50 protein-coding genes are annotated in these 57,671 nt (G+C 42.6%); 40 read left to right on the top strand and 10 right to left on the bottom strand.

Translation table 11 applies throughout. From position 1 onward, the window contains the following. Positions 1 to 471 precede the first annotated feature (471 nt). The 4 genes from ACYQ2C_RS14340 to greA all read left to right on the top strand — a co-directional run bounded on the left by ACYQ2C_RS14340 (position 472) and on the right by greA (position 7,626). On the top strand, positions 472 to 2,004 hold the full coding sequence (locus ACYQ2C_RS14340) for a methyl-accepting chemotaxis protein (protein ID WP_460103722.1): 1,533 nt from the start codon (positions 472 to 474) through the stop codon (positions 2,002 to 2,004). A gap of 620 nt (positions 2,005 to 2,624) precedes the next feature. Continuing rightward, a complete protein-coding gene (gene carA, locus ACYQ2C_RS14335; protein ID WP_460047560.1) occupies positions 2,625 to 3,764 on the top strand; it encodes a glutamine-hydrolyzing carbamoyl-phosphate synthase small subunit in 1,140 nt (379 codons plus the stop codon). A 116-nt stretch (positions 3,765 to 3,880) separates the two neighbouring features. Next, entirely contained in the window at positions 3,881 to 7,096 is a 3,216-nt protein-coding gene (carB, locus tag ACYQ2C_RS14330) for a carbamoyl-phosphate synthase large subunit (protein ID WP_460103725.1), read from the top strand. A gap of 53 nt (positions 7,097 to 7,149) precedes the next feature. Continuing rightward, positions 7,150 to 7,626, top strand: a complete 477-nt coding sequence (gene greA, locus ACYQ2C_RS14325) for a transcription elongation factor GreA (protein WP_460103727.1) — start codon at positions 7,150 to 7,152, stop codon at positions 7,624 to 7,626. A gap of 145 nt (positions 7,627 to 7,771) precedes the next feature. Here greA and yhbY read toward each other — a convergent pair whose 3' ends face one another. Both yhbY and ACYQ2C_RS14315 read right to left on the bottom strand, forming a co-directional pair. Next, complete coding sequence (yhbY, locus tag ACYQ2C_RS14320; RefSeq protein ID WP_460047566.1) at positions 7,772 to 8,083, bottom strand: ribosome assembly RNA-binding protein YhbY; 312 nt, start codon at positions 8,081 to 8,083, stop codon at positions 7,772 to 7,774. Positions 8,084 to 8,376: 293 nt separating this feature from the next. Beyond that, positions 8,377 to 8,796, bottom strand: a complete 420-nt coding sequence (locus tag ACYQ2C_RS14315) for a hypothetical protein (protein WP_460103730.1) — start codon at positions 8,794 to 8,796, stop codon at positions 8,377 to 8,379. Positions 8,797 to 9,388: 592 nt separating this feature from the next. Here ACYQ2C_RS14315 and ACYQ2C_RS14310 point away from each other — a divergent pair. From ACYQ2C_RS14310 to ACYQ2C_RS14300, 3 genes are read left to right on the top strand one after another with little or no spacing between them, the layout of a single operon-like run. Then, positions 9,389 to 10,951 (top strand): flavin monoamine oxidase family protein, encoded by a 1,563-nt coding sequence (locus ACYQ2C_RS14310; protein WP_460047569.1) that lies wholly within the window; start codon positions 9,389 to 9,391, stop codon positions 10,949 to 10,951. Between the two features lie 25 nt (positions 10,952 to 10,976). Beyond that, the gene (locus ACYQ2C_RS14305) at positions 10,977 to 11,585 is read left to right on the top strand and encodes a c-type cytochrome (protein WP_460103733.1); all 609 of its coding nucleotides are present in this window, start codon (positions 10,977 to 10,979) and stop codon (positions 11,583 to 11,585) included. A 25-nt stretch (positions 11,586 to 11,610) separates the two neighbouring features. Beyond that, entirely contained in the window at positions 11,611 to 12,117 is a 507-nt protein-coding gene (locus ACYQ2C_RS14300; RefSeq protein ID WP_460047571.1) for a RidA family protein, read from the top strand. A 142-nt stretch (positions 12,118 to 12,259) separates the two neighbouring features. Here ACYQ2C_RS14300 and ACYQ2C_RS14295 read toward each other — a convergent pair whose 3' ends face one another. Both ACYQ2C_RS14295 and ACYQ2C_RS14290 read right to left on the bottom strand, forming a co-directional pair. Then, on the bottom strand, positions 12,260 to 12,955 hold the full coding sequence (locus tag ACYQ2C_RS14295; protein WP_460103735.1) for a response regulator: 696 nt from the start codon (positions 12,953 to 12,955) through the stop codon (positions 12,260 to 12,262). 3 nt (positions 12,956 to 12,958) lie between these two features. Further along, positions 12,959 to 14,419: an ATP-binding protein gene (locus tag ACYQ2C_RS14290; RefSeq protein WP_460103737.1), complete on the bottom strand. Its 1,461-nt coding sequence runs from the start codon at positions 14,417 to 14,419 to the stop codon at positions 12,959 to 12,961. Positions 14,420 to 14,585: 166 nt separating this feature from the next. On the opposite strand from ACYQ2C_RS14290, the gene rlmE reads away from it, so the two are divergent. From rlmE to ACYQ2C_RS14235, 11 genes are all read left to right on the top strand, one after another. Beyond that, positions 14,586 to 15,215 (top strand): 23S rRNA (uridine(2552)-2'-O)-methyltransferase RlmE, encoded by a 630-nt coding sequence (gene rlmE / locus ACYQ2C_RS14285; protein ID WP_460047575.1) that lies wholly within the window; start codon positions 14,586 to 14,588, stop codon positions 15,213 to 15,215. A gap of 424 nt (positions 15,216 to 15,639) precedes the next feature. After that, a complete protein-coding gene (gene ftsH / locus ACYQ2C_RS14280) occupies positions 15,640 to 17,535 on the top strand; it encodes an ATP-dependent zinc metalloprotease FtsH (protein WP_460047577.1) in 1,896 nt (631 codons plus the stop codon). A gap of 105 nt (positions 17,536 to 17,640) precedes the next feature. Further along, positions 17,641 to 18,495 carry a dihydropteroate synthase gene (gene folP / locus ACYQ2C_RS14275; RefSeq protein ID WP_460103740.1) on the top strand — a complete coding sequence of 285 codons (855 nt, stop codon included), beginning with the start codon at positions 17,641 to 17,643 and terminating at the stop codon, positions 18,493 to 18,495. Between the two features lie 87 nt (positions 18,496 to 18,582). Beyond that, positions 18,583 to 19,929: a phosphoglucosamine mutase gene (gene glmM, locus ACYQ2C_RS14270; RefSeq protein WP_460047580.1), complete on the top strand. Its 1,347-nt coding sequence runs from the start codon at positions 18,583 to 18,585 to the stop codon at positions 19,927 to 19,929. 111 nt (positions 19,930 to 20,040) lie between these two features. Then, a complete protein-coding gene (gene tpiA / locus ACYQ2C_RS14265) occupies positions 20,041 to 20,775 on the top strand; it encodes a triose-phosphate isomerase (protein WP_460103743.1) in 735 nt (244 codons plus the stop codon). A gap of 105 nt (positions 20,776 to 20,880) precedes the next feature. Continuing rightward, the gene (secG, locus tag ACYQ2C_RS14260; RefSeq protein ID WP_460047584.1) at positions 20,881 to 21,330 is read left to right on the top strand and encodes a preprotein translocase subunit SecG; all 450 of its coding nucleotides are present in this window, start codon (positions 20,881 to 20,883) and stop codon (positions 21,328 to 21,330) included. A gap of 370 nt (positions 21,331 to 21,700) precedes the next feature. Then, the gene (locus ACYQ2C_RS14255; RefSeq protein WP_460103745.1) at positions 21,701 to 22,903 is read left to right on the top strand and encodes a glycosyltransferase family 4 protein; all 1,203 of its coding nucleotides are present in this window, start codon (positions 21,701 to 21,703) and stop codon (positions 22,901 to 22,903) included. Positions 22,904 to 22,905: 2 nt separating this feature from the next. Continuing rightward, positions 22,906 to 24,081 carry a glycosyltransferase family 2 protein gene (locus tag ACYQ2C_RS14250; protein ID WP_460103747.1) on the top strand — a complete coding sequence of 392 codons (1,176 nt, stop codon included), beginning with the start codon at positions 22,906 to 22,908 and terminating at the stop codon, positions 24,079 to 24,081. A gap of 34 nt (positions 24,082 to 24,115) precedes the next feature. Next, positions 24,116 to 24,625: an O-acetyl-ADP-ribose deacetylase gene (locus ACYQ2C_RS14245; protein WP_460103749.1), complete on the top strand. Its 510-nt coding sequence runs from the start codon at positions 24,116 to 24,118 to the stop codon at positions 24,623 to 24,625. A 197-nt stretch (positions 24,626 to 24,822) separates the two neighbouring features. Continuing rightward, complete coding sequence (locus ACYQ2C_RS14240; RefSeq protein WP_460047591.1) at positions 24,823 to 25,347, top strand: Rid family detoxifying hydrolase; 525 nt, start codon at positions 24,823 to 24,825, stop codon at positions 25,345 to 25,347. A 932-nt stretch (positions 25,348 to 26,279) separates the two neighbouring features. Next, positions 26,280 to 26,744: a GNAT family N-acetyltransferase gene (locus tag ACYQ2C_RS14235; RefSeq protein ID WP_460103752.1), complete on the top strand. Its 465-nt coding sequence runs from the start codon at positions 26,280 to 26,282 to the stop codon at positions 26,742 to 26,744. A 250-nt stretch (positions 26,745 to 26,994) separates the two neighbouring features. Here ACYQ2C_RS14235 and ylqF read toward each other — a convergent pair whose 3' ends face one another. Next, entirely contained in the window at positions 26,995 to 27,945 is a 951-nt protein-coding gene (ylqF, locus tag ACYQ2C_RS14230; protein ID WP_460047596.1) for a ribosome biogenesis GTPase YlqF, read from the bottom strand. A 157-nt stretch (positions 27,946 to 28,102) separates the two neighbouring features. On the opposite strand from ylqF, the gene ACYQ2C_RS14225 reads away from it, so the two are divergent. The 3 genes from ACYQ2C_RS14225 (at position 28,103) to ACYQ2C_RS14215 (ending at position 32,216) form a co-directional block, all read left to right on the top strand. Continuing rightward, complete coding sequence (locus ACYQ2C_RS14225) at positions 28,103 to 28,699, top strand: rhomboid family intramembrane serine protease (protein ID WP_460047597.1); 597 nt, start codon at positions 28,103 to 28,105, stop codon at positions 28,697 to 28,699. 644 nt (positions 28,700 to 29,343) lie between these two features. Further along, the gene (locus ACYQ2C_RS14220; protein WP_460103756.1) at positions 29,344 to 30,915 is read left to right on the top strand and encodes a methyl-accepting chemotaxis protein; all 1,572 of its coding nucleotides are present in this window, start codon (positions 29,344 to 29,346) and stop codon (positions 30,913 to 30,915) included. A 386-nt stretch (positions 30,916 to 31,301) separates the two neighbouring features. Next, positions 31,302 to 32,216: a Dyp-type peroxidase gene (locus ACYQ2C_RS14215; protein WP_460103758.1), complete on the top strand. Its 915-nt coding sequence runs from the start codon at positions 31,302 to 31,304 to the stop codon at positions 32,214 to 32,216. A 961-nt stretch (positions 32,217 to 33,177) separates the two neighbouring features. Here the strand turns inward: ACYQ2C_RS14215 and ACYQ2C_RS14210 are convergent. Continuing rightward, the gene (locus ACYQ2C_RS14210; RefSeq protein WP_460047602.1) at positions 33,178 to 33,387 is read right to left on the bottom strand and encodes a cold-shock protein; all 210 of its coding nucleotides are present in this window, start codon (positions 33,385 to 33,387) and stop codon (positions 33,178 to 33,180) included. A gap of 823 nt (positions 33,388 to 34,210) precedes the next feature. Here ACYQ2C_RS14210 and ACYQ2C_RS14205 point away from each other — a divergent pair. Then, positions 34,211 to 35,113: a hypothetical protein gene (locus ACYQ2C_RS14205; protein ID WP_460103761.1), complete on the top strand. Its 903-nt coding sequence runs from the start codon at positions 34,211 to 34,213 to the stop codon at positions 35,111 to 35,113. Positions 35,114 to 35,208: 95 nt separating this feature from the next. Here ACYQ2C_RS14205 and ACYQ2C_RS14200 read toward each other — a convergent pair whose 3' ends face one another. Continuing rightward, positions 35,209 to 35,457: a hypothetical protein gene (locus tag ACYQ2C_RS14200; RefSeq protein ID WP_460103764.1), complete on the bottom strand. Its 249-nt coding sequence runs from the start codon at positions 35,455 to 35,457 to the stop codon at positions 35,209 to 35,211. Between the two features lie 58 nt (positions 35,458 to 35,515). Then, positions 35,516 to 36,283, bottom strand: coding sequence for a hypothetical protein (locus ACYQ2C_RS14195; protein WP_460103766.1), 768 nt, complete (start codon positions 36,281 to 36,283; stop codon positions 35,516 to 35,518). A 159-nt stretch (positions 36,284 to 36,442) separates the two neighbouring features. On the opposite strand from ACYQ2C_RS14195, the gene rpsF reads away from it, so the two are divergent. From rpsF to ACYQ2C_RS14135, 12 genes are all read left to right on the top strand, one after another. Then, a complete protein-coding gene (rpsF, locus tag ACYQ2C_RS14190; protein ID WP_460103768.1) occupies positions 36,443 to 36,880 on the top strand; it encodes a 30S ribosomal protein S6 in 438 nt (145 codons plus the stop codon). Positions 36,881 to 36,891: 11 nt separating this feature from the next. After that, entirely contained in the window at positions 36,892 to 37,119 is a 228-nt protein-coding gene (gene rpsR, locus ACYQ2C_RS14185; protein ID WP_460047610.1) for a 30S ribosomal protein S18, read from the top strand. Positions 37,120 to 37,134: 15 nt separating this feature from the next. Continuing rightward, positions 37,135 to 37,584 (top strand): 50S ribosomal protein L9, encoded by a 450-nt coding sequence (gene rplI, locus ACYQ2C_RS14180; protein WP_460047611.1) that lies wholly within the window; start codon positions 37,135 to 37,137, stop codon positions 37,582 to 37,584. Positions 37,585 to 37,744: 160 nt separating this feature from the next. Next, positions 37,745 to 39,166, top strand: coding sequence for a replicative DNA helicase (gene dnaB, locus ACYQ2C_RS14175; protein WP_460047612.1), 1,422 nt, complete (start codon positions 37,745 to 37,747; stop codon positions 39,164 to 39,166). Between the two features lie 103 nt (positions 39,167 to 39,269). Then, the gene (locus ACYQ2C_RS14170; RefSeq protein ID WP_460103773.1) at positions 39,270 to 39,869 is read left to right on the top strand and encodes a glutathione S-transferase N-terminal domain-containing protein; all 600 of its coding nucleotides are present in this window, start codon (positions 39,270 to 39,272) and stop codon (positions 39,867 to 39,869) included. Positions 39,870 to 40,145: 276 nt separating this feature from the next. After that, the gene (panC, locus tag ACYQ2C_RS14165; RefSeq protein WP_460047615.1) at positions 40,146 to 41,009 is read left to right on the top strand and encodes a pantoate--beta-alanine ligase; all 864 of its coding nucleotides are present in this window, start codon (positions 40,146 to 40,148) and stop codon (positions 41,007 to 41,009) included. Between the two features lie 62 nt (positions 41,010 to 41,071). Next, positions 41,072 to 41,452, top strand: a complete 381-nt coding sequence (panD, locus tag ACYQ2C_RS14160; RefSeq protein ID WP_460047616.1) for an aspartate 1-decarboxylase — start codon at positions 41,072 to 41,074, stop codon at positions 41,450 to 41,452. A gap of 312 nt (positions 41,453 to 41,764) precedes the next feature. After that, positions 41,765 to 43,702, top strand: a complete 1,938-nt coding sequence (gene acs / locus ACYQ2C_RS14155; RefSeq protein WP_460047617.1) for an acetate--CoA ligase — start codon at positions 41,765 to 41,767, stop codon at positions 43,700 to 43,702. Positions 43,703 to 43,960: 258 nt separating this feature from the next. Beyond that, positions 43,961 to 44,593, top strand: coding sequence for a DNA endonuclease SmrA (gene smrA, locus ACYQ2C_RS14150; RefSeq protein ID WP_460103775.1), 633 nt, complete (start codon positions 43,961 to 43,963; stop codon positions 44,591 to 44,593). 92 nt (positions 44,594 to 44,685) lie between these two features. Beyond that, positions 44,686 to 45,060, top strand: a complete 375-nt coding sequence (locus tag ACYQ2C_RS14145; RefSeq protein WP_460103776.1) for a Tse2 family ADP-ribosyltransferase toxin — start codon at positions 44,686 to 44,688, stop codon at positions 45,058 to 45,060. Further along, complete coding sequence (locus ACYQ2C_RS14140; protein ID WP_460103777.1) at positions 45,061 to 45,303, top strand: hypothetical protein; 243 nt, start codon at positions 45,061 to 45,063, stop codon at positions 45,301 to 45,303. Positions 45,304 to 45,614: 311 nt separating this feature from the next. Continuing rightward, positions 45,615 to 46,448, top strand: coding sequence for an ABC transporter six-transmembrane domain-containing protein (locus ACYQ2C_RS14135; RefSeq protein WP_460103778.1), 834 nt, complete (start codon positions 45,615 to 45,617; stop codon positions 46,446 to 46,448). 235 nt (positions 46,449 to 46,683) lie between these two features. Here the strand turns inward: ACYQ2C_RS14135 and ACYQ2C_RS14130 are convergent, their stop codons facing one another. Continuing rightward, on the bottom strand, positions 46,684 to 47,367 hold the full coding sequence (locus ACYQ2C_RS14130) for a cupin domain-containing protein (protein WP_460103779.1): 684 nt from the start codon (positions 47,365 to 47,367) through the stop codon (positions 46,684 to 46,686). 1,648 nt (positions 47,368 to 49,015) lie between these two features. Between ACYQ2C_RS14130 and ACYQ2C_RS14125 the strand changes: the two genes are divergently transcribed. The 4 genes from ACYQ2C_RS14125 to ACYQ2C_RS14110 all read left to right on the top strand — a co-directional run bounded on the left by ACYQ2C_RS14125 (position 49,016) and on the right by ACYQ2C_RS14110 (position 52,797). Then, entirely contained in the window at positions 49,016 to 49,675 is a 660-nt protein-coding gene (locus ACYQ2C_RS14125; protein WP_460103780.1) for a uracil-DNA glycosylase family protein, read from the top strand. A 121-nt stretch (positions 49,676 to 49,796) separates the two neighbouring features. After that, positions 49,797 to 50,369 (top strand): NUDIX domain-containing protein, encoded by a 573-nt coding sequence (locus ACYQ2C_RS14120; RefSeq protein ID WP_460052599.1) that lies wholly within the window; start codon positions 49,797 to 49,799, stop codon positions 50,367 to 50,369. 178 nt (positions 50,370 to 50,547) lie between these two features. Further along, positions 50,548 to 51,918 (top strand): nucleotide 5'-monophosphate nucleosidase PpnN, encoded by a 1,371-nt coding sequence (ppnN, locus tag ACYQ2C_RS14115; RefSeq protein ID WP_460103782.1) that lies wholly within the window; start codon positions 50,548 to 50,550, stop codon positions 51,916 to 51,918. Between the two features lie 195 nt (positions 51,919 to 52,113). Continuing rightward, on the top strand, positions 52,114 to 52,797 hold the full coding sequence (locus ACYQ2C_RS14110) for an alpha/beta hydrolase (RefSeq protein ID WP_460103784.1): 684 nt from the start codon (positions 52,114 to 52,116) through the stop codon (positions 52,795 to 52,797). On the opposite strand, the gene ACYQ2C_RS14105 is transcribed toward ACYQ2C_RS14110, so the two are convergent. Next, positions 52,798 to 53,724 carry a LysR family transcriptional regulator gene (locus tag ACYQ2C_RS14105; protein ID WP_460103786.1) on the bottom strand — a complete coding sequence of 309 codons (927 nt, stop codon included), beginning with the start codon at positions 53,722 to 53,724 and terminating at the stop codon, positions 52,798 to 52,800. It lies immediately after the preceding gene. 1,348 nt (positions 53,725 to 55,072) lie between these two features. On the opposite strand from ACYQ2C_RS14105, the gene ACYQ2C_RS14100 reads away from it, so the two are divergent. Next, the gene (locus ACYQ2C_RS14100) at positions 55,073 to 55,636 is read left to right on the top strand and encodes a YceI family protein (protein ID WP_460052607.1); all 564 of its coding nucleotides are present in this window, start codon (positions 55,073 to 55,075) and stop codon (positions 55,634 to 55,636) included. Positions 55,637 to 56,377: 741 nt separating this feature from the next. Beyond that, a complete protein-coding gene (locus tag ACYQ2C_RS14095) occupies positions 56,378 to 57,571 on the top strand; it encodes a cytochrome b/b6 domain-containing protein (RefSeq protein WP_460103787.1) in 1,194 nt (397 codons plus the stop codon). The last annotated feature ends 100 nt before the right edge of the window (positions 57,572 to 57,671 follow it).

Genomic DNA, 57,671 nt, shown 5'->3' with positions numbered 1-57,671 from the left:
ACTTCAACACCGATGTAACCGCGTTTAAGCCTTTAAATTGGCAGAACTTGCTTTAATCATCGTTTTTAAATCGTCGATGTCTGTCTGATCCCAGTAAATAACTCATCAAATTTTTAATGAGAGAAAACTTTAATTAAACCAGGGTTTTTACCAATCTAAGGAAGCGTCGCTAATTTCAAGAACATTAAGTGATTGAAATGGTGAAGAAATTGGCCATCGAGTTTTCTATTTCTGTGCTCTGATTAAATCATCAGCGTGTTAATCAGGGTTTCCTAAAGTTTTCTTGGCCACTCAAATTTCTGTCATGGAATTTTTGAGATTCTCTATTTCACGACTAATCTAAAGTGTGCAATCACTCAAGTAATTACGTTTGTAGGCGATACATATTGCATAAACCAGTTACTTGTATTGCTTGATTAGAACTCAAGATAAATTTCTTGAGTATTTGGCATGTTAGAGGCGCATCGTTATATGGGAAATCTCTCACTAAAATTAAAAATCACTCTTGGTATTACACTCACCAGCGTGCTCGCAGTCATTGTCTCCGCGTGGTTACAAGTTCAGTCTCATAATGCTGTGTTGGAAAAAGCGATTATTTCCGACAGTGAGTCTTTATTCGAAATATTGAATGATGCACTCTCTCTTGAGGTAGCTGAAGGAGACATTGACGGTATTAAACAGGAATTCGTTGCTGCGACAAATAGTCCAACGGTTAACGCGGTGGTTTTATACGATACCTCTGGTAAGCCGGTCCACTGGTCAACTAAGAATGGGTTCGGTGCGCAAATGCCTCCGGGCGCGTCCAACGAGCTTGGTGTGTTCCAGCGTAATAGCGAGTATGTGATTAATCGATCGATCTTGAATGGCGGCAATATCGTTGGCAGCCTGTATGTTGCTTTCGATCATTCTGAGTTAGGAGAGTTGTTGTCTGAGTCAGTTGCTCAAGGTTTTATCTTGGTGGCGGTAATCGCTGCAATTTCCGTGGGTGTGGCGATGTTTGTCAGTAACTCGGTGGCAGGGACTCTCTCTCAGGTGGTTGATGCCTTGCGTGATATGGCCGAGGGGCAAGGTGATCTTACTAAACGCATTGAGATTAATTCCAACGATCAGATTGGTGAAATTGGTCATTGGTTTAATATTTTTATCCAGCGTATTCACAGTATCGTTAGCGATTTTTCGTCTACCGCAAACCGATTAGAGTCAGCTTCGCAAATGTTAATGAGCTCTACCGCAGAAACTGAACGCGGTGTTGGGCGTCAGCAATCTGAAGTGCAACAGGTGGCAAATGCCATTCGAGAAATGGCTAGCGTAGTCGCCGACGTTTCGCAAAATGTGGCTGAGACTGCCGAAAATGCTGAACAGGCCGATAGAGAAGCTTCAAATGGTCGGCAAGTGGTATTTAACGCCATGCGCCAAATTGAAAGTCTTGCCAGTGATATTAACAACGCTTCCGATGTGATTGATCGGCTGCGTCAAGAGACCGATAACATAGGTTCAGTACTTGATGTTATTCGTGGTATTGCCGAGCAGACCAATCTTTTGGCACTAAACGCGGCCATCGAGGCAGCCCGCGCTGGTGAGCAAGGACGAGGTTTTGCCGTTGTAGCCGATGAGGTCAGAACCTTAGCATCACGCACACAAAGTTCTACCCAAGAAATTCAAGAAATGATTGAACGCTTGCAAACAGGAGCCCGTGAAGCGGTTTCTATGATGAGCAAGGGTACTAACCAGGCGAAGGAATCTGTTTCACAGGCCGACGCCGCCGGACGTTCACTGGAAGCCATTACCGCCGGGGTTAGTTCTATCAAATCGAAGACCGAGCAGGTCGCCAGTGCCGCAGAAGAACAAAGTGCCGCAACGCGCGAAATTGAATCCAATATGCAAAATATATCTTCAGTGATTAAGTCGGCGGCGGGTGGTGCGCGACAAATTTCGGAAAGTTCGGCGGAATTGGCCAGCTTGTCTTCAAGCATGACTAAGATCGTTCAACAGTTTCGAATTTAGTGTTTGAATTTACGTTTTACGTAAAATTAGCACAGTAAGTCAAAAAATAGCCGTCCACTAACATGGACAACCCGCGGGTGATTCAATAAAATGCGCCGTTAATTGAGATGCGTTGAATGCTGTGGCTTGTTACCGTGAGTGTATCGCTTATCAAAAAGTTGTTATTGAATGCTGGAGTTAACGAATTTAGGTAGAAATACCTCCAACAAACTCCTTCAAAACACGGTTGATAAGCTGGAGTCAGTAAAAGTTGGCAGCTTAAAGGTTAGTTGAAGTGATATCGCCCTGAATATCAAAAGCGAGGTGGAGCAAATGGCTTTATCTCGCTTTTTTGTAAGTGCTTTTCACATTCTGCGAAACTCCAGTTTGTGCAGCACAATGGGACCTGAGGCAACGGCATCAACTTCCAGCTAAGATTTCCCAGACATTTTGCGATCACCGTGCTTTTGCGTGGCGGTATTGCTCGGCAAAAAAATAGACATCTAAAATTTTGGTAAATAAACGGTTGTTACAAAGCTGTTTAGACCATTGCACATGAGAGAAATACGCGGTGCTAATTCTGTATTGGTGGCACCATGTTTAACAGGCTTCAATACAGATCAGTAAGTTAGGAGGCAGCTTTGTTTTTTGGGGAATTAAAACCCGCCCTTCTTGTTCTCGAAGATGGCAGTATTTTTCGTGGTAGATCCATCGGTGCAGAAGGTGTTTCTGTAGGGGAAGTGGTTTTCAACACTTCGATTACTGGATATCAAGAGATTCTTACTGATCCATCCTATGCTCGCCAAATTGTCACTTTGACTTATCCACACATCGGCAACGTGGGTACCAACAGTGAAGACGAAGAGTGTGAGCAGATTTGGTGTTCTGGTTTAGTGATTCGTGACTTGCCCTTGTTGGCTAGCAATTTTCGAAACCAAACCAACCTCGATACCTACCTAAAAGAACGTAATATTCTTGGTATTTGTGATATAGATACTCGCAGACTTACCCGTATTTTACGCGACAAAGGCGCCCAAAATGGCTGCTTAATGGCTGGTGATATCGATGCAGACCACGCTTTAGCGCAAGCGCGTGAATTTGCCGGTCTTAAAGGAATGGATTTGGCAAAAGAAGTCACCACCAAGAACGCTTATCCGTGGCGTGAAGGTGTGTGGACTCTCGGTGAAGGACACAACCAAAATACAGAATCGACCTTTAAAGTTGTTGCCTACGATTTTGGTGTGAAGCGCAATATTCTGCGCATGTTGGCAGAGCGCGGTTGTGATATCACCGTAGTGCCTGCCAAAACTTCTGCTGAAGATGTGTTGGCCTTAAATCCAGACGGCATTTTTCTTTCCAACGGCCCCGGTGATCCAGAACCCTGCGATTACGCCATTGAAGCGATCAAAACCTTATTGACCAAAAATGTTCCAATTTTTGGTATTTGTTTAGGCCATCAATTATTAGGTCTTGCCTGCGGCGCTAAAACCGTAAAAATGAAATTCGGCCACCACGGCGGTAACCATCCAGTTCAAGATCTAAAAACTGGGCGCGTGATGATTACCTCGCAAAACCATGGTTTTGCTGTGGACGAGTCCAGTTTGCCCGCCAATGTGACGGTAACGCATAAGTCGTTATTCGATGGCACTTTACAGGGTATTGCCAGCACTGAATTTCCCGCATTCAGTTTCCAGGGTCATCCAGAAGCCAGTCCAGGCCCACACGATTTAGCACCGTTGTTCGATCAGTTCATCGACAAGATGAACGCTGCAAAGGGTTGAGGCATAGACTGCCAAGACTTGAGCTAAGTAGACAATGAGTCTGCTTGTATTTTCTGAGACTAGAATTCCAAGCTGCCCACTTTGTGGGCGGCGCTAAGAGACACAAGACGTTTGCCATGCCAAAAAGATCAGACCTCCAAAGTATTCTCATCATTGGTGCCGGACCTATCGTAATCGGTCAGGCCTGTGAATTTGACTATTCCGGTGCTCAAGCCTGTAAAGCGCTGCGTGAAGAAGGCTACCGCGTTATTTTGGTCAACTCTAATCCTGCGACCATCATGACCGATCCATCCATGGCCGACGCCACCTATATTGAGCCGATTGAGTGGCAGACGGTTGCGAAAATCGTTGAAAAAGAGCGCCCAGATGCGATTCTGCCAACCATGGGTGGCCAAACTGCGTTGAACTGTGCGCTAGATCTACATGAAAACGGCGTACTGAAAGAGTTCGGCGTGGAGCTCATTGGCGCTAACTACGAAGCCATTCATAAGGCCGAAGACCGCAATCTATTCGACCAAGCCATGAAGCGCATTGGTTTGGAGTGCGCAAAAGCAGAGATTGTGCACACCTTAGAAGAAGCCATGCACGTACCAAAGCGCTTAGGCTTTCCGGTGATTATTCGCCCGTCTTTCACCATGGGTGGTTCCGGCGGCGGTATCGCTTACAACTGGGAAGAGTTCGAGCAGATTTGTGTGCGTGGTCTGGACCTATCGCCCACCAACGAGCTTTTGATCGATGAATCATTGCTCGGTTGGAAAGAATATGAAATGGAAGTTGTGCGTGATAAGAACGACAACTGCATTATCGTTTGCTCCATCGAAAACTTCGATCCAATGGGTGTGCACACCGGTGACTCCATTACTGTAGCACCCGCGCAAACCCTGACCGACAAAGAATTACAAATCATGCGTGACGCCTCTCTGGCGGTACTGCGTGAGATTGGTGTTGAAACCGGCGGCTCTAACGTTCAGTTTGCGGTGAACCCAGAAAACGGCCGCTTGGTGGTTATCGAGATGAACCCTCGTGTATCTCGATCTTCAGCACTGGCGTCTAAGGCGACCGGTTTCCCAATCGCTAAGATCGCCGCTAAATTGGCGGTGGGTTACACCCTAGACGAGTTGAAAAACGACATCACCGGCGGCGCGACTCCAGCATCGTTCGAGCCTTCTATTGATTATGTTGTTACTAAGATTCCACGTTTTACCTTCGAGAAATTTGGCGAGGCCGACGCACGTTTAACCACTCAGATGAAGTCTGTGGGTGAGGTTATGGCGATTGGTCGTACCTTCCAAGAATCTTTACAAAAAGCCTTACGCGGTCTTGAAGTTGGTTCAGCGGGGTTTGAGCCGCGTGTCGATTTAGAAGCCGATGACGCGCAAGAGCAAATCAACCGTGATTTAAGTTCACCGGGCGCAAACCGAATTTGGGTAGTGGCTGATGCCTTCCGTGCGGGCATGAGTGTTGATGAGGTTTATCAAGCATCTAAGATTGATCCTTGGTTCTTGGTGCAAATCGAAGAATTAGTACAAATTGAAGCGCAGCTTGCCAGCAAGCCTTTTGCGGAAATCGACGTCCAAGCCATGCTTTATTTAAAGCGTAAAGGTTTCTCCGATAAACGTTTGGCAGGATTGCTTGGCGTCACCGAAAAAGCCATTCGTGGTCAACGTCGTAAATTGGGCGTAATGCCAACCTACAAACGTGTTGATACCTGCGCGGCCGAGTTCAGTACTTCTACCGCTTACATGTATTCCACCTACGAAGAAGAGTGTGAATCGAACCCAAGTGATCGTGACAAGATCATGGTTCTTGGGGGCGGTCCAAACCGCATTGGTCAGGGTATCGAATTTGACTATTGTTGTGTTCACGCAGCTCTGGCCATGCGCGATGATGGTTACGAAACCATTATGGTTAACTGTAATCCAGAAACCGTTTCTACCGATTACGACACTTCTGATCGCTTGTATTTCGAGCCGGTGACTTTGGAAGATGTTCTCGAAATCGTTCACAAAGAGAAGCCAAAAGGCGTTATCGTTCAGTTTGGTGGTCAAACACCGTTGAAGTTAGCCTGCGCACTTGAAGCGGAAGGTGTACCTATTATCGGTACGCCACCAGAGGCCATCGATCGCGCCGAAGATCGTGAGCGATTCCAACAAATGATCGAACGTTTAGGCTTAAAACAGCCCTCCAACGCAATTGTGCGCACTCTTGATGAAGCATTGCGCAAAGCAGACGCTGTGGGTTATCCGTTGGTGGTTCGCCCTTCTTACGTGTTGGGCGGACGTGCGATGGAAATTGTTTACAAAGAATCCGAACTGAAAACCTACATGCGCGAAGCGGTGCAGGTTTCCGATGATGCGCCAGTACTCTTAGATCACTTCTTAAATGCAGCCATTGAAGTAGATATCGATGCGGTATCTGATGGCGAAGTCGTCGTTATTGGAGCCATTATGCAGCACATTGAGCAATGCGGCGTTCACTCCGGTGATTCTGCGTGCTCATTGCCACCTTATTCATTGCCAAGCGATGTACAAGATCAAATGCGCGAACAGGTTCGTCGCATGGCGCTAGAGTTGGGCGTTGTTGGTTTGATGAACGTGCAGCTTGCGTATCAAGGTGGTGAGATTTATGTCATCGAGGTGAACCCTCGCGCGTCTAGAACCGTACCGTTTGTTTCTAAGTGTATTGGTGTTTCGTTAGCGAAGGTTGCCGCTCGTTGTCAGGCGGGCCAAAGTTTGGAATCGCAAGGTTTTACCGAGGAAATTATTCCTCCGTATTACAGCGTTAAAGAAGCGGTATTCCCCTTCAACAAATTCCCGGCGGTAGACCCAATCTTGGGTCCAGAAATGAAATCCACCGGTGAAGTTATGGGTGTGGGTGATACCTTCGCTGAAGCCTACGCAAAAGCGCAAAAGGGCGCTGGCGATGCCATTCCAAGCAGCGGTACCGCATTTTTGAGTGTGCGTGATTTCGACAAACCAAGAATTGCACAGGTTGCTAAAGAGCTGTCTGAGCTTGGTTTTAAATTGGTTGCTACGCCCGGAACTGCAAGCTTAATTGAAGCAGAGGGCTTAGAGGTAACCAAAGTTAATAAGGTTAATCAAGCGCGCCCTAACATTGTTGATCTTATTAAAAACGACGAAATAGATCTGATTGTGAATACCACCGAAGGTAAACAAGCCATCCGTGATTCGGCCGATATACGCCGCAACGCTGAGGCTCATTCGGTGTATTACACCACGACCTTAGCGGGAGCTTTGGCCGTATGTAATGCGTTGCGTAACACACGTGAAACCGTTGTTCGCCGCCTTCAGGATCTCCACGCACAAATATAAGTGGCTATTGGGTGTAACCTAAATTTCACACAGAATTATTTGCAAGGAAAACAATGATTAAAATTCCAATGACTGTCGAGGGTGCAAAAGCCCTCGAAGTCGAGCTTGAGCAGTTAAAGAAAGTTGACCGTCCACGAATTGTTGCTGCAATCGCAGAAGCGCGTGAACACGGTGATTTAAAAGAAAATGCCGAATATCATGCCGCTCGCGAACAGCAAGGTTTTTGTGAAGGTCGTATTCAAGAAATCGAAGCGAAATTAAGTAACGCGCAAATTATTGATATCAGCAAGCTACCAGCAAGCGATAAAGTAATTTTTGGTGTAACGGTAGACATCATCAATACCGATAACGACGCAGTAACAACCTATAAAATTGTTGGTGACGACGAAGCCGACGTAAAAGCGAATAAGATTTCGGTAAATTCACCCATTGCGCGTGGTTTAATTGGTAAAGAGGTTGGCGATATCGTTGCCATTCGCACACCTGGTGGTGTCGTTGAATACGAAATTGAAGACGTACGTTATATATAAATAATTGTATGTGACCTAAAAAAACCAGCGTTTAGCTGGTTTTTTTGTTTTAGGCTATTTAACTCATAACCGCGTTGCAAACTTATTCAGATTGCAAATTTTCAAATCCGAATTTTTTGCTGTCTCTTGAGAGAGATCTTTAAGTCTACTGAACTTTGAAACGTAAATTGGTTAGTTTTGGATTCGGTTTGCTGGCTTTTTTGAACAACAGCACAACCTTGCCAATTTCTTGCACAATTTCAGCAGAGGTTTGTGCAATGATTTCTTGGGCGACGGCCTTGCGAACCTCTCGGTCTTCAATGGCAATTTTCACCTTAATCAATTCGTGGTCGCGAAGTGCGCGAAAGAGTTCATCAAGAACACCTTCACTGATGCCGTTTCCAGCAATAATAACAACCGGTTTTAATGAGTGACCAATACTACGGTATTGTTTTTTTGTATCTGTGTCTAAGGACATGAAATTTTCCAAACTGACGGTATCAACGCCGGAAGTTTAGCCGAAAATGCGCGATAAATCGATCAAAGTCTGTTTGCCAAATGCTATCTCAGAAGAAAAAGTCTGCGACATTTAAACGTGTATGAATCCCTTCGACGAATGTCGCAGTGTGTAATGAAAAGACACTAAGTTTTGGGATCAAATGTGAATTTAGATTAAATGCCCGGCCATCGCTGGTAGAGCTGGATAGCCCTTGTTTCTAATATGTTGCTATCCAGATCTAATACGCCGTGCAACTCTAAAATAGTGAGCGATTAACGCTCTTCAGAATACTCACCTTCTTCGTCCTCACCGCGCTTAAACTTGTGATGAGACTTGCGGAATTCGTGCATTTTTTCGCGTTTCAATTCATGCATGGCTTGTTGAAACTGGTCTTTTTGCTCTTCGGTCAATAGTGCATCTAAATCGGCGTCGTATTGATTACGAAGATTTTTCATGGCCGCATGATGTTCCGTCATTAACGTAGAGAACTGTTGGTCATGGTTTTCAATAAGCGTCTTCAATGCCGTTTTGGTTGAATCATCAACGGCTAGACCATCCACTAGGGCTTGTCTTTCCGCGGTGAATTCTTCACCCATTGGTTTTTTGAAGAAATGATCTTTTCCGCTGGCAAAAACCGTTGCGGTCATAGCGATGGTTACAGAAGCAACTAGAACTTTAAGCGATGTTTTCATAGTAGGTTCCTCATGGATTTGCTCTTAAGTTGTAGGATGCAGTATCAAGAACAAATGAGGACTAAATATGGACACAATGTGCAATCTGCCTTCATCTATAAAAAAGTGTCATGAGCGGTTACGCGATTTTTTTGCACACGAGAAATTCACAGCTTTTGGATAAATGCACAAGAAATTAGCATGAAAGATGGGTACTGTTCGTCTAGCTTTACAGTATAACTGTATTCGAGCAGTAAAAATTCCGGTGCTATTTGTAAACACACTGTTTTTGTTGCGCAGTTAGTAAAAAATAAATGCTTTAAATGTTTGTAGTTAGCAATCCAAAAAATTGATTATTTTGACAGCGGTAAAATCCGTAATCGCTTTAAAATACAGCAATTTTTAAGTATTTATTGGCTAGAAAAACGCAATCTTAAAAAACAGTTAGTTTAAATCACCCAATGAATTTTCGAATAATTACTTAATTTTACACAAGGTTAATTAATTTTAAGGCTGCGGTGCTTTGTCGCAGTCATTCATAATTTATGCGGACTGTTATTTGCTTGAGACCGCGCTCAGAATAATCGTAAGTAAATGGATAGGTAGCGGTAGTATGAAAAACTTGTCTCGGCGGAAATTACTGCTTTTGATGGCATCAATTGGCGGCACTACGGCAGTTTATAACACGGCGTATGCGCTTGGCTTGGTGGCTGCTCCTGCGCAAGGCGCGCCACTTAATTTAAAACCGGCTACCGGGAATAAAAAGAAAGTATTGATTTTGGGCGGCGGTATTGCGGGTTTATGTTGTGCCTACGAACTCGAAAAAGCCGGTTATGAGTGCACAATTTTAGACGCCTCTCACCGTGTTGGCGGTCGTAATTTAACGCTTCGTTCCGGCGATCTTATTGATGAATTGGGTCGTCCTAATTACTGTAAGTTTGATAAAGACCCTAATCTGTATTTCAACACCGGTCCCGCCAGGATTCCTGGGCATCACCGACGCCTTTTAGGTTACTGTAAAACACTGGGTGTGCCTCTTCATGTTCGTGCCAACGAAAGCCGTTTGGCCTACTGCCACGACACCAACGCCTTTGGCGGTAAGCCTATTCGTATTGGGCAAATTATTTCCGATACTCGCGGCTTTATGTCAGAGCTCGTTGAAAAAGGCGTTAAAGCAGGTGCGTTCGACAAAGAATTATCAAAAGAAGACATAGAACGCCTTTCTGGCTTTTCAAAAATGTACGGTGATCTAGCGGATACCGGCATTTATCAAGGCACCGAACGTGCAGGTTCTAAGCGCGATCGAATGCTTGAACATGTTGAAACCAACGATGTTTTAGACTTCAAAGAAATGCTCCAATCTGAGACGTGGCGCTCGGCTGTTATGGCGAGTGAGCCCTATGATTGGGCGGCACCTGTTATGGAGCCCATTGGCGGTATGGATCAAGTAGTGGAAGGTTTCAAACGAGCCATCAAATCGCCAATTTTATTGAAAGCGCAAGTACAGTCTGTGCAGACTACCGATAGCGGCGTAAAAATTAGCTTCCAACATGAAGGCCAAATTAAAACCTTAGAAGCCGATTATTGTTTCAATAATATTCCTGCTCACCTCATGAATGGTATCGACAACAATTTGCCGTCTGAATACGCGCAGGCTCTAGGCAGTATTGGTCGAGGTCATTTGTTTAAGATTGCTTTCCAAATGAAGAAACGTTTCTGGGAAGATGAAGGCATTTACGGTGGGATCAGCTACACCAACCAAAAAGTTCGCCAGCTTTGGTATCCGTCGCACGATATCAATACCGAAAAAGGTGTGATGCTGGGTGCTTACTCTTGGGTAGATTCTGAGGCCATGGAAATCGAAGCCATGGATCTAGAAGATCGTTTGTCTATGGCAGCCGCAGCTGGTGACAAGATCCATAAAAATTACTCCAGCTACATTGAAGCCGGTGCAAGCGTTATGTGGGCACGAATGAATCACATGATGGGATGCAGCGCGCGCTTACCTGAAGGTAAAGAAGACGAGGTATTAGCCATTTTGGGCAAGCCAGTTGGTCGCCACTTTATGATTGGTGATCAGGTGTCTCGACATTCTGGTTGGCAAGAGGGCGCCTTGGCCTCTGCACACAATGCCCTAGCGCATTTCAGTAATTTGGTTACCGAACTAAACGCTTAAGAGAGTCGATTCAATGAAGTTTGTAATGAAATTAGTATCTGGCGCGGTATTGGTAGCGGCATCGACAATGGCAGGCGCAGAAAAATTAGAAGTTATTCCTGAACAGTATCAAGTTTGTACGGTCTGTCACGGTACCATGTTGCGTGGTAACAGTAGCACCAAGGCTCCAGCAATTGCAGGCTTGCAATCTTGGTATGTGAGTAAACAGCTCACTAGCTTTAAAAAAGAATGGCGTGGTAAACATCCGCAAGACGTACCGGGCACCGAAATGTATCCCGTTGCAGCGGGAATGTCTGAAAAAGAAATCAGTGCAGCCGCAAAATTTGTTGCATCGTTACCAGTGCCAACATCTACCAGCGCTACGGTTACCGGAGATGTTGAAGCTGGCGAAAAGCTTTATTCTGCATGCAAGGCTTGTCATGGCGGCAAAGCCGATGGCAATAAATTGCTGGGAGCGCCAAGTTTGGCAATCCAAAATGATTGGTATTTAAAGCAGCAATTAATTAACTATCGAGACGGTATTCGCGGTAGCCATCCCGAAGATTCAAAAGGGGCGTCAATGGCACAAGCAGCAAAAGGACTTAGTGGCGAACACGATATCGATAATATTGTTGCGTACATTTCCACCTTATAAATTCAATAATGTAGGAATCTATTCTATGAACCTTAAGAAGACTCTAGTACTTTCTGCGGCACTGTTGTCGTTTGCGCAATTAAGCTCGGCGGAAGTCACTCGTCATCCGTTACCAAACAACAGCACTTTTCCCATTGCACGTGCGGTAGAAGTCACCGCTGATACCACATTGATTTATCACAGTGGTCAAGTACCCGCTGCGGCAAAGCCAGACGCTGAAAAAGGCAGTCGTGAATATTACGGTGATACCTATACTCAAGCGATGAGTGTTTTCGGTAAATTCGAGCAATCACTCGCTGATTTAGGTTTAGGTTTTGGCGATGCTGTAAAACTCACCGTGTTTTTAGTGGGTGATCCAGAGATGGACGGCAAAATGGATTTCCAAGGTTTTATGAAAGCCTACACTCAATTCTTTGGCACTAAAGAACAGCCAAACCTTCCTGCACGCTCTGCTATTCAAATTGCTGGATTAGCTGGTGGCCCTGGCATGTTGGTTGAAATCGAAATGGTTTTAGCAAAACCCAGCAAATAATTGGCGAACTATTTTTTGCTAAAACGGCGACTTTTCAGTCGCCGTTTTTGTTTCCAGATTAGCAAACTGATAAAAATCTAGTGTTTTGCTAAATACTTATTCTTCTGATTGATCTCAGCACAAATTGTTGTCACTGAGTTCACTATTCGCCATCGGGTTCAAATTTATAACCTAGACCATAAACCGAATGAACATAGCTGTGATCGGGGTTGGCTTGATCGAGTTTTTTGCGTAATTTTTTAATATGACTGTCGATAGTTCTTTCGCTAACAATTCGATAATCGGAATAGATGTTATCCATAATCTGGTTGCGCGAATAAATTCTTCCAGGGCTTTGCATTAATAATTTAAGCAACGCCAACTCTGTGGCCGTTAAATCGATCTCTTGATCTTTAATGCGAACTCGACAACGATCGGTTAATAATTCAATGTTTGCAGGTTTGCTCTGTGTATTTGCGTCTGGATTGGTTCTGCGTAAAACGGTTTTTACTCGTGCAACAACTTCTCTTGGGCTGTAAGGCTTGCAGATATAATCATCTGCGCCCAGTTCTAATCCTAATAGACGATCAATTTCTTCAATTTTCGCGGTGGTTATTAAAATAGGCAATTGACTCTTGGCGCGAATGCGTTTGCAAACTTCCAAACCATCAAGGCCTGGTAACATTAAATCAAGAATAACCGCATTGGTTTTGTTGTGTTCAAGCCATGCTAATACTTCATCGCCTCGCGCAATTGTATGAGTATTAAATCCAGAGGCTTTAAAATAGTCTTGCAAAAGACCAGACAAACTTTTTTCGTCTTCCACAATTAAAATATGTTGCGCGTTTATCTCATCCATAAATTACTGGCCAGGAGTAGAAGGTATTTCAATGATAATTTTTAAACCGCCAAGCGGGCTTACTTCAGCTTTGATCGTACCGTCGTGAGCAGTAACAATATTTTTCACAATGGCCAGACCAATGCCTGCACCGCCTGAATTTCGATTGCGAGAATTCTCTGCTCGATAAAGTGGATCGAATAATTTACCCAAATGGATGGCGTCAACACTTGGAGCACTGTCTTGGATAACCAGCATGACTTTTCGACCATTCCTTTCCAGTAATAGCTCAACTTGTCCGGGTGTGTCGGTATAGTTCAAACTGTTATTCAAAAGATTTAGCAACAGTTGCTCGAAACGTTGGCGATCAATCAACATTGAAACGCGGTCGACGTTACTGCTAAAACGCAAATTAAGTCCTTTTTCTATAAAGGCGGGTTCAACCGTCGTTCGAACTTGATCAACCAAGGCTTTTAAATCGGTCTCGTGTTTTTGATAATTTAATGCGCCCAGCTCGGAGACAGAAAGCTGGTACAAATCGTTAATTAATTGTGTGAGCTGATTAATATGGGTATTGAGCGCTTCTAGATTGTCTTTATTCGGCTTGCGAATGCCGTCGATAAAGGCTTCAATTTGGCCTTTTAAAAATGTAACCGGAGTTCTTAATTCGTGGGAAATATCGGCCACCCAGCGTTTACGTTGTTCCCGATTTGCCTCTAGGGTTTGCGCTAACTCGTTAAAATATTTTCCAAGTGTGGCGATTTCATCTTGGCCGCGAATTTCTACACGCGCGTCGTATTTGCCATCGATTAATCGCGCAGTTGCTCTTTGCAGTTTTTGAACAGGTTTTACCAAAATGGCAGCCAACGGAAATGCAAAGGCCGCAGAGGCAATTAACGCTAATAAGCCAATGACAACAAAATTGTTGGTTTGATTGCGTAAAAAATGCAGCTCCGATTGTGATTTCAATCGCTTGGGAATTTCGAAGCCAACGAAACCAATGGTCTTGCCGTCGATGCTGAGGTTTTGCCAAGTAATATCATCTTTGTCATCACTGTCGCCGCGAATTTTACCGACCAAAATATTGTGGTGTTTATCCGCTAACACCAAATTACCTAAAGGCAAAGGTGGCTTCTTGCGTTGATCGTGATCTTTATGAGAGCGGGGAAGGTGCCTTTCTTCGAGCTCTTCCAGCTCGTCTTCACTGGCTAAACCCGATGCTTGAAACCAAGTGATGCGTTGTAGATTCCACCAACGCCTTGGATTTTCAATCAGTGTCTGCCAGCTATCGTCATACTTATACATCTTCTCAAGCTTGGGTTTAATAAGCTGGATTTGCGCTTCTGAAACTCGGGCAACATAGTGTTTAAAACCGTGATCGAGGCTGTACTGAACCCAAAACAATAGTCCGGTAACCAGCGTGGTTGAGCTAAAAAACAGCACCAGCCAGAGTTTTAACGCTAGGTTGAATTTTGGTATTTGCATATACTTTACGATCACAGAAACAATTACAGCATCATACAAGAATCGTGATCTGCGCCAATGGCTTAGGTGTGAGTCCTTATTTTTTTCTCATTTAGGACAATAACGCAAAAATTGAGTAGTTCGATGATTGGTTGTAGTATCGGCTAATAAATATACAGAGTTAACAATGGCACGTTCAAAAAGTAGTGGTCAGTGGCTACAAGAGCACTTTAACGATCAGTTTGTAAAGCAGTCTAAAGAAGACGGCTACCGATCTAGGGCCAGTTACAAACTGCTCGAACTGCACGGAAAAGACAAATTGTTCAAACCTGGAATGTGCGTACTCGATTTAGGCGCAGCCCCCGGCGGTTGGTCACAGGTAGCGGTCGAGTTAGTCGGTGAAAGCGGCGTTGTTTTTGCGTCAGATATCTTAGAGATGGATTCGATAGCGGGTGTTGAGTTCTTACAAGGTGATTTTACCGAGCAATCTGTGTACGACGAGCTTATGGAGCGTCTTGGTGAATATGGTCACGAAGGTGTGGACCTTGTAATTTCGGATATGGCGCCCAATATGAGTGGTATGCCCGAAATCGATCAGCCGAGAGCCATGCATTTGGTCGAGCTTGCCCTTGAAATGGCACTACAGGTTCTCAAACCCAATGGCTCTTTCGCGGTAAAAGTGTTTCAGGGCGAAGGTTTTGATCAGTATTTAAAAGAGTTACGTGACGCTTTTAAGACCGTAGTCACTCGCAAACCAGAATCGTCTCGGGCGCGTTCTCGGGAATGTTATCTGGTGGCTAAAGGTAGAAAGTCTTAGAACTGATAGTAATTACGTGTGCTCGGGAGCTTTTTCTTTATTAGAGTGGTCATAAATACTGGAAAGTGTAACAGGCCTTGAATATGGCTTCGATGGAAGTGTAGAACTCAAACGCTATAAACCTATTGAAAACATAATCTGCCGCACAGACTGTTTTAGTGAACTAACTTTGCTCGCTTTCACTGAAATAGCGATCATAAAATACTCTAATTTGAATATCTAATTAGAGTATCAACCTACACCGCCTTAGTGTGTTTACTGTTTCCCTTATAGCTTTTTATTTCAAAAAACGTCGGGAAACCGCTGGTATTAACCGCTTTAGTTATGCCATGCTTATAATCTTGCGCTACGGCACTAGCTCAGCTGGAACCTCATACAGTGAGGCTATTAGTATTCTTATAATGAGGGCTAATCCTTGAACGACATGGCTAAAAATCTGATTTTATGGCTTGTTATTGCGGCCGTTCTGCTTTTTACATTCAATAGCTTTCAAAGCTCCACCGATAGTTCGGAAATCGACTACTCGCAATTCATTAATGAAGTGCAGACAGATCGAATCAGATCCGTAACTTTTGATGGTGCAATCATCGTTGGTGAAAGAACCAATGGCGAGCCTTTTAAGGTTGTTCGCCCAGCGGCTCAAGATCCAAAATTGATGGACGATCTGCTCAAGCATGACGTGATTGTGAAAGGCCGTGAACCGGACTCTCCAAGTTTGCTTCAGCAATTGCTAGTTGCCAGCTTCCCAATTCTTATCATTATCGCTGTGTTCATGTTCTTTATGCGCCAAATGCAGGGCGGAGCAGGCGGTCGTGGTAGCCCAATGAGCTTTGGTAAGAGTAAAGCTCGTTTGTTGGGTGAAGACCAAATTAAAACCACCTTTGCCGATGTTGCCGGTGTGGATGAAGCCAAAGAAGATGTGCAAGAACTGGTTGAGTTTTTACGCGATCCTTCTAAATTCCAGCGTCTAGGCGGCATGATTCCGCGCGGTGTGCTGATGGCAGGTCCTCCAGGAACCGGTAAAACCTTGCTTGCCAAAGCCATCGCTGGTGAAGCCAAAGTGCCCTTCTTCTCGATATCAGGTTCGGATTTCGTCGAGATGTTCGTAGGTGTTGGTGCTTCGCGTGTTCGCGATATGTTTGACCAAGCCAAAAAACAAGCGCCGTGTATTATCTTTATCGATGAGATCGATGCGGTAGGTCGTCATCGTGGCGGCGGCCACGGCGGTGGTCACGACGAGCGTGAACAAACTTTGAACCAATTATTGGTTGAAATGGACGGTTTCGAAGGCAGTGAAGGCGTTATTGTTATCGCAGCAACCAACCGTCCTGATGTACTCGATAAAGCACTGTTGCGCCCGGGTCGTTTCGACCGTCAAGTATTCGTAGGCTTGCCAGATATTCGTGGTCGTGAACAAGTACTTAAAGTGCATATGCGCAAAGTACCTATCGATGAAAGCGTTCAAGCCAGTGTTGTTGCGCGAGGTACTCCAGGTTTCTCTGGTGCCGATCTTGCCAACCTTGTTAACGAAGCGGCTCTTTTTGCTGCTCGTGCTAACAAGCGTGTTGTTACCATGGAAGAATTCGAAAATGCTCGCGACAAGATCCTTATGGGTGCTGAGCGTAAGTCTATGGTAATGAGTGAAAAAGAGAAAGAAAATACGGCCTATCACGAAGCAGGCCATGCCATTGTTGGTCGTTTAGTTCCAGAACATGACCCTGTGCATAAAGTGACCATTATTCCTCGCGGTCGTGCGTTGGGTGTGACTCAATTCTTACCAGAGTCAGATAAGTACAGCTATAGCAAACGTGCCATTGAGAGCCAAATTTGCTCTTTGTTTGGTGGTCGAATTGCCGAAGAAATCACTCTTGGTTTTGAAGGTGTTACCACTGGTGCATCGAACGATATCGAACGAGCCACCAGTCTAGCGCAGAACATGGTAACCAAATGGGGCCTGTCTGAAAAATTAGGTCCGCTACATTATGGTGAAGACGAAGCTGGAATGCCGGGCGCGGGTAATACCCACTATTCTGGCTGGACTCAAAGAACGATTGACGAAGAAATTCGCGATATTATCGATAGATGTTACAAGCGTGCTGAGCAAATTCTTACCGATAACCGCGATATTTTAGAAGCCATGAAAGACGCTTTGATGGAATATGAAACCATCGATGCCGAACAAGTTGATGACTTGATGGCACGTCGAAAAATGCGTCCTCCACGTGATTGGCGTGACGGCGGTGGTTTTACGCCACCACCCAAAGAAAGTGCCTCTAAAGGTGGTTCGTCGGATTCCATTGGTGATCCTGCCGACATCTAATCGACTCTCTCATAACGAGTAAGAGTCTCTAAAAGCCGACGAGTTAACAGCCGTCGGCTTTTCATTTTTAATCCAGTCAACTTTCTGCATAACTGAGAAACTGATTTGAAGGCGAACCTTTCAATCCTCTGCGGCGATAAATTATTAGATTTATCATGTCCGCGTGTCATGGGAATTTTGAACGTCACCCCAGATTCTTTTTACGATGGTGGTACTCTATTTGTAGGCCAATCTGTAGATAAATCTAAGTTGCTTAAGCGCGTAGAAGCGATGCTTGATGCCGGAGCTGATCTGATTGACGTCGGTGGGGAGTCCACCCGTCCGGGATCGGATGTGGTAACCACTGAGCAAGAATTGGATCGTGTGGTTACGGCGGTTGGTTGGATTCGACAGCACTTTGATACCATTATTTCCGTGGATACCAGTACACCTGAAGTTATGATCGAATCGCAAAAAGCGGGTGCTGGTTTAATCAACGATGTACGTGCGCTCCAACGACCCGGTGCAGTGGTGGCAGCAAAAGCTACCGGATTGGCGGTTTGTTTGATGCATATGCAAGGCGAGCCACAATCTATGCAGGCTAATCCTCAATACTTTGATTTATTAGCCGAAGTCGAAACTTTTCTTTTAAAAAGAGTCGATGTTTGCGCAGAGGCAGGAATACCCAAGAGCCAGATTATTTTAGATGTCGGCTTCGGCTTTGGAAAAACCTTAGACGACAACCTGCGATTGATGCGAAATCTAAAAAGGTATTGTGATCTACCGTTTGCTCATTTGGTTGGGGTTTCACGAAAATCCATGATCGGTACAATTACCGGTTGTGAGGTGGGTGAGCGTTTGAATGGCAGCTTGGCGTTGGCTTACGAGTCTTTATGCCAAGGCGCAAAAATATTGCGTGTGCACGATGTTAAAGAAACGGTAGATATCGTTAAAATTTATACTGCTCTGCATTCTGGCTAGTTTCACTGGTTTTGATTAGGTTCATTAACTAAGTTTTATGCTTGCTGTGACAACTCCTGAACACAGCGTTAATCCTACTGATTTATTATGGCAAGAAAATATTTTGGTACCGACGGTATCCGTGGTCGTGTTGGTGAGGGTGCAATTACGCCCGAGTTTGTGCTGCGCCTTGGTTGGGCTGCCGGTCAAGTTCTGGTAGAGCAAAGTGCGAAGACCGGCGGTTCTCGCCAGATTCTTATCGGCAAAGACACTCGAATCTCTGGCTACATGTTTGAGTCTGCTTTGCAGGCAGGGCTGATCAGTGCAGGTATCGACGTTGGGTTACTTGGGCCAATGCCAACCCCGGCAATTGCGTATCTCACTCGTACATTGCAAGCGCAAGCAGGCATTGTTATCAGTGCCTCGCATAATCCTTTTTACGATAACGGTATTAAGTTTTTCAATAGCGAAGGCACCAAGCTTGATGACGAAATTGAACAGGCCATTGAAGACAAGCTGAGCGAAACCATGGTGACCGCATCGGGCCTAGGTAAAGCTCGACGTATCAATGATGCCGCAGGACGTTATATTGAATATTGCAAAAGTACTGTGCCTTGGGGTTTCAGCCTCATGGGCCTACAAATCGTTCTAGATTGTGCCAACGGTGCTACCTACCACGTTGCCCCAAAGGTATTTACCGAGCTCGGCGCTAAGGTCATCTCACTGGCAGTAGAGCCGGATGGTTTGAATATTAACGCCGATTGTGGATCTACGCACCCGCAGCGATTACAAGCTGAAGTGCTCAATCGCGGCGCTGATTTAGGTATTGCGCTGGACGGCGATGGAGACCGAGTACTCATGGTCGATCATAAGGGCGAGTTGGTTGATGGTGACGAATTGCTCTTTATCATAGCTGAACATCGATTATCACAAAATAGCCATTGTCAGGGCGTGGTAGGTACTTTAATGAGTAACCTAGGGCTCGAACTTGCGCTAAAAGAAAAAAACATAGAGTTGGTGCGCGCCAAGGTTGGCGATCGTTACGTCATCGAAGCCATGAAAGATAAAAATTGGATGCTCGGTGGCGAGTCTTCCGGTCATATTATCTGCAACGACGTAACTACCACAGGCGACGGAATTATCGCCGCTCTGCAAGTATTAAAAGCTTTGGTACATCAGGAAAAAAGCTTGCATCAGGCCAAGCTCGGCATGAAAAAATTCCCGCAAACCATGATTAACGTGCGAACGCCATCGCGTGAAAAGTTGCACACCAGCGAAAACATAAAACTCGCCGTCGCCAATGCCGAAACCGAATTGGCGGGTTCTGGCCGAGTCCTTTTGAGGCCATCTGGCACCGAGCCGTTAGTTCGGGTAATGGTTGAAGGCGAAAACCAAATGTTAGTTCGCGAAGTTGCGCAAAAACTCGCCAAGGTGGTTGAATCCGAACTCGCGTGAGGCTCACACGCACGTCTCAATGATTGTAAGTTCACCTTATCTCATATAGTATTGGCGCCCGCTTTATGCCGGCCCTGGATGATCCATAAGCAATTTTAAGGAACCATAAAAATGCGAAGATCTCTTGTTGTGGGCAATTGGAAGATGAACGGCAGCTTAGTGCAAAACAAAGATCTTGTTGGTGCACTCAAGCAAAAATCGTTTCCTTCAAATGTGGAAGTCGTTGTTTGTCCACCTACGGTGTACCTGCCACAAGTGGCTGATCTCGTTAATGAAGACAGTATTTGTGTGGGAGCTCAGGATGTGAGTCACCAAGCAAATGGTGCTTACACTGGTGATACCGCGGCTGAGATGCTCAAAGAATTTGCCTGCCAATACGTTATCGTTGGTCATTCTGAGCGTCGCGAATATCAACGCGAAAGTAATACAACTGTGGCTGAAAAATGCCTACAGGCTTTGAAGAATAACATTACACCAATAGCATGTGTGGGTGAGTCTTTGGAGCAGCGAGAACAAGGCGCGACCTTATCGGTAATTTCCGAACAAATTCAAGCCTTGATTGAGCGACTCAGTGAAGACCAGCTTAAAAGCATCGTTATTGCCTACGAGCCTATCTGGGCTATTGGTACAGGTTTAACGGCGACCCCAGAGCAAGCACAAGAAGTGCACGCAGCCATTCGTGAACAACTGGCCGATGCCGGTTCAAGTGTATCGCTGTTGTATGGTGGAAGCGTAAAAGCTGCGAATGCAGCAGAACTATTTACACAAAAAGATATAGACGGAGCTTTAGTCGGCGGCGCCTCTCTAGATGCTGACGACTTTTGCGCAATTGCTAACTCATTTTAACTGAATAACCATCGTGACTTTAAGTCATGGGCTGAGTTGATCGTTTAATACAAATGATTTGGTAATTTCGCAGTTGGCTTGGTTGTAGAATTGTATGGGAATTTTATGCAAACCTTAGTTTTAGTTGTTTATCTCCTAATTTGCTTGGCGATTATCGGCCTAATTATGCTGCAACAAGGCAAGGGTGCCGAAGCAGGCGCTTCTTTTGGTGGCGGTGCTTCGCAAACCGTGTTCGGTAGCCAGGGCGGTGGTAATTTCTTTTCACGCCTTACCACTTGGTTGGCAGCAGTATTTTTCGTATTGGCATTTGGCTTAACCTATTTAGCCAAGCAGCAATCTACGGCAGATCTTATTGATCCAAGTCTTTTAGAGGCCGGTTCTAGCTTAGAAGCAATCCCACAATCCGATATTCCAAGCGTAGAGTTAGAAGAAGAGTCTTCTGATATTCCTGTTGTTGAAGATGCGGCGAATGATGCTGAAAACACAGCCTCTGAATCCGATATTCCAACGGTAATTGAAGACGAGACTTCTACCGAGTCTACGCCAAACAACTGATATACCAAACAACTGATATGTAGTTGTATAGGTTGCCGAAAAAGCAGGTTAATACCTGCTTTTTTTATGTCTAAAATTTACAAAAGAATTCCAAACTGCCGACTTTTTGTAAATGAAAGCGAGTATAGAGATTAAAGAGTGCTCAGAGTAGTTCACTTGCTTTAGGTACACTGTTTTCAGCAGCTTGCTTCAGTCGATATTGTTCAAACAGTTTTAGTTCGTTAAAAACTCTCGGAGTTTTCCGAAAAGTTTTGCGCTCTGGCATTACACCTTGTATAAAAGTTGGTATCTCATTTGTATTATTAAGCATGAATTTAAAATCAATGGACTGCCCGCCCCAACATCAATGGATCAATAAGAGTACTCCAACGTGAAGATTTGTTATTTTGTTAATCAATACCCCAAAGTCAGTCACACGTTTATTCGTCGAGAAATTTTAGCGCTAGAAACCCTCGGTGCCAGCGTAGTTCGTATTGCAGCACGTAATTCCCCAGAAGAGTTGGTAGACGAGACCGACAAAAGAGAACTCGCCAAAACCCGTTGCATCGCCATGGGCAACAAAAAATCATTACTGAAGTCCGGTTTCAAACAACTTGTTAAAGATCCTGTTGGTTTTTTTAAAGCTGCCATAGAAGCAATCAAGCTTGGTTTTAATGATCAAAGTCGCTACCTCTATAACTTCGTTTATTTACTCGAAGCCTGCGAACTCTTAAGAATTTGCGAAGAGCAACAAGTCGATCATGTTCACGCCCATTTTGGAACCAATTCAACATCGGTTGTAATGTTGTGTCGCTTATTGGGCGGCCCCAAGTACAGTTTTACCGTGCATGGCCCAGAAGAGTTTGATAAACCCATTCAGCTGTCTTTGGGTAAAAAAATAGAAAATTCAGCGTTCGTTGTTGCCATTACCTCTTTTTGCCGCAGCCAACTTATGCGTTGGTGCAGTTTTGAACACTGGAAAAAAATAACCATCGTTCACTGTGCCGTTGATGATGAGCTACTTACAAAACCTCATAAGCCTATCACCTCGACAAACCGTTTTATTAATATCGGTCGGTTGAGTGAACAAAAAGGCCAACTGTTATTGGTTGAAGCCATGGCGCTTTTAAAAGAGCGCGGCGTGTCGGCACATATTTCATTAATTGGTGATGGTGACTTAAGAACCGAAATTGAACGTACTATCGCTGTTCACGGTTTGGAAGAATACGTGAGCTTGTTAGGTTGGCGCTCAACAGCGCAAATTATCGAAGAGCTTGATAACGGTTCTGCCTTGGTGTTACCCAGTTTTGCCGAAGGTTTACCGGTTTCGATTATGGAAGCCTGTGCACGTAAACGGCCCATCTTAACCACCTATATTGCGGGCATCCCCGAATTAATTGATGAAAACAGTGGTTGGTTAATTCCTGCGGGCGATGCAAACGCAATCGCCGATGCTATCGAAAACATCACTCAGCATTCTCTAGAGCAGCTTACAGCGTTAGGTGAATACGGTTTTCAGCGAGTTAGCGAAGAGCATGACAGTGTTCGAGAAGCGCAAAAATTATTGGATGCAATAAAATCATTGGAGGATTAGCGGTGTTAACACTTATATGCTGGTTGATTTTTATTGTTGTCGCCATACCGCTCGGGATTTTCGTCATCGAGTGTATTTGCTCTGTCTTTTATAAAGCACCTATTGTTCATGAAGAGCAATTTCACACAAATTCGAGTGTGATCTTAATTCCCGCTCATAATGAAGAGCAGGTGATTCGAAATACGTTAAACACCATTATTCCTCAGTTGGCCGATTCCGATCGAGTTTTGGTGGTTGCTGATAATTGCAGTGATTCAACGGCCGACATTGTTCGTGAACTGGGATGCGATGTTACCGAACGATTCCATGAAACCGACCGAGGTAAAGGTTTTGCGTTATCACACGGATTAGAGGTATTAACGCCCAACCCGCCCGACGTAGTGATTATTGTCGATGCCGACTGCCAAGTTCAGCCTGGTGCAATCGCTCGAATCAAAGCTGCAACCTTACAATTTCAAAAACCGGTGCAGGCACGGTATTTATTGCAAAGCCCAGAGGGTGCAGGCATTAAAACCAAGGTCTCTGAATTTGCTGTTTTTATTAAGAATAAAATTCGCACCAAAGGTTTAAGTGTTTTGGGTGCGCCAATTCCTTTGCTGGGTTCGGGCATGGGTTTTTTGTGGCGAGATGTAACCTCAGTATCTTTAGCGTCTGGTGAAATTGTTGAAGACATGAAGTTGGGTATTGAATTGGCCGACCAAGGTCAGGGTTCTCTATACGACGACGGCGCGGTTGTATTAAGTGAGTTGCCGGTAACCGAAGCGGCTCTTGCGAAACAGCGAGAGCGTTGGGAACACGGTCATATGGGTATGATTCAAAAATTTGCGCTGCCATTAATTAAAAATAGTCTCGCGCGAACCAACCCAAAACTATTACTTTTCGGCCTAGATTTAGCCGTGCCGCCGTTATCATTGCTATTAATGTTTGCCGTTGGTGTGTTTTTATTTTTCGCCTTTATGCAAATATTTATCGATTTACACGGATTATTATCAGCGGTGGCATGGCTGGTATTTGCCGTAATTTCTAGCGTATTTATTGTTTGGTTGCTCGCTGCACAACATATTTTAAAACCTTCGGAATTAATTCATATTCCTCTTTATGTATTATCCAAGCTTGGAGTGTACAAAGGTTTTGTTGAGAAAAAACAAACTACGTGGAATCGAACCGATAGACACTGAACGACGTTTTAGAATTATTATCTGAGGTGTATTTGTGATCCAGCTTATTCAAGGTGACATCACTAAAGCTCACGTTGATGCTATCGTGAATGCTGCTAACGGAGGCTTATTGGGCGGCGGCGGTGTTGATGGTGCAATTCATAAAGCCGCCGGCCCATCGTTACTAGAAGCCTGTCGGCAATTGCCTAAGCGCAATGGTGTTCGCTGTGAAACTGGTCAAGCCAAGATTACACACGCTGGTGATTTATCGGCAAAATTCGTAATTCACACCGTTGGTCCAATTTATTCCAGCTGCGCAAATCCTGTGGAATTATTGCGAAGTTGTTATATCAACTCTCTGAACCTAGCGATAGAAAACGGTTGCCAATCAATTGCGTTTCCTGCGGTATCGTGTGGTGTTTATGGCTATCCCTTACAAGAAGCAGCAGACATCGCACTTGATGTTTGCAACTCGACGCCATTCATAGTGTTAGACATTCAATTCTATTTGTACGACAAAAAAACACTGTTGATTTGGCAACAAGCGTTTGAAGCTCTCGGTTAATAGTGGATTTATTCAACCCGATCCAATTTAGAAGACAAATGTTAGCGAGTAGCGTTTTTAACTTTTCTAGATCCAGCTGTTGACTGATTTCTCAATAAGTCGCTTTTCTTTACCTTATATTCTTTTAAAGGCTATTGCTCGCTGAGACAATAAGGCGCTTACTCGTTTCATAAATGACTATTTTTAGGAGTTGGAATATGAAAACCGTGTTGATCTGTATAAAATTTATTACCCTTTTAATCGCTTTTTCCTCCAGTATCGTCTTCGCGCAAGCGCCCGCAAATCCTGCCAGCGAGGTTAAAATTATTGGTTTAGCCGAGCGTCAACAAACTCCTGAAAAAACCGAATTTTCAAAAACCTCCGCTATCTACCCTGAAGGCGCACCGTTTTCCGAGTTGGTACGTGTTGATAATACTTTGTATCTTGCGGGCATGATTCCGGTAAAACCAGGAACTCTAGAGTTGGTTGAAGGTGGAATTGTTGAACAGAGTCATCAGACACTTAACAATATAAAAGCTGTTTTAGAAGCAAACGGTTATTCCATGAAAAATATCGTTAAATGTACGGTAATGTTGTCTGATATTTCTCAGTGGTCGAAGTTTAATTCTATTTATAAAGAATATTTTTCCGCGCCTTATCCTGCACGCAGTGCTATGGGTGTTAAAGACTTGGCCCTAGGCGCTTTGTTAGAAGTGGAATGTATTGGTGCCGCGGTTTTGTAATTGCCGTCAATATTTAAACGCCTCTGATTGACGTATCTACGCGTTAATCAGAAAGCGGAAATTGACAGTGATTTCTACCAAATCACAATGGTAATTATCTGTCTTTATTCGGATTGATGAATTGTCTTAACGTTGCTTAAATCAATGAATGGAATTACGTTTCTACTTGTACGTTCACAAACTCAGCCAAAAAATTCCTGAGGCTAATTGATTCATTTATATGATTTTACAAATATTCTAAACTTATTTTTCAATCGTGTGCTTACCTTGTACAAGCTTTTCGAATTAAACCATTCGCAATGGGTGCATTGCCTCTCTGCAATTATCGTTTTAGGGTTTATACCCAGTTACACGGTTTCTTTTAGTTTTGTCCCCGTTCTTTATCATGTACATGCCGTAACCGCTTTTGCATGGTTAGCATTCGTCAATGTTCAGGCATATTCTGCACAACGAAACATGTTTAGATTTCATCGGTTTTTTGGCTATGCGACACTGGTTGCAGGATTAGCCTTTACAATTTCTACCGTTGCGGTATTTCTTAGCCGACTCAATGAAAAATTCGATAAACCCGCTATTTTTCACTTAGTGTATTGGTTGGATTTATTTTTAATACCAATGTTTATCGTGCTTTTTACGAGAGTCTTTTTATTCAGAAAAGCACCGCTAAAACATCGCGATATGGTAGTGTCGATGATGATGGTATTGCTGCCTCCAGGGTTGGGGCGTTTAATTTACACATTGTTTTTACATCCATTCAATTTTAATGTTCGATATTTTTACGAACCTATGTTATTGCTAACTCTGTTGATCATGTATTTTTATGCAAAGACTTTTGGATGGTCGAGATCTATAAAATACGTTTTTAGTTTATTGGTTGTAGCATCTATAACATCGTATCCGGCAGTTTATAGTGGTTATTTTTAGGAAAAATAATGAAGCTGACTTTTATTGAACGTAATTTAACAAATCCCGATGTTATTAAATTACTGCAAGAACACTTACACGACATGGAAATTACATCGCCGCCAGAAAGTCGGCATGCGCTTAATTTAGACGGACTAAAAGCCACCAGCGTTACCTTTTGGAGTGCTTGGTACGACGCAGAATTAAAAGGATGTTGTGCCATGAAAGAGTTAGATGCGCAGCATGGTGAATTAAAATCCATGCGAACGGCAACCTCAGCTCGTAAAGCTGGAATTGGTTCTATTATGTTGGAGTTTTTAATTGAGCAAGCAAAGTCTCGTGGCTATAAAAAGCTGAGTTTAGAGACCGGCACACAACCGTTATTTTTTCCCGCACATGGGCTTTATGAAAAATACGGTTTTAACGAATGCGAGCCCTTTGCCGATTATGTGCTAGACCCGTATAGTCGGTTTTACACCAAAGAGCTTGATTAATTGTTTGATGGCGAGTGTGACAATCGCTGCTGTTAAGCTATTTCTAAATCTGTTATCGATTCAGCGGTGAGCATTAATTAGGTGTTATTAAAGCAACAAGCACTGAGAAGCTCTGATTAATCTAGAGTCTCCAGCGAAGCATGGATATTTCGCCTATTTTAAAACGGTAAGTGATTTACTCAGAGGTCACTCTACTTTGTGTCGATGACAATGTTACGGAACGAGCTGCTATAACCGGTTCCGTAAATGATCAATGGCGCTTACCGCTGCGTTTTTGTTTTTCTAGGGCTTTCTTTTCGGCCAGCGCCGCGGCTTTCTCTGCTCGGACTCTTGCAACTTCAATTTCTTCGGCTATTTTCATTTCCGGGGTTTCTAAGGTTAAATTACCAAGGCCACCGCTTCTGTAGTCGTGTATTAATATTTCTGCGGCCTTATGAAAGTTAACTCGTCCACCGGCTGCTTTTGCGCCGCGCTTTTTACCAATGGCTTCTAATAAGGCAATATCCCAATCGGGATTTTCAAGATCAACCTGAACCTCCATTTGGTAGCGTTTAGCCAATACATCGGGCATTGCTTGGGCAAAAAATCGAATGGCATAAAGCGCAATGTCTTCATACTCAATGGCTGTGTCTCTGATGGCACCGGTTACTGCCAGACGATAACCACTGTTGGGATTTTCTACCTTTGGCCACAAAATTCCGGGCGTATCGTTAAGCACTATGTCATCGGCAATATGAATTTGCTGCTGAGCTTTGGTAACCGCGGGTTCGTTGCCAACCTTTGCCGCAGATCTTCCGGCAAGAGCGTTAATCAGAGTCGATTTACCTACATTGGGAATACCAATAACCAGTACCTGAATTTTGCGGGTTTTCGCAATGGTATTTGGCGCCAATTTGCGAATCAGGTCGAAAACCTGCTTGGTTTCTCCGGCATTGCGTGAGTTTATGGCAAGAGATTGAATGTTCTTTTCGGTGTTCAGGTGTGTCTTCCAGGCTTGCGTCATTTCTGGATCAGCCAGATCTGCCTTGCTCAATAACTTAATACACGGTTTTGAGCCTTTTAATTCGGCAATAACGGGGTTTTCACTGCTGTAGGGGATACGAGCGTCGACGATTTCGATAATAACGTCGATCTTGGGTAGAACTTCTAGGATTTCTTTGCGGGCCTTATGCATATGGCCCGGGTACCAATTGATACTCATGGATTGCTCTAATCTTGTGGATTTACCTATTTAGGGCGATTGTAGCATTATTGTTAGGGCAATGATTAACGGCAGCTTCATTCTGGCAAATCACAACTTGGGTTGTGTGGTGTCAGACGGTACAATTTGCGCTTGCTATGTACTCCGGTTTTCCTGTATGAAAAAAGCCTTACCGTGGATCACGCTAACGTTAACAATCGTAGCAACCGTTCTCTTTTTGGTTGTAGACTTTGATGATCCTTTATATCAATCACTGTTGCTCTCCAGAAGTAATGGCTTTGATGGTTTTAGTTGGCTCAGTGGGCAGTTTCTGCATACGGATTGGAATCATTTTATTTTTGATGTTTTCGCCTTTTTAATTTTGGGGTATTGCATCGAATCCCATTCACGCATCATGTGGATGGTGACTTTGATTTTGGGCTTTTCTTCAATGGGTATTTGGTTTTGGTATCAAACCGAATTTAATTATTATGCAGGTCTGTCGGGTGCTTTAAATTGCTTTTTAGTGGTTGCACTTTATTCGTTGCGCGATACGCAATCGCTATTTCGCGGTAACGGATTATTGTGGTTATTATTTATTGGTGCATTAATTAAAAATTTGGTTGAGTTTAAAACCGGTGGTGCATTATTTTCATCAACGCGTTGGCGCAGTACACCCAGTTTTCACCTGGTTGGTCAATTAGTGGGTGTGTTTATTGTTTTAGTATTAACTGCTAGAAACCTTGTTCCCAAGCGTTCTTTATCGTCTGAATAACAGCGTTATTTTTAATGCTGAATTTTTTTAGCAACAAAACCATTTTTGTCATGCCAAAATGAAAAGCGCTTCTGAACACCTTATTTATGATTTAAGTCGGCAGCTTATCCGTGTGTTGCCGAAAAATCTTGGTTAATAAGACTTTTATATTTTTATCGATATATCCTCATAAAAGCGGCGCTGATTAAATCGAAGTTACTTTAGCTAAAAGCCGTTAAAGTATATAACCAACGTATTGGGCGCCGTATAATTTCTTATTTCAACTTAAACTTGTCTTCTATGATGCTCAGGTTGGTGTCATCCATCTTATAGTTTTAATCCTTGCTATGCTTAATTATTAGAGAAAACTTCTGATTAATGCGTTCTTGATTTAATTGGATGATAAAAATTGAAAATAAGATTTCCAGATTCTTCACTATTTCAATTACTTACAGTTTTGGTAATTGGCGATACATTCAGGTATCGCAGGAAGCTCCGAGTGAATTAGGGTTTCTTAGAGTTGAAGGCTTAAATTTTTCGATTCGATCAAGCTCACTTTTTTCGATGGCAGCTGTAAACAAATAAAAGACTGGGTCGATATATATTGAGTTAATGTTTTTGTGAATATGTACATTCGGTATTGCAACTTTGCACGGTAAGTTTCTATGAGAAAAACGGGCCCTGTTACAGGTCGTCAGATTACCCTGAATTCGGACGATCAACTGGTCACATCCACCACAACAAAAGGTGTTATTACCTTTTGTAACGACCGCTTTTGTGATGTTGCTGGCTATTCTAGAGAGCAACTTCTCGGCCAAGCGCACAATATTGTTCGTCATCCCGATATGCCGCCAGAAGCATTTTCTAAAATGTGGTCAGATCTTAAGGCCGGAAATCCGTGGATGGGGCTCGTTAAAAATCGCTGCTCCAACGGCGATCATTACTGGGTAGATGCTTATGTCACGCCAGTCAGTGATCAAGGTGAAATCCTAGGGTATGAATCGGTGCGTGTGGCGCCAACGCAAGAACAAATAGATCGCGCAGAATTAGCTTATGCTCGCCTTCGTTCGGGTAAGCCTGCTGTACCTATGATCACCAGTTTATGGGGCAAATTACGCAATTATATTTTGGTTTCATTGAGTATTTTCGTGGTTCTCATTTGCGGGTTTCTTATTATTCACGACGTAGAATTTCTCACAGGTTTGATGGCGCTAGTGGCCAGTATTATTGCGGGCACGATATCCGTTAAACTGTTGTCGGTGCCGCTTAAACGGACGCTGAAACAATCTCGTGAAACCATTTACGATCCATTGGCTGCGTATATTTATACCGGCAGAAGTGATATTTACGGCGAAATACTGTTAGCAACAGCCGCGCAAAAAGCTCGATTACGCACAGCGCTAGGCCGTTTTAACGGGGCCGCGCGGGAGCTTTTGGATAAATCCACTGCGGCGCAGACCGAAGTAGAAGCCAGTTTAGAAAATATGAATGCGCAGCAAAAAGAATCGTCTCAGGTTGCCGAATCAATGGGTCAAATGGCCGAGGCCGTTCAAGAAGTTGCCAGCGGGGTTAGTCAAACCAGTAATGCCACCGTTGATGCCATGAAAGAAGTGAAAAATGGCGAACAAGTATTAGTGGAGGCTAATCGAGAGATCAGCCAGCTTTCTAGTACGGTTACCGCTCTGTCTTCTGTGCTGGAAAACCTATCCGGCGGCAGCGCTAAAATCGCCAGTGTTATCGACGTAATTCGTGCCATTGCAGATCAAACCAATTTATTGGCGTTAAACGCCGCGATCGAAGCCGCTCGTGCTGGCGAGCAGGGACGAGGTTTCTCCGTGGTTGCCGATGAGGTTCGCTCGTTGGCGCAACGCACTCAAGAATCCACCCAAGATATTCAAATAATCATCGAAGAGTTAGGGAAAGCCACCACGGCCGCCGTGTCGAGTATGGATTCCTGCCAAGAGTCTTCAAGCCGCAGTGTTGATCGTATCGAAAATGTGAATAACGCCTTAAAACGAATTGCCGAATCAGTAATGGGTATTGAAAAAATGTCCCATCAAATCGCTGCTGCCGCCGAAGAGCAATCCGCAGCGGCCAGTGAGGTCAACACAAATACTCGTAATATTTCCAATATTGCCAAAGTAACGCAGGACAAAGCGGCCGTGGCCGCGAGTTTGAGCGGACAGATGTCGGAATTAGCCGAGCGACAATTTTTATTGGTTGAGCGATTTAAATAAACAAATTACTCTGTGTGGGCGAATCTCGGATTAAATCATCGCAGAATTAATCTGAGCTTCTCGTCCTTTTCATAGATGCTAACGATGCCATGTACGTAATTGCTGCAAAGTTATTAATGATATTTTTGGTACTGTTACTCACAGAAAATGAAGATGCGTTTAGTCTCTATAGGAATCCCTGATGAACTCAGCCATGATTTCATCAGAGATTAATAACTGACGATGAGACTGCTAATTCTTTCACAGTTTCAATTAATTGCTGTTCTTGAAATTGTCGATACGTTTCTGTATCACCGGAAATTTCAGCCAATCAGAGTTTCTTATGCGTAAAACTACCTTTAAAATAAGGTTTAAACGCATAAGTTCACATAGAATAAGTGGAATCAATGAGCTGCGAGCACTCTCAATCCTATCAAAAAGGAATTTTGGCACCGGTGCCGAACTTCGCTAAATTTATCACCTATACCCTAACCAGCGTCGATAAACTAGGTCAGTGTTTAGCTCAACTCGCTTTGCGTTGTGATGGCGAATCCGTAGTCTTAGCATTGAGCGCTAATCTCGTTGCGAAAATTAGCGCTGGTGCGAACATTCCGGGTTTAAAGGCAATGCCCGAGTTTTCTCACAATGGTTTATCGCTAACCCAAGATCAGACCGATTTATTGATTTGGTTGCGCAGTAATGGTGACGGGGCAAGTATTGGCGATCTTGCTCAAAAAGCCTTGTCTATCGACTTATTACTGCAACCCAATTTTGCACTACACAGCAGTGTTGATTGCTTTAATTATAACAATCGAGATTTAAGCGGTTATGAAGATGGTACCGAAAACCCCGAAGGCGACAAAGCCATCGAAACCGCGTTTTTACAGCACGAAAACCCAGAATTAAATGGAAGCAGTTTTTTGGTCATACAAAATTGGCTGCACAATTTGAAAGAATTTAAGCAGCGTAGCCAAGCCGAGCAAGACGATACCATCGGTAGACGATTAAGCGATAACGAAGAGTTTGATGAAGCGCCAGAATCGGCCCATGTAAAGCGGACTGCCCAAGAAAGCTTTGATCCAGAAGCATTTATACTGCGCCGCTCCATGCCTTGGGTAAATGGTAATGAAAACGGCCTAATATTCGCCGCCTTTGCCGCCAGCTTCGACCCTTTTGAAACCATTGTGCAACGAATGATAGGCGCCGAAGACGGACTTGTGGATAATCTATTTAGCTTCACCAAACCGCAAGGTGGAGGTTATTACTGGTGTCCACCGGTGAGTGAGGGTAGGGTAAACTTTTCTGCAATTATTGCGCGTTAATAATTTCGATTGCATTAGTGTTTTTTAGAATTCGTTAATTAAATAAAGCGCTTAAATTTTTGAGGTTTTTTTATTTGAGGGGCTCTCTGATTAAATCTTCCTTATTTAATCAGAGAATAAAGCTGAAAGTGCGAATTTCAGTGGGTGATACGCAATCAAGCGGTCGCTAATAAGCGTATCAACACGTCCTTGTTTACAGAAAAGTCCTTTTTTCAGCGATTCCTAATGTTGCGGTAAATAATTCAGAGATCATTATGTTAAGAATCTACCTAATTATTTACCTAAACGTTTGAACGTGTTCACGTTCAAACGCCACTGTTTTTATAATAAATACCTAAGACTATTTAATCTATTACAGATGGTTACATGCTGTAGGAACCTCTGATTAACTCATCCATGATTTAATCAGAGGACAGAAATTGAAAATACGATTTCCAATTTCTTCACAATTTCAATCACTTACCGTTCTTGAAATTGGCGACACATCCTTGTGTCGCGAGAAACTCTAGGTTAATCAGAGTTTCCTGTATTTGAGTTCAGAAAAATTTTGGTATTTCGAGATCGCTAGTTTGACGTTTACGCTAAGAATTTCTAAACAATAAGAAACTGATTTAATCAGGTTAATCGTTTAAATAAGATTTGAATAATGTACTAACTTCTTTATACGCTATACAAAAAATATTGTTTATCAGCGAGTTAACAGTGCAGAATTATTTATTGTGAAAACAGTTAAAGCGGATAAGAATGTATTGAGCAGGAGATTCTACAGAGGAATGTAAGAAAAATAATTGCTGAGCTTATTTTTTTCAAAAACAAAAAAAGGCAAACCATTATGATTTGCCTTTTATAAAGCATTCAGTAATATTTATTAAAAACTCCAGCTTATTCTGTGTTTTTAATACGTTAACAACGTTTTATTAACTTCTGCTTTTTAAATTAATCGCGAACTGATCAAAGCTTATTATAAAGCAACGATGTTCTCGGCCTGTGGGCCTTTTTTGCCTTGAGTAACAGTGAACTGAACTTGTTGGCCTTCGGCCAAAGTTTTAAATCCTGAACTGGCAATAGCGCTGAAGTGCGCAAATACATCTGGGCCAGACTTTTGTTCGATAAAACCAAAGCCTTTAGATTCGTTAAACCATTTTACGGTGCCAGTAGTTGTATTAGACATAATAAATATCCTGTAAGGAAAAATAAAAGAGTACCCTAAGTGGGCGTATATAAGCGGGAAATATAAATTGAAATTTACACGCTACAGGACGAAGAACTACAAAGACACGACGAAATGGAGGTAATAAAAACAGACTTACTTTCAAGCTGTGATGACTATATAGACCTCTATGTATAAAGTCAAACAATTTCTGACATGTATGATAGCTAAGTTCCTCCAACTGTTTAACGCCGTACAAATTTAACCCTGTACAAATTAGTTTGTACAACAAGACTATGCACAGCAACAGCGGAATGATTGTTTGTTCAAAATTCCCAAAATCCTGTGAGACAGGTCATCGGAACTTCTAAATGAGCCAGATAGATGAATCTGAATTTCGTTACCTGAGATGAGGTGAAATCATCAGCAAAAATATCATTAGCCGCAAACACTGAGCGTTACTGACTAATACGCTCTGGTAGGACGAGAATTTATTGCAATACGAAGATATCTCGTTAATGTCTTAAACATTAGAACTGCTTTTATTGAAACACGAAAAACCAATACTGTTCAGACCTGTGTTTAAACAGATTTTCTGCGTTATTTCTATATAACTGTTTTAAGTGAATTTTTTCATAAGTTGATCACAAACTTTTAAGAAACACTTATAGATATTAGGCTTTTTCTAGCATCTGTTTATAAGGCCGATTTTTTAAAATCATTGTGATCTGGTTAACGCTTTTTGGCAGGTTTTACATGAAAAAGTGTTAAGCAAGTCATGCTCAGCCACAGATATGGCGGCTAGTATCTATTAAAAATAGAACGTGGTTGATTGGCTGCTGAGATGAATGTGATTAATAGACTTTGTTATTTGGTTTTAATCTGGTTTGGATTATTTTTATCCGGCTGTGCCGTCAATGTTCCTATTGATGCTTACAACGAATCAACCGGTGACGAACCCACGCATCAGTCGCACAGCAAAGTCGTTATCTTTGTGCCTTCGGAAGTCGCCGAAGAATCATTCGGTCAGGTTGGTGTTTTGGCGGTTGGCGTCTTATTGGATTGGAAATTAGCGGCGGGTGATGCCATTGCTGAGTCCTCCAAAAATTTCTTTGAAAATTATTTTTCTAATGTAGAAGTGCGACAAGAAAATTATAAACGTGGTGCTTGCGCTGACTGTGCATTAGCAGTTGTGCCACGTATCGATGCTGTTGATATCAATAAAATTACCATGCAAAGCAAGGTTGCTTTAAATTTTGAAATTTTCGATGGCGAAGGTGCAGAGGTTTTAAGTTTGCCCATTGCGGGTCATTCTAAGGTTATGACTTTGGAGCGTTTTGGTGTTGGTGTTGTCGCCGCAAGTGTTCCGGTCGTGAGTAGCTTTGCTGCAAACCGAGTTTTGTCTCATTCCGTTGAAGACGCCTTTGAAGATGCCTTTTGGAAATTGCATCAAGAAATGAAAAAACACACCGAAACCGGTGCTCTTGCACGCAACTGGTTGCCCAAAGAGTTGCGCAATAAAACCGAATACGGCCGTTATGAATTTTCTGCCGAACGAGCCATTATCGATGCGGGTTGCGAATTTCCTAACGACGGTTTGCGTCTAGTACAAACCGGCTTTGAAGAATTATACGAAGCCTACTGCTGGAAACGCGATCCGTTTTTGGTAAGTTGTAACGGCTCTAGCTGCAACCTGGTTTATCCCGAACCTGATTTAAAAGATGTAAAAGGTTATGCTGTGGATTAAGGTTGAAAATGTAAGTTGCTGTTCGTGTTATTTTTCTGTGCTTTATATAAGTCTAACGGTATCAATGCTTTAATTAAATGTTAGTAACGTTAGATTTAAATGTCTTCTTTGGGCTGATCCCAATCTGGCCATCCCGCTTTAATTGAAGCCATAAAATCTGTCATGGTCACCCAGCCGACTACTTCCGCAGTGTAATCGATAATCCAATCTTCCCCATTCCACTCTAGAAGGTCGTAAGCGCCCAGGCCGTTTGGGTATTTAACTGCGACAAAGTATTGGCTTACGTAGGGTGGTTCTTGTTTTGGGTTTTGCCACTCAACATTATTGATTATTACGCCTTTCATACTACAAAGATTATCTCTGGTCTTAAGTGAAATTCTCTGGAATTAATCGAGTTAATTATTAAGAGTCTTCTTTCGTTGGGTTGTATTCTAAAGAATAGCCTTGTTTAAAGTGTAAAACCGTTGTCTTTTCGCCGTTATAGATAGCAATCATTTCTTTGTTAGCCGCAACTGCTAGACCTTGTACAACAATGTTTTTATTTTCATCTTTGAGGGCTATGCATCTAATTTTTTCACAATTTGAAGATTGGAATTCTTTTTTGGTGATATTTGCTTGAAGATTTGCGTTTTGGTAAGCGTGCGATGGCAGGTAAATTATTATCAAAAGAGCGAAAACTATTGCCATAATATTCCTATCGGTATTTAACAGAGTGACTATAAATTTTATGTAGTAATTAATCTGTATTTTTTGAGACGGTATTTTGTTAATCAAATTTTTTAATTTTTTATAAATAGAAGACTCTTTGTTTTGGCTAATCCTATATAAAACAAAAATTAAAACAGAAACTATACACAATCCTACAAGGCTTATATGCAGTATCAAGTTGTTATCAGCGATTAAAGAAGCGCCTTCGATAAAAAGTAAAATACACGCATAATAAAACTGAACGTACACATCTTGTACATTCAATGGAAATAGAGAGCTATCAACACCGTAAGAACTTAATGAGCCAGCGTAGGCATTTAAACCAGTCACATAAAAAAGTGGCAGCAAAAATGTCAGCGTTAAGCTCAACGTGGTTAGTAGTTGGTTTAAGTTAAACCTTATTAGTTGGGTAGGTGAATGATTGTTGGTTTCTTTTGAGTTTACGTTTTGAGAGCTATCCAAATGTGCATTCCTTATTAGCCGTTCTTCCTAAATACTACTTGCCTCAACCGATCAATTCCCATACAATTCGCGCCCCTAAATGACCGTCGATTTTTTTGGGTTGTCGGTCCTCCTTGCTTCACCATTTTTTTTGGGAAGCTTAACCCGTAAGGAGCATTCATGCGTCACTACGAAATTATCTTTTTGGTTCACCCGGACCAAAGCGAGCAAGTACCTGGTATGGTAGAGCGCTACACCGCGTCTATCAACGAGTCTGGCGGTCAAGTTCACCGCATGGAAGACTGGGGTCGTCGTCAACTTGCTTACTCAATCAACAAGATTCATAAAGCACACTACATTCTTATGAATGTTGAGTGTTCACAAGAAATCTTGGACGAATTAACCACTACTTTCCGTTACAACGATGCAGTATTGCGTCACATGGTTGTTCGCTGTGATGAAGCTATCACTGGCGAGTCTCCAATCATGAAGGCTGAGCAAGAAGGCCGTGAGCGCAAAGCGCGTCGTGAAGAGCGTCAAGCTCGCGAAGAAGCTGCTTCTGAAGAAGATGATTCTGATGAAGCTGATGACAACCTTTCTAGCGATGATGACGAATAAGGAGATATCCCATGGCACGTTTTTTCCGTCGTCGTAAGTTCTGCCGCTTCACCGCTGAAGGCGTAGATCAAATCGATTACAAAGATTTGGAAACTTTAAAAGCCTATGTTACTGAAACAGGCAAAATTGTTCCAAGTCGCATCACCGGTACACAAGCTAAGTATCAGCGTCAGCTTTCTACAGCTATTAAGCGCGCTCGTTACCTTGCTTTGTTGCCTTACACTGACAGTCACGAATAAGAGAGGATTAACGAGATGGAAGTTATTCTACTCGATAAAGTAGGCAAACTTGGTGGTATTGGTGATAAAGTTAACGTCAAGCCTGGCTTTGGTCGTAACTTCTTAATTCCACAAGGTAAAGCTCTAGCAGCTACTGCTAAAAACGTTGCAGATTTTGAAGCTCGCCGCGCTGAACTTGAAGCTGTTGCTGCTGAGAAAACCGCTTCTGCACAAGCGCGTGCAGCGAAATTGGTAGAACTTGATACCGTTACTATCACTGCAATTGCTGGTGACGAAGGTAGATTGTTTGGTTCTATCGGTACTCGCGACATCGCTGATGCAATTACTGCTGCTGGCGTTGAAGTAAGCAAATCTGAAGTGAAGTTACCTGAAGGTGCTTTACGTGAAGTTGGTACTTTCGAAATCGATATCCAATTGCACACAGAAGTTACTCAAGTAATCAAAGTAGCAATTAGCGCAGAATAATGCGTGAAGTCTCTCAAACACGGTTTGAGAGTCTCGAAAAAGCGAGCACCGGTTGCTCGCTTTTTTTATGTCTGTAATTTACCAACCATGGAAGTTCTTGGCGCATCGTCGCTGAGCGTTTATATTCGACAGCAACAAAAATGCCCTGACCCGAAAGTTCATGTCCGATTCTGATTACCCTTACGACGACTCGATTCCAGATTCCGCCTACGATGAAGCGCCGAGATCTGCAAACGATTTGCAAGTTCTGCCCCACGCCATAGAGGCAGAGCAGGCGGTTTTGGGCGCTTTGATGCTCGACAATCAGAAGTTTGATGCAGTCGCCGAGGTGTTAAGAGTTGAAGATTTTTATTCGGCTAACCACAGAACCATCTATGAGTTGATGTGGAGCTTGCAAGAGCGCGACATGCCCTTGGATGTGATTACTCTTGCCGAGGAGCTGGATAATCATAATCAGCTCCATCAAGTGGGTGGCTTGGCCTATTTAACGGCACTGGCCGCCAATACGCCGGGGCCGTCAAACATTGTCGCCTATTCAAAAATCATTGCCGAGCGCGCCACACTCAGAAAACTGATTGCCACCGCCAGTGAGATCAGCCGAACCAGTTTTAACCCGGCGGGATTGGGTGCGGATGATCTTTTACAGCTTGCTGAAAAACGCGTTGCTGAAATTGTTGAAGATCGACCCAAAGAGGGCGGTTTTCAACAGATGAATTCTTTGTTGAAGCAAACCGTTGAAAAAATTGACGAGCTGTTTCGCTCTGAAAAAGAAATCACAGGCCTATCCACGGGTTTAAGAGACCTTAATACGCGTACATCGGGCTGGCAAAACGGAGAAATGATCATTCTGGCGGCGCGTCCTTCTATGGGTAAAACCGCGCTGGCGCTCAACTTTGTCGAAGCTGCCTTATTCACGCAGACACGTCCTGTTTTGGTGTTTAGTCTGGAAATGCCGGCCAACGCTTTGATGATGCGGATGCTGTCATCGGTGGGTCGAATTGATCAGGGTAAAATTCGTAACGGCTCGTTGACCGAAGAAGATTGGCCAAAACTGTCTGCGGCTATGGGCAAGCTTAAAGATAAGCCCTTATTTATTGATGATACCGCCGGTTTAACGCCGCAAGAAGTTCGTGCCCGTACACGACGCATTGCCCGTGAACACGGTGATCCGGGCATGATTATGATCGACTATTTACAGTTGATGCAGGTGGCCGGTAAAAGTGAAGGGCGAACCCAAGAAATCTCGGAGATTTCGCGCTCATTAAAAGCCATTGCTAAAGAGTTTAATTGCCCGGTTGTGGCTCTTTCTCAGCTTAACCGTGGTGTAGAACAACGCCCCAACAAGCGGCCCATGAACTCGGATCTTCGTGAATCTGGAGCCATCGAGCAGGACGCCGACGTAATCTTGTTTATTTATCGCGACGAATACTACAACGAAGACAGTCCCGATAAGGGCGTAGCCGAATTGATTGTTGGTAAACAGCGTAACGGTGAAATTGGTACCTGTCGCGCCGCCTTTGTGGGTAAATTTACGCGCTTTGAAGATTTAGCCGCCGACTACATGGCATCGTCTGATTATTAATTCTTAAGCAAACAACCATTCGGTTTACCCAGTCAACTCTGATTTCAACAATTCGATTCGTTGTAACAATTCGAGTTATTCTAGCTTTAACAAGGAATTTACCATGCAATTATGGGCGGGCGTCGGTTCTACTTGGTCGATTCGCGCGCTTTTGTGCGCAAAAATTGCCGGTATTTCTGTCGATATTAAAGTCATTAATTTATCGTCAGAAGCATCAAAAACCGAGCTTTTGCATGTGTCAGAAACTGGTTTGGTACCGGTATTAATAGCGTCTGACGATCATTCTGTTGTTGTCCACGATTCCTTGGCGATTGCGGAATACTTTAATGAATTGTCCAATGGCGCGCTTTATCCAGCCGATTTAAATACACGTACAAAGGCGCGTAGCCTCGCCGCAGAAATTCACAGCGGATTTAGCGCAATACGCAGTTGTTATCCGTTTTCATGCGATGCAAGTTTAGAATCAGGATTATTAACCGCGCGCGAGCAAAAAGAACTGGATCGCTTAAACACAATTTTTAGCGCCGCCGAAGGTGCTTTTTATTTTCAAAAGGCCAGTATTGTTGACGCGTTTTTAGCGGTAATGGCGTGGCGTCTTGATCAATACGGTATTAAGCTCGCACCTGAGGCCGAGCGTTACGCCAAGAGTTTATTAACATGGGAACTTTTTCAAGAAGTTGCCGCCGAGGTGCGCCAATGGTAAATCTATTACTGCCGAAAATAAGCGTATTAACAGGTACAATAAGTAGCCAATAAAATCATAAGATACCGATCCGTAAATTACCCCAAAATCACCTCTGTAGACGCAAATCCAAGGTCGTAAGTCACTGCTACTTTTGACTAAAGTCCAATGCTTTTGCGTGTACAGAATTCCCGTTCCTGTGTATTATCCAGCGCACAGTTGTGGTTTTTCAGGCAAATTTGAAAACCACAGGTGCAAAGCTAGGATCAGTTTGCCAGAGAGAAGTAAAATCCTATTATGCAGATTTTTCACCATGTTGAGTCGGTTCGCGCCGCGTTAAAAACCGAGCGCGCCGCAGGTAAGACAATTGGCTTTGTGCCTACCATGGGAAACCTGCACGATGCGCACATCGAGCTGGTAAAAATTGCCCAGCAACATTGCGATATTGCCGTCGTGAGTATCTTCGTAAACCCTCTGCAATTTGGCCTGAACGAAGACTGGGATAAGTATCCTCGCACCTTCGAAGCCGATACCGCAAAGCTTCGTGCCGTAGACTGTAATTATCTGTTTTATCCAGATGAAAAAGAGATCTACCCCAATGGCATGGCCGAACAAACTCGTGTAATCGTGCCAACCATGACCGACGTTTTATGTGGCGCCAGTCGCCCGGGACACTTTGAGGGTGTCACCACGGTAGTCTCTAAGCTCTTTAACATTATTCAGCCCGACGTCGCAGTTTTTGGGAAAAAAGATTTCCAACAACTTGCGATCATCCGTCGCATGGTCGAAGACCTCTGCATTCCTGTAGAGATCATTGGCGGTGAAATTTACCGCGAGACCGACGGACTCGCCATGAGCTCACGCAACAGCTTTATTACCCAAGAAGAAAGACCTAAGGTCAATGTGCTAAATCGCGCTTTAAACGACGCGAAATCTGCCATACAAGCCGGTGATAGAGACTTTTTTGCGTTAGAAGATACGGCGAAACAAACCATCGTTAAGGCCGGTTTTAAGGTTGATTACTTCAACATTTGCAACAGCAAAACCCTTGAGCCCGCCGCCAACGACGATACAAATATTACGATTTTAGGTGCGATGTACACCGCCGGTGCTAGGTTAATTGATAACCTAACATTTACATTGAGTAGCGAAAAAAAGTAGAGTTACGCCCTTTTTCAACTCAACCCACGGCGACACTACCGCTCTTAAGAGGTAATTTGGTAATGAATGTAACCTTGCTCAAAGGCAAGCTACACATGGCTTGCGTCACTCAGGCCGAACTTTGGTACGACGGCTCCTGCGCAATCGATGCTGATTTAGTAAGGCTTGCGGGTCTTCGTGAGTTCGAACAGATCGACATCTACAACGTAAACAACGGTGAGCGTTTTACCACCTATGTCATCTTGGCCGAGCCTGGTTCTGGAACCATTTCCATGAATGGTGCAGCAGCGCGTAAAGTTCAAGTCGGTGATCGCGTAATCATTGGTGCTTACGTTCAAATGACCGAAGCCGAAGCCGATAGCTTTAAGCCAAAGCTTGTCTACCTAACAGAAACCAACAAGGTAGAGCGCAGCACTAACACCATTCCAATGCAGGTCGCCTAAATCGTGGGCAGCCGTAACAACATTGTTTCAACGGCTGCCAACTTTGTCGCCAAATCACATTTTTGTTTTCTAGGGCATGCGCTTAAGCCCAGAATTTTAATCGAAAAACCAACCAAGATTGGTCTCGATTGCGGTTCTAACAGCTTAGGAAAATTTCCATCGAAAGTCGCAAATATCGGTGAACGTGCAGCTAAAACAGCTGTTTTTGTCACTTCTGCGTGCTTGATCTTTTCCAATCAATTTGCGATTTTCTTTAATTAGCGCTCGGCAATATCAACTTATAACAACTATCGATCCTGGAGTTAAATAATCATGACTGAATCCACTACACGGCCGGTATTTCCGTATATTGCGGAGAAATGCCATATAGACGCAGAAACCTACGAAAAAGACTATCAGCGCTCTGTAGACGACCCTAACGGATTCTGGGCCGAACAAGCGGAAAAATACCTAACCTTCTACAGCCCTTGGAAAACCGTGTGTGAATTCGATTTCCTCAAAGGTGACGCAAGCTGGTTTGAAGGCGCAACCCTAAACGTATCCTACAACTGTATCGATCGTCACTTGCCAGAGCGCGCTGACCAAGTAGCGTTTTTGTGGGAAGGCGACCACCCAAGTTCAAGCAAACAAGTCACATATTCTGAACTTCATACTGAAGTATGTAAGTTAGCGAACTTGCTACGTGCAAAAGGCGTTAAAAAAGGCGACCGCGTTTGTATTTACCTACCGATGATTTTAGAAGCCGCCTACGCTATGTTGGCGTGTGCTCGTATCGGTGCTGTTCACTCAATCGTATTTGGTGGCTTCTCACCAGACGCACTAAAAGATCGCATCAGCGACAGTGATTGCCAAGTGGTTATTACCTCTAACGAAGGTCTTCGTGGCGGTAAAAAAGTCCCTCTTAAAGTTAACGTTGATACCGCTCTAAAAAGCTGTCCTAGCGTTCACACCGTTGTTGTTGTTAAACATACCGATACCGACACCCTTATGGTTGAAGGTCGCGACATTGATTACCGCACCGCTGTAGCCGAGCAACCAGATACCTGTGAACCAGAAGTTATGGGTGCAGAAGATCCGTTGTTTATCCTTTACACCTCGGGTTCTACTGGCAAGCCAAAAGGCGTATTGCACACCACCGCAGGTTACCTTCTACAAGCAGCGTTTACGCACAAGGTTGTATTCGATTACCAAGAAGGTGAAGTTTACTGGTGTACCGCTGACGTGGGTTGGGTTACCGGCCACAGCTACATCGTATACGGCCCATTGTGTAACGGCGCTACCTCGGTTATGTACGAAGGCGTACCAACCTACCCAGACGTAAGCCGTTGCTGGGAAATCATCGACAAATACAACGTTGCCAGCTTCTACACTGCACCCACCTTAATTCGTGCATTGATGGGTTCTGGTGAAGAACCCGTGAAAAAATGTTCACGCGCAAGTCTACGTATTTTAGGTACCGTGGGCGAGCCAATTAACCCAGAAGCATGGGAATGGTACTTCCGCGTGGTTGGTGACGAGCGTTGCCCAATTGTTGATACCTGGTGGCAAACCGAAACCGGTGCGCACATGCTTACCCCATTACCGGGTGCAACCGCACTTAAACCAGGCTCTGCAACCAAGCCATTCTTTGGTGTACAACCTGTATTGCTTGATGCAGAAGGCAAAGAAGTTGAAGGCCCAGGCGAAGGTAGTCTTTGTATTAAAGCGTCTTGGCCGAGCCAAATCCGTACCGTATACGGCGATCACCAACGTTTGGTAGACACCTACTTCTCTACCTACCCAGGTTACTACTTCACCGGTGACGGTGCGCGTCGCGACGAAGACGGTTACTACTGGATCACCGGCCGTGTAGACGACGTGCTTAACGTTTCTGGTCACCGTTTAGGTACCGCAGAAATCGAAAGCGCGCTTGTATTACATGAGAAGGTTACCGAAGCAGCGGTTGTGGGTTACCCACACGACATCAAAGGTCAAGGCGTTTACTGTTACGTAACCCTAATCGATGGTGCCGAGCCAAGCGACGAACTGAAGAAAGAATTGGTAGCATTGTGTAACCGCGAAATCGGCCCGATCGCTAAACCAGATCTTATTCAGTGGGCGCCGGGTCTACCAAAAACTCGCTCTGGTAAAATTATGCGTCGTATTCTACGTAAAGTGGCTGCGAACGAAATTGATGCCTTGGGTGATACCTCGACCTTGGCTGATCCAAGCGTTGTTGACGATCTAATCGACTCACGCCTAAACAAGTAAGATTACCTCTTACCGGTTTAAAGCAAAAAAGCCCGCAATAGCGGGCTTTTTTTATGCCTGTTGCACACAAATCAATAAAGCCAATCGCCAATAAATCCCGGCCAAGCACATTCGCGTACAAAAACACTTGCCATGACCGCAGGCCGTGTTAAAACTTGCAACTACTAGGTAAAAAAGACCATGGCGCTTGTCGCCACACGCAGTAAATTTGCTAAAAAATGCCTAAAAAGCATTCATATCATTGGTAAGAGGTGCCACATGTCAGACAAATCACCTAACTCAAACTTTGTTCACCCAGCCGGTAACGGCAACATGGATTTTGACGCCTTTAAAAAGGCCATGTCTGACGTAAAGCGCAACACCAAAACCAACCACAAGGTTGCCCTTACCAAAACCCTAGCGCCCAACAACGTCGAAGCGCGTCGCAAGGCTGCCGTTGCCGAAGAAATTAGCGAGCGCAGCGGCCTAACCGGTAGCGAAGAGCATATCGAAATGCTCGACCCCATGGATATTCTCGAATACAAACGCCCAGGCATACAAAACGGCGTGTACCGCAATTTGCGCCTAGGCAAATACAACATTGAAGCGCGCCTAGACCTGCACCGCCACACCGTAGAATCCGCCCGTCGCGAGCTGTACCAGTTTATTCAAGACTGCCTGCAACAGGAAATACGCTGCGCACTTGTCACCCACGGCAAAGGCGAAGGCCGCGCCCAACCGCCTATGCTAAAAAGCTGTGTCGCCCACTGGCTACCACAACTCGCCGAAGTACAAGCCTTTCACACCGCCCAAAAACACCACGGCGGCACAGGCGCTACCTACATCATGCTTAAAAAATCCGACCGCAAACGCCAAGATGATTTAGAAAGACATCAAAAAAGGCGAGGGTGATATTTCGTCAACCTTAAATGAAGGCATTATATTTTTATTTTCTGTATAACTTTTTACGTTTTATTTTCTTTAACAAATAAAGAGAACAAACTATGCAGTTAGAAGATTTATATTTTGCACCAGAAGATTTATACCGGTTGGGTAATTCAACTAGCCCTAGACTCACTAATGTTCGACGCCCTAAAGATATCGATACCACGTTAATAAACGGTATTACTGTGGTAATTGCCAATGGTAAAGGTGTTTCTTTATCAACCAAAGAACGCTTAGAAAAGACACCAATGTCTGGTTGGGTTTGGAAAATTGCCAAAGGCTCGCAAATACCAACTGGTTTGAAATTACTTAATGATAGGCCTGGCCACTACGGTATATGTCCGATATCCAACATGCCTCTTGATGAATTTATTGGCTTGTTATCTAAGTTGGCGCTCAAATGCAGTAAAGTATTTAAAAAAGAGGTTATTTAAATGGCAATTATCAGAGAACTACAAGTAAACCTAAATGATTGGGAAACACGCTATATTTTAGAGTCTCTTTCAAATGAAATGGCTAGATTAAAGACGATTAATGCAGAATCAAACGATGAAGACGAAGCAGCAGACGCGGGCAATGATTACATTGAAATATCGGGTCTTTACGATAGTTTGTCACAAAAAGCCGTATATGTATTTGGCGAACAAATTCTGAATTTTAGCAAAGAATATTTGTAGGTTATTGGCAGATTTTTAAAAAATAAAAAAGACGGGAAGATCGTAATTTAAACATAAAATCCAAAAAATAGTGATGTTACTCTTTCCAATACATGTGACCTGAACCGACGGATGATGAAATATGATCATTAAAATAGATTAGAAGTAGATGGCATGCCAATATTGAATTTGATCTGGATAGAGATTTTCTCTATTAATTCAGTTTTTAGGGTTCTTTTTATGCCTTTTGTTTTTATTAATAATATGATGCATTGGTTCTTTATACGAGTCGATAGATATGATCTAGCCCAAAGAAAACGGGCTTCGCACTCATGGTAATACATCTTGCAAAAAACAATCTCTCAGCTTTACTTTTTGCTTATTTATTAACATTTGTTGGTTACGTTTTTGCTCAGGCTTATCCTTTAGTCACAGGGATTGCGATAAACGGGGTTCTCTCTAATGATTATATATCTATTATTTGGCTGATATTTTGTCATTTGCTAATGGTTTTTTTCGAAGTAATAGCAAAATTATACGATACCCGAGTTTACACAAAAATTCATGCAGTCTTCGTAACAAATATTGTTGTTGATTCCCACGAAAAGCACATAGATCCAAAGTTGATTTCAGGCCGGTCTACACTTCTAAAAGAGTATGTGTCGTTTTTAGAAAGAGACGTACCAGATATATTACTATCTATAGTTGGTTTGTTTGTATCTATTTTTTCTATATTTTATATAGATTCCACAGTGGGGACTGCATGTCTTTGCTTTTTCGTTCCTTCAATGGTAATTGCTTATAATCTTTCAAGAAAGTCTAGAGTATTAAACCAAGAATTAAATAATCATCTTGAGTCCGAAGTTTCGATTTTGCAGGAGGGTAAACCAAGGCAGGTTAAGAGACATTTTTTGTTAGTATCAAAATGGAAAATTAAGTTGTCTGACATGGAAGCAATTTCATATGGCCTATCTGAAATATTTGTTATATTACTATTTATGCTGTCATTATGGCGTTTGTCGTTAGGCAACGCTGTCGAAGCTGGTACTGTTTATACAATGTTTGTTTATCTTTGGAGGTTCGTAACAAGCTTTGATGCACTCCCTCAAATTGCCCAAAAAATATCAAATTTACAAGATATTAATAGAAGATTACGAGACCTGTAAGTTCTGATAAAAAATTAATTTCATTTGTATTTCTTTGAATTTAATTCCGGCTACATCCCGGTTTAATCAGTGATGTTTTGAGTCTTGATTAACAATTACCTAAAAACCTTCTATGAACTTTGATGCTTAAATCTGTGGTCGATTTTAGAAATTATACACGATTTAAATTGTGCAGAAATAGGAGGTCGTCTCTCCGATTTCTGCACAGTGTTAAAAAGATTGTTGTATCGTATTATTAGTTTCTAATAATACGATCGTCTTTTGATAAAGGTTTAGAGAAAAATTCTTCAACATTTGGGTGGTCGAGAAAGTCCACCTGCCAATCGTTTGTTGGAAAGCTTAATACAATTGATAACGGTGTTTTGCCAAGGTTCGCAAACGCGTGTGGTACTAACGCTGGAATGTTAATAACAAATGGGCCGCGCACCACGAATTCTTCATCGCGAATACGATAGCGAACAAAGTGATTGGTGGTTACTGTGTGGCTGGTTTCAACATTGTGGGTGTGTAACGGTGCACCACTGCCGGGTTGGGTTACGGTTAGTGCAACCGTCATTTCAGAAAAACCGTGGCGTTTCCCTTCTACAACCCTTACGTATTCACCGGGCACGGGATTAATAATCACCATTTCACTTTGGGTAATTACCGAGTCTTCAATATTATCAGTGTCTGGTAGATCGTAGTAAGGCGGTAACAAGCTTCGAACAATAGGTGTAAAATCGTGATTCGCTTGATGCAGGTTGTAGGCTTCCCGTCCGGGTAAAATTTCTTGAAATAATTGCCCGGTTTCGGTAATAAATTCACCATCTAACGCGTCTTCTGGTCCATAGGTTACCTCTAAGCCATTGTCTGCCATTGCAATCGACGATAACAAAGAGGCCGTAGCTAACGCGAGTAGAGTACGTTTTGAGATTTTCATGCTTTCCGTTTCCTTTTTTTGTTGTTTTATTTTTTTTACGTGAATTTTTCTAGGACCTTTTCTAGGAAATTCTCTAGGAACTTCTCATTAATTTATTGGGGATCTTGTCTGAGATTTTTATAACGTATTTTTTATAAATTTTAGAATGGCTCAGGCCTTTTTCGTTGTATTCATCGTAATCCAGAAGTTGGCAATGCGATTTCTAATTTCGTTACAATTTCAATCACTTGTCGTTCCTGAATTTAGTGTTATTTTTTATTGCCGTAAACTCTAGGTAAATGAGAGCTTCTTTAGTTCTTTAAATGTATTCGGCAAATTTTAATTAATAGCGATCCTGCCAGTGTTTGTTGGCATATAGTTGTGGCGTATCTTTTAACGTTCTATAAGTTTGTTATCTTGGCGCGTTAATATCCCGTAGACTCTACGACATAAATGAGTGCTTTAAAAATTTAAGTGTGACTGGTTTTGCTTATATCTATTTAGGGAACCTCTGATTAACTCATCCATGATTTAATCAGAGTACAGAAATTGAAAATGCGATTTCCAATTTCTTCACAATTTCAATTACTTACAGTTCTTGAAATTGGCGACACGTCCTTGTGTCGCGAGAAACTCTAAGTTAATCAGAGTTTCCTTAGGTTAATTGATGCTTTGTATTAAATAGTTTTAAAAATGCGACGTGTGATTTTAACGGTTTAACATAAAAAGCTGAGCCGTATTTGGGCTTATCTTAGATTTTTGCGCATGACAAATATTATTAAAATTGCTGGCATTTTCTAGCAGCGCAGAAAATCCTAGGTGTTCGAAATTCCCCGTTGCTGTTTTATTTGCACTATTTTGTTTTATGTTTGTTCAGTTAGTGCATTTGGTAACCTTTATATCTCAGCAAAGAAGGTTACGCAATAAGTTTGAGTTTTAGTTTTTGGTTAATAAATTATTAAACAGATTTGCCAGTTTTTGTTCTGTGTTTATTAGATTAACAAAAGGAGTTCTTGTTGTTGTCTCGTGGATAAATTTTTTACCGTTAAGATGCTGATTTTATAAGGAATTAAGTTGGTCTATTTTTAGTGTGGATTTTATTAGCTTAACAAAATAATTTTGATTATAAGCCCTGCGTAGTTTATTTATACGCTATTGATGTTAATTAAAATTAACATTTTTTGAGCCAAAAATAAAAAATAACTGAGTACTTTTTTGCGAATTTTTTTATGTTTTATATTGCTAATCTCTTCTACTATATTTTTTTGTGACTGAGTTAACGATTTTTTTGGTTTGTAAAGTTGTCACCAAATATTCTATAGCGTGAGATTGTTTAGAATTTTATTAGAAATAAGTTTGGTCGCATTTATATGGCGCGCGTAAGTATTTATATTTTAAATGTAGAGGTCGCTTACTTTAAACTTAGTAAAGATGTGGCTGTGAGGTTTTGGTGTTATCGATGACCAATGAGTTTGTTGAATAATTTACCTTTAATTGATGGTTTTTTTGTATAGCGTTTTTGTTTAATTACACCGCTAGAGTCTCGTTTTTCAGAAAATTTGAATAATATCGTTTTACGATGGTATTAATGTACTGACAAACATTGTGGAATTCTCAGTTTAAATCCAAAATGGCCGTTAAATCAGTTATAGGAACCTCTGATTAAATCATGGATGAGTTAATCAGAGGTTCCTATAGATATATAGTCGATAAAAATATTGAAGATTGTGTGATGATTTGTTCTTTAGCTGAAATATTTAAACAAGTTCGCAATTGCAAAGAGTGTGAATCTCATTTACCGCTTGGCTGTAATCCAGTGGTTCGCGGTGCCGAGTCTGCCAAAATTGTTATTATCGGTCAGGCTCCCGGCACTAAAGTTCATGCTAGTGGTGTTCCGTGGGACGATGCCAGTGGTGATCGCCTGCGATTTTGGTTGGGGTTGGATAAATCTGATTTTTACGACGAATCGAAAATTGCACTGATTCCAATGGGTTTTTGTTATCCGGGTCGCGGTAAATCTGGCGATCTACCACCTCGTAAAGAATGCGCGCCGCTGTGGCACGAGCGGATTTTTTCGGCATTACCTAACCTACAATTAAAAATATTGGTAGGCAGCTATGCGCAAAAATATTATTTAAAAAATCATTCTCATTATTCTAAAAATGCGACCTTGACTCAGACCGTTCAAAATTGGCGACAATTCCAACCGAACTATTTTCCATTGGTGCATCCTTCACCTCGTAACCAGCTTTGGTTGCAAAAAAATCCTTGGTTTGAACAGGAATTACTCGAACCCTTGCGTGCCCAAGTCTTGGATGTTTTAGGTTAAAGTTGGAGCGGATTTTAGGTTAAATTTTATCCGTATTCCGCCCTTGCTTTAAACTGAGCGCTAGTGCTCAGCTTGAGTTACACTGCTTATTATCAGTGGTTGATATAAAAAGGCGACGCACATGGCAGATAAACCCGAGGCCAAGATTGGCGGCTGGCAAGAGAAGTCTCGTAAAGAGGTCTATTCAAATCCTTGGATCACCGTCACCCACAGTGAGGTTATAACACCTGCGGGCACCGACGGCATATACGGTCTGGTTCACTTTCACAACGCCGCAGTTGGCGTTGTTGCTATCGACGATGAAGGCTACACCTGGTTGGTGCGCCAAAGTCGTTATCCGTTACAAGAATTCACTTGGGAAATTCCCGAAGGAGGCTCTCCCAAAGGCGAAGACCCGCTCGATACCGCGAAACGCGAGCTAAAAGAAGAAGTTGGTCTTACGGCAACCGATTGGCAGCCGCTGATGCGTATGCACTTGTCTAATTCAGTCACCAATGAAGAAGGTTTTCTGTTTGTTGCGCGAGGCATTACCGTTGGCGAAACGGCGCTGGAAGACAGTGAAGATATCACCAGTATCCGTATACCTTTAAAAGAAGCCATTCAAAAAGTGTTGGATGGAGAAATTACGGATTCTTTAAGTGTTGCTGCTTTGCTTAAAATTGCGCTGTTAGAAAAACAAGAACTTAACAACTAGAATTGTAAGAGATATTAAAAAAAGAAATGTTCGAGTAACTTAGCTCTTATATGTTGTATCTATTAAATAGAATAATTCTGACTAAATAGAAGCATTTTGAAAAATGATATATTTATAAGCTTTTTTGACGTTATTAAATGTTAATAAAAAAGCAACCAGTTGTAGAGTAGGCAAGATTATGGCAGAAAAAGTTAACACCAGTATTTCACCCAAACGCAGTTTGGAATTGTTAAGTCAGCGCGAAGTTGAACAATTACAAAGAAGTAGCGCGGCAGATCATAATTTATACGCATTATTTCGCCAGTGTGCACTAGCCATCTTGCATTCGGGCAGCAACAGCGATGATGCGAATTCATTATTTGAAACCTTTAAAGATTTTGATATTGACCTTATTCAACAAGATCGTGGCATTCGTTTATTGTTAAAAAATGCGCCTGGTAATGCTTTTGTTGATGGCGAAATGATTGCCTCAAGTCGTGAAATGATCTTTAGCGCCTTGCGCGATATTCTTTATTCTGAAACCGAGCGCAACAGCAAGTGGATGGATTTAGAGACCAGCTCTGGTATTACCGATTACACTTTTCATTTGTTACGCAATGCTCGCGCTTTGCACGCTGGTGAAAAACCGAATTTGGTGGTGTGTTGGGGCGGTCATTCCATTCCCGAATACGAATACGACTACAGCAAAGATGTGGGTCACGAATTGGGTTTGCGCAAGTTAAACGTCTGTACCGGTTGCGGCCCCGGTGCTATGAAAGGGCCAATGAAAGGTGCAACCATTGCGCACTCTAAACAGCGTATTCAAAATGGTCGTTATTTGGGAATTACCGAGCCCGGAATTATTGCCGCCGAAGCGCCGAATCCAATCGTTAACGAATTGGTTATTTTACCGGATATCGAAAAACGTTTAGAGGCGTTTGTTCGTGTCGGACACGGTATTATTGTTTTTCCCGGAGGTGCAGGTACCGCCGAAGAAATTCTGTATTTATTGGGTATTTTATTACATCCCAACAATCGTGATATTCCATTCCCATTAATTTTTACTGGTCCCAAAGAATCCGAGTCTTATTTTACCCAGCTGCATGAATTTATTGGTCAAACGCTAGGAATTGAAGCTCAGCAAAAATATCGGGTTATTATTGGTGATTCCGAACAAGCGGCTCGTGAAATGGCCAGAGGCATTGACGAAGTTCGTGATTTTCGCGTTAAACAAAATGATGCGTTTTATTTTAACTGGGCGTTAACGATTGATTACAATTTTCAAATTCCCTTTGAAGCTAATCACGAAAATATGGCGACATTAAATTTACACGCCGATTTGCCGAAGCATGAGCTGGCTGCCAATTTGCGACGCGCGTTTTCTGGTATTGTTGCCGGAAATGTTAAGCCTTCGGGCGTGAAAGCCATTAAAGATTTTGGACCGTTTAAAATATCCGGTGATAAAACCATTATGGCACCGCTGGATAAACTATTACGCGGTTTTGTGGATAATAAACGCATGAAATTACCGGGCAGCGAGTATGTTCCCTGTTACGAAATTGTTGATTGATGATATTCAATGAGTTAATCAGATTTTGGGGATGTTCTTGCAAACTCTACTGAATAATAATCAGTAGAGAAACTTCTTTGGTTATGTGTTTTAAATAGAATGTAATACACGGTTGTTTGTATGGGAAACTCTGATTAATTCCTCCAGGTTTTACTCAGATTTTCCCGTGCAAGAACGCGTTTAATGGATGCAATTATGACTGCGCAAGAAACTGCGAAAACCTATCTTGAAACAATAGAAATTGAAACTAACGCGCCTGTTACCACCAGTGTGATTTGGTTACACGGTTTAGGCGCTAGTGGTCACGACTTCGAGCCGATTGTTCCGGTGCTTAATTTGCCCAAAGATTTAGGCGTGCGTTTTATTTTTCCTCACGCGCCGAAAATTCCGGTGACTATTAACAATGGTCTTGTAATGCCGGCGTGGTACGATATTTTAGCCATGACGCTCAATCGTAAGGTCGATGTTGATCAGCTGCGCGCGTCGGCTGCGGCAACACACGATTTAATCGAGCGAGAAATTGCGCGCGGTGTGGATTCTAAAAATATTGTTTTGGCGGGTTTTTCTCAAGGTGGTGCGGTCGTTTACGAGGCGGCGTTGAGTTACGGAAAGCCTTTGGCGGGTTTGATGATTTTATCGAGCTATTTTGCAACAGTGGATTCAATTACGATTAACGATGCTAATCGTAATTTACCGATACATGTTTTTCACGGTGTTTACGATAACGTTGTGCCTGAATCTCTTGCGCAAAAGGCGTTAAAAGACTTGGCGGAGCTGGGTTTTAAACCCGAATACCAGAGTTATCCTATTGATCACTCGGTATCTCCACCAGAAGTCGTTGATATTGCTAATTGGTTGCGTCGCGTTTTGCAAAGTTAATTATTCGACCGAGCTTAAAGCCGACTCTGCTATTTTTGTTTGTGTTGCCGCGTATTCGCGGCAGATATCAAGCCAGCGAGAAACACCGGCGCTGCGATATTTATTTTTGTGCAAAATCCAATAGAACTTGCGTGACCAATCTCTTTGCGGCGCGCTTAAAGGTACCAAATCGCCACGGCGGAAGGCGTCGCGCAAGGTAATTTCAGATAAACAACCTACACCAAGGCCAGCTTCAACGGCACGTTTAATGGCTTCGGTGTGTTGCAACTCTAACACTACGTTAATTTCACTCAGCAAACCGTGCATGGCACGTTCAAAACCTTGGCGAGTACCAGATCCGGTTTCGCGAACAATCCAAGGTAAATTTACTAGCTGTTCGTCGGTTAAAGTACCCAGTTGGGCGGCGGGATGTTTGGGCGAAGTGAAGATAACAAGGTCATCGTCCATCCATTCCACAACTTCAAGATCACTGTGTGTTAACTCACCTTCAATCAAGCCAAGATCCAGTTCAAAATGTAAGACCTGTTCAACAATTCGCTTGGTATTGGCAACTTCAAGTTCAACTTTAACGCTGGGTTCTTCGGCCATATACTTGGCCATTAGGCCAACAGCCAAATAGTTACCAATGGTGAGTGTTGCCCCAACTTTTAGGGCGCCTGGCTGCTGATGCCGAGCCAGTGCGGTACTCATCTCTTGGGCTTGAGCGAGTAACGCTTCGGCCTTAGGGCGAAGAATACGACCGAGTTCATTGAGTTTTAGTCGTTTACCGGCGCGATCGAACAGTTGAATGTCGTATTGCGATTCAAGTTCTTTTAAGGCGCTGCTCGCGGCCGACTGTGACATCGACAAACTTTCGGCGGCGCGCGTAATATTTTCGAGCTTTGCAGTCGCTAAAAATACCTGCAGTTGGCGAAGAGTGAAATGCATTGGTCGTCCTTGTTGAATTTAAAACGATAACATTACGGCAGTTACTGCCAATAGCCGTGTTTTAGACAAACTAATCAACCTCAAATAGAAGAGGCCTTCTCGCGTCTCATTCTCTCTGCCTGTTTTCTTTCTTAAAAAAACGTATAAAACAATATTGCCTTTTTTTGAGGACGAAGATTCTTAATTTATTTAAAAAATAAAATTCAGAAGAATACACAGCTAAATCGATGAGGCTGTTAGTCTTCGAATTGATCTTTTTCTCTAAAAAAGAAGAGTTACATACAATCTTTTTTATCAGATTAATAACACAAGCAAAAACTGTTGATCATATTTTAAATTTTTATATTACCGCCAAATCAAAAAAACGATTTTGAATGTACTGCGTAGTCTCGATTAGCAACTCAAATGTGGTTCTCATCGATATCTAGGAATATTTCCTTAAAACTAACAATAATCATCCGATCTCAGTGTAATCGTTTTGAACGCTTAGTAGATGTCTTTCTATTAGCGAAATCGATTTAATATCCGGCTAGAACAGCAAAAAATATATAAACGGTAATGTACCAATCAGTTTAGTAATAGCTTATCAAGAATTAATGGTGAAGAAAGCTAAAATCTATTAAAAATTCATGGAATATTATTCAAATTAATTGAATGAAATAAAGGCGTTTCGTGAATATTTTTTCAGTTTTGGGGCTGTTTTTTTAAATAAGTTATTGTTCGTATTTGTATATAAACATGATAGTGCCGTAGTGAGGTTTAGTCCCGTAAATTACCTTATAAATTTCGAGGTGAATTTGTGTGACGTGCCTCTCATTTTTAAAATAGTTATCAGAGCTATAGCATTACTTGTTGTTTTGATTTTATAGCGGCAAAAAGCTTGAATTTTTGCTCAAAAATATCGCTGTTTCACAGGCTTTGTCTAAATTTTTGAATTTGCTAAATCTATTTTCATCGCTAATGTTGTCAACCGAAAATAGGTGCTTACAAGGTTATTTGAATTTTGTTCGTCTCTGTTTGTTGATGCTTGGCGTTTCAGTAAATCAAACAATGATTTTGAACTCGAAAAAAATAACGCCGAACTTAACGCTGTTTAAATGTACTAATCTTCGATCAATATATTTGACGAAGAAATTAAGCCAAACGACGAACAAACTTTGACAAATTGCACAATTGTCTTTGGTGACCTTGTCTATACATTAACGGGAAAACCATTACAGAAGAATTTCTTTTACAGATCTTTAACGAACTAGAGAAAGTTTAATTATTTGAATTCTTAGAGAGCTTACCTATCAAACGGGCGAGTTCTTTAATCTGCATTACAACACTATAAATTTTGGAGATGAACATGAAAAAATTATTCGCTACAGCTGCACTATTAGCCGCATCGATTCCTGCATTTGCCGCAGACTACAAAATTGACGCTTCTCACACCATGGTATTTTTCTCTGTAAGTCACCTTGGTTTCAGTAACTCAACTGGCCAGTTCACCGATTTCGATGGTAGCTTCTCTTTTGACGAGAAAAATATTGAAAAGTCTAAAGTAGATGTAACCATCAAAACCGACAGCATCGACTTTGCTAACAACCCAAAGTGGAACGAGCACATGAAGAGCGCAGATTTCTTCAATGCTGAAAAATTCCCAACCGCAACCTTCAAAAGCACCAAAGTAACCAAAACTGGCGACAAAACCATGGACGTTACCGGTGACTTCACTTTGTTAGGTACCACCAAGCCCGTTACTTTGAAAGTAACCTTTAACAAGGCAGGCGAAGCGTTCGGCGGTAAAGAGAAAGCTGGTTTCTCTGCCACTGGTGTATTCGACCGTACTGAGTTTGGTATGGACACCTATGCACCTGGTGTAAGTGCTGAGGTTGATCTACGCATTGAAGTTGAAGGCGACAAGCTATAATCCGTAGTAGATTTTCCAAAGCAACCTAAGCTTATAGCCGCCTTAAAAAGGCGGCTTTTTTATTTCTTCAGTCGATCGCCGATTTGCTGATTGGAGTTTTAATCGAAACATAGAAATTGAAAATGTCATTTCCAATTTCGTCATAATTTCAATTGGTTATCGTAATTGTCCTAGACCGGGCCTTAGGGTGTCGATGGCAATTTTGATCAATCAGTCTGGCTTTTACGGTCATTAAATTCTTTGCGGCGGTCACTATGTTCGCTGATTCTTAGTTTTTTTCGCTTTTTTCAACCTTTAAAACTTGATTAAAAACAATTTTTCTTCAAGCTAAATCGCAAAAAAGTAATTCGGTAATTAATTATTCAAATACACTTTTTATAAAACCTGGCAACAAAAAGCCTGTGAGTTTATGGGTTCAAAACGGTCTTTATTTAGTTGAGGTTTTGATGTTGTTTGATTTCCGCGGTTGTTGAGCTTCTCAGGTGCAGTTGTTCGGAGAAATCTTTCGTATTTGTGTCGCAAGCGTAGTTAAGAAACGTCTCTGGTTAAGTCATTCTTGTATCGCTGGTAATTCTAGGTTAATCACGGCTTCTTTTACGATAACGATTCTCAATGTCTCTGCTCGAACGATGTTTAAATGCGTTTATGGAAAGTTTCACTTTGATACTGCCGACTAACGTAGTAAATTTTAGCAAAATTAAATTTAGAAAAATGTGATTTTTCGAAACAGGTGGTAGTTTAATGCAAATTAAAAACACAAATTACAGTTATGGCCTTGTTGCACAAATTCTCCATTGGTTGATTGCAATTTTAATCTTCTTGGCCATTGTGATGGGTAAAATGGCGGAAGAAATGGGTATGTCTTCGGCTAAGATTTCTATGTTTGTTTTTCATAAGTCGGTTGGTATAACCGTTCTGGTTTTGGTGATTTTGCGCTTGTTGTGGAAGCTGACCAATCCCAAAGTAGAAGATGGCTTAACCGAAAAACAAGCTAAGGCAGCAAGTCACGGCCATTGGTTAATCTATGTTGTGATGATTTTGGTTCCGCTTTCGGGATGGGCTTTAACGTCTGCGGCTAATTATCCTTTTGCTTGGATGAATTTATTCTCTGTTCCTTTGTTGCCACTCGGTGAAGCTTTAAAAGAACCCGCAGAGGCGGCTCATGGCTTTTTCTTTTATGCATTAGCTGTATTGATTGTGGGCCATGTGGCTATGATTGGTATTCACAAGCGTAAACACAATCTAAATGTTTTACCAAGAATTTTACCGGGTAAATCGTTGCTGAGCTTGGTAGTGGTTGTGGTAATTTTTGCAGCGCTCTTAGTGCCTACGGTTAAACTTGCGTTATCCGGTGGTGGTGAAGATGATTTCGAAGATGACGCAGCCGTGACTGCACCTGAGATTCGTGAAACTACCGTGGTAAACAGTGCATTGCCTGCGTGGGTAAATGTTGCCGACAGCAGCAAGTTAGAATTTGTGGGTGCTTATTCTGGTGAGCCTTTTAACGGTGAATTTAAAACCTTTACCGCTAACCTGTATTTTGATCCCAATAATCTACAGGAATCGTCGTTTGATGTGGTGATTGATGCTACTTCGGTAACGACGTTTAACAGTGATTGGGACGGTTCTCTGGCGGGTTTGCAGTGGTTTGGTTACAAAAAATATGCGTACGCCTACTACACGGCATCTAACTTTGAGAAAACCGAAAACGGTTTTGTTGCCAAAGGTGAGTTGGATTTAAAAGGTATGAAGCAACATGTGGATCTTAACTTTACATGGCAGCCCGTCAATGAGAATCAAGTTGCTTTGAAAGGTGATGCGGTTGTTGATCGTACGCAGTTTGGCATTGGCTCGGGATCTTGGGCAGAAGATGAAACCATTGGCTTTGCGGTAAACGTGAATGTTGATTTGGTATTAACGCCAAAGGCCGAATAGCTTTTTACAAACTTTGATTAACTTATGGGAACCTCTGATTAACTCATCCATGATTTAATCAGAGGACAGAAATTGAAAATGCGATTTCCAATTTCTTCAC

Source organism: Sessilibacter sp. MAH3, assembly GCF_054658275.1.
The sequence above is the reverse complement of the archived record's forward strand: the minus strand, read 5'-3'. Positions and strand labels throughout refer to the sequence as shown.

Bases quoted from the DNA above. Each gene is read 5' to 3' on its own strand.
- ACYQ2C_RS14340 (WP_460103722.1), top strand. From the start codon at position 472: ATGGGAAATCTCTCACTAAAATTAAAAATCACTCTTGGTATTACACTC.
- carB (WP_460103725.1), top strand. From the start codon at position 3,881: ATGCCAAAAAGATCAGACCTCCAAAGTATTCTCATCATTGGTGCCGGA.
- greA (WP_460103727.1), top strand. From the start codon at position 7,150: ATGATTAAAATTCCAATGACTGTCGAGGGTGCAAAAGCCCTCGAAGTC.
- yhbY (WP_460047566.1), bottom strand. From the start codon at position 8,083: ATGTCCTTAGACACAGATACAAAAAAACAATACCGTAGTATTGGTCAC.
- ACYQ2C_RS14315 (WP_460103730.1), bottom strand. From the start codon at position 8,796: ATGAAAACATCGCTTAAAGTTCTAGTTGCTTCTGTAACCATCGCTATG.
- ACYQ2C_RS14310 (WP_460047569.1), top strand. From the start codon at position 9,389: ATGAAAAACTTGTCTCGGCGGAAATTACTGCTTTTGATGGCATCAATT.
- ACYQ2C_RS14305 (WP_460103733.1), top strand. From the start codon at position 10,977: ATGAAATTAGTATCTGGCGCGGTATTGGTAGCGGCATCGACAATGGCA.
- ACYQ2C_RS14300 (WP_460047571.1), top strand. From the start codon at position 11,611: ATGAACCTTAAGAAGACTCTAGTACTTTCTGCGGCACTGTTGTCGTTT.
- ACYQ2C_RS14295 (WP_460103735.1), bottom strand. From the start codon at position 12,955: ATGGATGAGATAAACGCGCAACATATTTTAATTGTGGAAGACGAAAAA.
- ACYQ2C_RS14290 (WP_460103737.1), bottom strand. From the start codon at position 14,419: ATGCAAATACCAAAATTCAACCTAGCGTTAAAACTCTGGCTGGTGCTG.
- rlmE (WP_460047575.1), top strand. From the start codon at position 14,586: ATGGCACGTTCAAAAAGTAGTGGTCAGTGGCTACAAGAGCACTTTAAC.
- ftsH (WP_460047577.1), top strand. From the start codon at position 15,640: ATGGCTAAAAATCTGATTTTATGGCTTGTTATTGCGGCCGTTCTGCTT.
- glmM (WP_460047580.1), top strand. From the start codon at position 18,583: ATGGCAAGAAAATATTTTGGTACCGACGGTATCCGTGGTCGTGTTGGT.
- tpiA (WP_460103743.1), top strand. From the start codon at position 20,041: ATGCGAAGATCTCTTGTTGTGGGCAATTGGAAGATGAACGGCAGCTTA.
- secG (WP_460047584.1), top strand. From the start codon at position 20,881: ATGCAAACCTTAGTTTTAGTTGTTTATCTCCTAATTTGCTTGGCGATT.
- ACYQ2C_RS14240 (WP_460047591.1), top strand. From the start codon at position 24,823: ATGAAAACCGTGTTGATCTGTATAAAATTTATTACCCTTTTAATCGCT.
- ACYQ2C_RS14235 (WP_460103752.1), top strand. From the start codon at position 26,280: ATGAAGCTGACTTTTATTGAACGTAATTTAACAAATCCCGATGTTATT.
- ylqF (WP_460047596.1), bottom strand. From the start codon at position 27,945: ATGAGTATCAATTGGTACCCGGGCCATATGCATAAGGCCCGCAAAGAA.
- ACYQ2C_RS14225 (WP_460047597.1), top strand. From the start codon at position 28,103: ATGAAAAAAGCCTTACCGTGGATCACGCTAACGTTAACAATCGTAGCA.
- ACYQ2C_RS14220 (WP_460103756.1), top strand. From the start codon at position 29,344: ATGAGAAAAACGGGCCCTGTTACAGGTCGTCAGATTACCCTGAATTCG.
- ACYQ2C_RS14215 (WP_460103758.1), top strand. From the start codon at position 31,302: ATGAGCTGCGAGCACTCTCAATCCTATCAAAAAGGAATTTTGGCACCG.
- ACYQ2C_RS14210 (WP_460047602.1), bottom strand. From the start codon at position 33,387: ATGTCTAATACAACTACTGGCACCGTAAAATGGTTTAACGAATCTAAA.
- ACYQ2C_RS14205 (WP_460103761.1), top strand. From the start codon at position 34,211: ATGAATGTGATTAATAGACTTTGTTATTTGGTTTTAATCTGGTTTGGA.
- ACYQ2C_RS14200 (WP_460103764.1), bottom strand. From the start codon at position 35,457: ATGAAAGGCGTAATAATCAATAATGTTGAGTGGCAAAACCCAAAACAA.
- rpsF (WP_460103768.1), top strand. From the start codon at position 36,443: ATGCGTCACTACGAAATTATCTTTTTGGTTCACCCGGACCAAAGCGAG.
- rpsR (WP_460047610.1), top strand. From the start codon at position 36,892: ATGGCACGTTTTTTCCGTCGTCGTAAGTTCTGCCGCTTCACCGCTGAA.
- rplI (WP_460047611.1), top strand. From the start codon at position 37,135: ATGGAAGTTATTCTACTCGATAAAGTAGGCAAACTTGGTGGTATTGGT.
- dnaB (WP_460047612.1), top strand. From the start codon at position 37,745: ATGTCCGATTCTGATTACCCTTACGACGACTCGATTCCAGATTCCGCC.
- ACYQ2C_RS14170 (WP_460103773.1), top strand. From the start codon at position 39,270: ATGCAATTATGGGCGGGCGTCGGTTCTACTTGGTCGATTCGCGCGCTT.
- panC (WP_460047615.1), top strand. From the start codon at position 40,146: ATGCAGATTTTTCACCATGTTGAGTCGGTTCGCGCCGCGTTAAAAACC.
- panD (WP_460047616.1), top strand. From the start codon at position 41,072: ATGAATGTAACCTTGCTCAAAGGCAAGCTACACATGGCTTGCGTCACT.
- acs (WP_460047617.1), top strand. From the start codon at position 41,765: ATGACTGAATCCACTACACGGCCGGTATTTCCGTATATTGCGGAGAAA.
- smrA (WP_460103775.1), top strand. From the start codon at position 43,961: ATGTCAGACAAATCACCTAACTCAAACTTTGTTCACCCAGCCGGTAAC.
- ACYQ2C_RS14145 (WP_460103776.1), top strand. From the start codon at position 44,686: ATGCAGTTAGAAGATTTATATTTTGCACCAGAAGATTTATACCGGTTG.
- ACYQ2C_RS14140 (WP_460103777.1), top strand. From the start codon at position 45,061: ATGGCAATTATCAGAGAACTACAAGTAAACCTAAATGATTGGGAAACA.
- ACYQ2C_RS14135 (WP_460103778.1), top strand. From the start codon at position 45,615: ATGGTAATACATCTTGCAAAAAACAATCTCTCAGCTTTACTTTTTGCT.
- ACYQ2C_RS14130 (WP_460103779.1), bottom strand. From the start codon at position 47,367: ATGAAAATCTCAAAACGTACTCTACTCGCGTTAGCTACGGCCTCTTTG.
- ACYQ2C_RS14125 (WP_460103780.1), top strand. From the start codon at position 49,016: ATGGATGAGTTAATCAGAGGTTCCTATAGATATATAGTCGATAAAAAT.
- ACYQ2C_RS14120 (WP_460052599.1), top strand. From the start codon at position 49,797: ATGGCAGATAAACCCGAGGCCAAGATTGGCGGCTGGCAAGAGAAGTCT.
- ppnN (WP_460103782.1), top strand. From the start codon at position 50,548: ATGGCAGAAAAAGTTAACACCAGTATTTCACCCAAACGCAGTTTGGAA.
- ACYQ2C_RS14110 (WP_460103784.1), top strand. From the start codon at position 52,114: ATGACTGCGCAAGAAACTGCGAAAACCTATCTTGAAACAATAGAAATT.
- ACYQ2C_RS14105 (WP_460103786.1), bottom strand. From the start codon at position 53,724: ATGCATTTCACTCTTCGCCAACTGCAGGTATTTTTAGCGACTGCAAAG.
- ACYQ2C_RS14100 (WP_460052607.1), top strand. From the start codon at position 55,073: ATGAAAAAATTATTCGCTACAGCTGCACTATTAGCCGCATCGATTCCT.
- ACYQ2C_RS14095 (WP_460103787.1), top strand. From the start codon at position 56,378: ATGCAAATTAAAAACACAAATTACAGTTATGGCCTTGTTGCACAAATT.